We start from the raw sequence: 57,671 nt of genomic DNA, 5'->3' as shown, positions 1-57,671 counted from the left end.
GAGATCGTGGGTGATAAAGATAATAGTACGCTCATGCTCTGCCTGCAGATCCAGCAGTTCATCCTGCATTTCTCGGCGGATAAGGGGATCTAGAGCTGAGAAGGCTTCGTCCATGAGCAGAATATCAGGATTGTTGGCCAAAGCTCGAGCTAGACCGACCCGCTGCTGCATCCCACCGGAGAGCTGATCGGGGTATTGATCCTTGAAGGACAGGAGACCAGCATTGTCCAGAGCTTGTTCAGCTAGGCGCGTGCGCTCCTCCTTATCAACACCTCGGACTTCCAGACCGAACTCAGTATTTTCCAGAATGGTCCGATGCGGGAAGAGTCCAAAGTTTTGGAAGACCATATTGAGCTTGTGGCGGCGAACGTCACGCAGCTCCTCTTCGTTCATCTTGGCTACATCTTGGCCGTCGATGTAAATGTCGCCTGATGTCGGGTCAATCAATCGGTTGAGCAGGCGGATAAGGGTAGACTTACCACTACCGGACAGTCCCATGATGACAAAAATTTCTCCGGTCTGAACCTCAAAGTTTACATCGTAAACTCCGACAGTAGCACCGGTTTTTTCTAAAATTTCCGTTTTGCTTTTGGCCTGCTGCACCATTTCCAGAGCTTGCTTTTGCCTTTTACCGAAAATTTTAGTCAAATGTTTTACTTCTAGTTTATTCAACGTATTTCTCCTTTTGTAAAAGTGACTACATGTTTATTTTGATAAGTTGTCACTTAAAAGACCATCACAGTATAACATCGTGTGGTCACTTTGTCAAACCCAAAAGACCGTCAGAACGGCCTTTTTCGGCTATTATAAAAAAGGGGAGTGATTTTTTGAAATATTTTTGAAAGTCGTAAAAACCTTGTCAGACAGCGGATTCGCCTGTCTATTCTGTTTTTTGACAAAGAAAAAAACAAGTGCTGTTTCACTTGTTTGTTTCAATTTCATTAAAAAATAAATTATGCATCAAACCGACCGATAATTCGTTGCCAACAAAGTAGATGGTATTGCCGGCTTCCAGCTTGGTATAAGGACCAGGCGAGATTAGGAGTTGGTCTCCCTGCTGGACTGCGACAATGGTAGCGCCAGTCGAGTGCCAGATATTGAGCTCATTGATAGATTTTCCTAGGTTGATGGCGTCTGCTGAGAGCTGGAGCTCGTAGGGATTAAAAGGGAAGCGCTGCTGGACATCTTTAGTTCGGCTGAGAAGCTGGTTAAGGAGCTGGGAAAAGTTTGCAAATTCTTCCTCTTGGCGCTGGATGCTCTGGTGGAGCTTGCTTTTGAGGTCCTGCAGAGAGTTGACATCTTTATAGGTCTTGAGAAACTGCTGAGCTTTTTCCTTGGAGGAAATGAAGGCCCCACTGCCATGACGGACTTCCATGATTTCCAAATCTACCAGCACATTAATAGCCTTGCGGGCTGTTTCAGGGGAGACATTGAAGTTGCTGGCTAAGGTAGAGCGAGCATAGATCTTGCTGCCGATAGGATATTTGCCGTCAACGATTCGCTCGGCAATGGCGACGGCAATCTGCTGGTAGCGTGGGAATGCGACTTCTTTTTTGCTCATGAGGACCTCCAATTTTACGACAGGAATATAGCTATGATTATAATATAAAACTGGAGGATTGAAAAGTGCCCTTTGTAAAATCGACCGTCTTATCCGCCTCTTCTTGCCTTTCTTTTTACTTTTTTAAGTAGTATAATATGTCTAAAAGTCAGAGGTTTTCTGGAAAAGGAACAGTAAAAACCAGATGCTAAAAATAGAAATGGATAAAAAATGAGTATAAAGATGATAGCGACAGACATGGATGGAACCTTGCTGGACGGACAGGGACAGCTGGATTTGCCGCGTCTGACTACTATTTTAGATGAGCTGGAGAAGAGAGACATTCGCTTTGTGGTGGCTACTGGTAATGAAATTCCACGGATGCGCCTGCTATTGGGAGATTTGGTAGAACGCATGACCTTGGTAGTCGCCAACGGAGCGAGGATTTTTGAAAAGAATCGGCTAAGCATGAGCAGCTTCTGGGAACCTGGATTGATTAGGGATGCGCTGGATTATTTTTCCGGTCGTGAAAGGGAGCTTCAGCTGGTTGTGACCTCTGAAATAGGCGGCTTTGTCCAGGAGGGGACAGAGTTTCCCTTGATTGAAAAAGTCATGACTAAGGAAATGGCTCAGCTCTTCTACAAGCGAATGAACTTTTTGCCAAGCCTTCAGGATTATCCCTTTGACAAGGTCTTAAAAATGAGTATGATGGTAGAAGAGGCTGCAGCAGCAGAGCATGCTCGTCTGATTAATCAGCATTTTGCTGGCCGATTGAGCGCTGTTGCCAGTGGTTACGGTGCGATTGACATCCTCCAAGATGGGATGCACAAGGCTTGGGGCTTGCAGCAGCTGATGGCTAAGTGGCAGATTCAAAGCTCAGAAATAATGGCTTTTGGGGATAGTGAAAATGACATAGAAATGCTTGAATTAGCAGGTATTTCTTACGCTATGGAGAATGGCGATGAGCGGGTCAAAAAGATAGCGGACTACCTAGCGCCAGCAAATACAGAAGCCGGTGTTTTACAGATACTTGAGCAATACTTAGAAGAGGAAAGGGAATAATGGCAGTACAATTACTAGAAGAATGGCTTCTCAAGGAGCAGGCAAAATTGCAGCAAAACTACAGAGAGCTCAATCAACTCTCTGTCAAGGAGCCAGACATCATCTTTATTGGAGACTCCATCGTAGAATACTATCCGCTTCAGGAGCTCTTACAGACGGATAAAAGACTGATTAACCGTGGCATTCGGGGCTATAAGACTGATTTGCTTTTAGAAAACCTAGATGCCCATCTCTTTGGGCAGGCTTTGGATAAGGTCTTTATCCTGATAGGTACCAACGATATTGGCAAGGAGATGCCTCAGACAGAAACGCTGGCTAATTTGGAAGCCGTTATTCAGGAGATTTCTCGTGACTATCCTCTGGCTCAGATCCAGTTGCTGTCTGTCCTTCCCGTCAATGAAGCTCCAGCCTACAAGAGCACGGTCTATGTCCGCAGCAATGAAAAGATTCAGGCACTTAATCAGGCCTATCGTCAGCTGGCTAGCGCCTACATGAACGTCCAGTTTATCGATCTCTACGATGCTTTTCTGGACGAGAAAGGCCAGCTGCGCCCAGACTACACAACTGACGGCCTCCATCTGACCATTGCTGGCTATGCAGCCCTGTCCAAGGTTTTGCAGGAGACGTTATAGAGATAAAAATAGGGAGCGAAAAAAGCCCAACCAGACAAATCTTCAAAGGAAGATTTGTTTTTTTTAAAACTTTTGGTTGACAAATGTAAATCTTAGAGGTAAAATAGCATTATAAAATTTACAAATGTAGATTTTGAAAGGAGAAGCCATGAAAATTTCCAATGCGGAATGGCGCATCATGAAGATTATCTGGATGGAAGGCAAGCAGACCAGCACGGATTTGATCGCCGTCTTGTCCGAGCGCTTTGACTGGTCGAAGTCGACGGTCAAGACTCTCTTGACCCGCTTGGTGGAGAAAGGATGTTTGACTAGAGAAAAATCAGGCAAAGCCTTTGTTTACTCGGCTTTGTTGAAGCAGGACCAGAGTTTAGACTTGGTGGTTGAGGAGGTGAAAGACAAGGTTTGCTCAAAAAGAATTGTCCAGGTGCTTGAAAACTTGATTCAGGAGAGTGACTTTACGCTTGCAGATCTTAATCAGCTGCAGCGGGTCCTCGATGAAAAGAAAGCAGAGGCTGTCGAAACAGTCCCTTGCAATTGTATGTAGTAGAAAGAAGGAAATTCCATGTTTGGATTGTTGATTAGTATTGTTTGTTTACTTGTGGTTGCTTTTATTGCTTGGTGGTTCTTTGCAGAGCATGAAAAGGTAAGCGGCCACGCTCGTCAGAAATCAGGTTATCAAGAAATTGAAGTCGAAGTCATGGGGGGCTATTCGCCTGAAACCATTGTCCTGAAAAAGAATGTTCCAGCCCGGATCATCTTTAATCGCAAGGATCCATCTTCATGTCTGGCTCAAGTGATCTTTCCAGATTTTGGCGTTCACGAAGATTTGCCTTTAGGTGAAAAACATGTCATTGAAATTACGCCAGAAAAAGCGGGCGAATATGGGTATTCATGTGGAATGAACATGATGCATGGTCACATGATTGTGGAATAAAGGAGTAGGTATGGTAGAAAAACAAAAAGCAGTTGTGGAAAACGGAGTGCAAAAGATCCGTATTACAGCAGAAAAGGGCTATAGTCCCAAAGAATTTCAACTTCAAAAAGGGATCCCTGCTGAAATCACCTTCCATCGGGTCAATCCTTCCGGCTGTTACAAGGAAATTTTGTTTGAAGATCAGGGGATTTTAGAGCCTTTGGAAGTCGGTGTGGATAAGGTGATATCCTTTACCCCGACAGAAACAGGGGACTTCGAGTTTTCATGTGGAATGAAGATGCAAAAGGGTTCCTACACGGTTGTGGAAAAACGCCGTCGTGTCTTAAGTTTACGGGATCGCTTTTGGATTACTAGTATCTTTACCCTTCCTTTATTGATCTTGATGATCGGGATGATGGCAGGATTTGTATCCCATACAGTCAGTCGCTGGGGGACTTTTCTAGCGACAACGCCGATCATGTTGGTAGCAGGAGTTCCTTTTATCAAGAGTGCCTGGGCCTCATTTAAGAAGCACCATTCCAATATGGATACCTTGGTAGCTCTTGGAACCCTGGTAGCCTATGTCTATAGTGTATTTGCCCTTTTTACTGGTCAGCCAGTATACTTTGAGGCTGCGGGTTTTATCATCTTCTTTATCCTCTTAGGGCAAATCTTTGAAGAACGGATGCGTAACAATGCCTCCGAGGCTGTGGAAAAGTTGTTGGATTTGCAGGCAAAAACGGCTCAAGTTCTCCGTGATGGGAACTATGTCGAGGTGGCGGCAGAAGATATCCAAATTGATGACTTGATTCGGGTCCGTCCTGGGGAAAAGATTGCGGTTGATGGGACGATTGTAGAAGGAAGTACGACCATTGATGAGTCGATGGTGACAGGTGAAAGCTTGCCTGTGGAAAAATCAGTTGGTGATGCAGTTATCGGCTCCACTATCAACAGCAATGGGACCATTCTCTTTAAGGCTGAAAAAGTCGGTAGTGAGACCCTCTTATCTCAAATTGTGGACTTTGTCAAAATGGCCCAATCCAGTCGTGCTCCTATTCAAGATTTGACGGATAAGATTTCAGGTATCTTTGTTCCAGTGGTGACGATTTTGGCCATTGCGACTTTCTGGGTTTGGTCCGTGCTTCTGGGCGCGTCGCTTCAAGAGGCCATGCTCTATGCAGTCTCTGTCCTCATTATTGCCTGTCCTTGTGCCCTTGGTTTAGCAACCCCAACAGCCCTGATGGTCGGAACCGGCCGTAGTGCCAAGATGGGGGTTCTGATTAAAAATGGAACGGTTCTTCAAGAAGTGCAAAAGATTCAAACCGTTGTGTTTGATAAGACAGGGACTATTACCATTGGCCAACCACTTGTAACCGATGTTGTAGGAGATGAAGCGCGTGTCTTGACACTGGCTGCTAGTCTTGAAACTTTTTCAGAACATCCACTAGCCCAAGCGGTGTTATCCCAAGCAGAAGAAAAAGGTTTGGTGTTATTCCCTGTGGAAAACTTCCAAGCGATTGAAGGAAAAGGGGTCCAAGGTCAGATCGACCAGCAGTTGGTGACCTTGGGAAATGGCAAACTTCATGACGGGACAGCGATGGATCCGGAGCTTGAAAAACGGATGGTAGAGTTGCAAGAGCAGGCCAAAACAGTGATCAGTTTGTCTGTGGATGGGCAAGTGATTGGCTTGATTGCCATTCAAGATGCTCCGAAGGCCAGCTCAAAAGAAGCGATCAAAAAGCTCAAAGAACGGGGCTTGAAAACGGTCATGTTAACGGGGGATAATGAACGGGTGGCCCAAGCTATTGCTAAGCAAGTGGGAATTGACACCGTCATTGCTGATGTCCTTCCTCAAGAAAAAGCTAGCGCCATCCAAAAACTGCAAGAAGCTAGCAAGGTCGCCTTTGTTGGAGATGGGATCAATGATGCTCCAGCTCTCTCGATCGCGGATGTGGGGATCGCTATGGGATCTGGAACGGATATTGCGATCGAGTCCGGTGGCATCGTGCTCACGCAAAATGATTTACTTGGCGTTGTGCGCGCCTTTGACATGAGTCAAAAGACCTTCCGCAGGATCTTACTCAATCTCTTCTGGGCCTCTATCTACAATATCCTTGGGCTTCCAATTGCTGCTGGAGTCTTTGTAGGACTGGGATTGACCCTCAATCCAGAACTAGCAGGTCTTGCTATGGCCCTTAGCTCTTTGTCTGTTTTGACTAGTTCGCTGCTTCTCAATGTTGAGAAAATTGATTAAATGAAATAAAAAGTGATACAGAATTTTGTATCGCTTTTTGTTTGATTTCCTACAGCTACAAGTCTTAGAGGTGCATGCAAATTATAATAAAATATCCTATTCTACTATAGTTTGTGAAATTTTCTCAAAAAAAAGAGCATCTGTTATGTAATAGGGATTGAGCATCTCTGAGCAGATTCTTATATATGTGAATCTCTTTGTGATAAATTAATACTGTAATCGTTTTGTAAATCGTTTTCATGAGAAATGTCAGAAAAAACTCATTTTCAAAACGAAACCTGATCGCAAAGATGGAGTAGAAGCGCTATGCTACATTTTTAAAGGATCAAAATAGATTTAAAGGAGAGTTACAATGACTCAAGGAAAAATTACTGCATCTGCAGCAATGCTCAACGTATTGAAAACATGGGGCGTAGATACCATCTACGGTATCCCATCAGGAACACTCAGCTCGCTCATGGATGCTTTAGCTGAAGACAAAGACATCCGTTTCTTGCAAGTTCGCCACGAAGAAACTGGTGCTCTTGCAGCGGTGATGCAAGCTAAATTCGGCGGCTCAATCGGGGTTGCAGTTGGTTCAGGTGGTCCAGGTGCGACTCACTTGATTAACGGTGTTTACGATGCAGCTATGGATAACACTCCATTCCTTGCTATCCTTGGATCACGTCCAGTTAACGAACTCAACATGGATGCCTTCCAAGAGCTTAACCAAAACCCAATGTACAACGGTATCGCTGTATACAACAAACGTGTAGCTTACGCTGAGCAATTGCCAAAAGTAATCGACGAAGCTTGCCGTGCTGCAGTATCTAAAAAAGGGCCAGCTGTTGTTGAAATTCCAGTAAACTTCGGTTTCCAAGAAATAGACGAAAACTCATACTACGGTTCAGGTTCATACGAACGTTCTTTCATCGCTCCTGCTTTGAATGAAACTGAAATCGACAAAGCTGTTGAAATTTTGAACAAGGCCGAACGTCCAGTTATCTACGCTGGATTTGGTGGTGTTAAAGCTGGTGAAGTGATTACTGAATTGTCACGTAAAATCAAAGCTCCAATCATCACAACTGGTAAAAACTTTGAAGCTTTTGAATGGAACTACGAAGGTTTGACGGGTTCTGCTTACCGTGTTGGTTGGAAACCAGCCAACGAAGTGGTCTTCGAAGCAGATACAGTTCTTTTCCTTGGATCAAACTTCCCATTTGCTGAAGTTTACGAAGCCTTCAAGAATACTGAAAAATTCATCCAAGTGGATATCGACCCCTACAAACTTGGTAAACGCCATGCCCTTGACGCTTCAATCCTTGGTGATGCAGGTCAAGCAGCTAAAGCGATTCTTGATAAGGTAGATGCAGTTGAGTCTACTCCATGGTGGCGTGCCAATGTGAAAAACAACCAAAACTGGCGTGATTACATGAACAAACTAGAAGGTAAAACTGAGGGTGAGTTGCAATTGTACCAAGTTTACAATGCTATTAATAAACATGCTGACCAAGACGCTATCTACTCAATCGACGTAGGTAACTCAACTCAAACATCAACTCGTCACCTTCACATGACACCTAAGAACATGTGGCGTACATCTCCACTCTTTGCGACAATGGGTATTGCCCTTCCTGGTGGTATCGCTGCTAAGAAAGACAATCCTGATCGCCAAGTGTGGAACATCATGGGTGACGGTGCATTCAACATGTGCTACCCAGACGTTATCACAAACGTTCAATACAACCTTCCAGTTATCAACGTTGTCTTCTCAAACGCTGAGTATGCCTTCATCAAGAACAAATACGAAGACACAAACAAACACTTGTTTGGTGTTGACTTCCCTAACGCTGACTACGCGAAAATCGCTGAAGCTCAAGGAGCTGTTGGATTTACAGTTGACCGTATCGAAGACATCGACGCAGTCGTTGCAGAAGCTGTGAAACTCAACAAAGAAGGTAAAACTGTTGTCATTGATGCTCGCATCACTCAACACCGTCCGCTTCCAGTAGAAGTACTTGAACTCGATCCAAAACTTCACTCAGAAGAAGCAATCAAAGCCTTCAAGGAAAAATACGAAGCAGATGAGCTCGTACCATTCCGCCTCTTCTTGGAAGAAGAAGGATTGCAATCACGCGCAATTAAATAATTCTTCTCGCTGAAAATCAAATTTAAACTGTGTCATCTTCACCTTGCCGCATAGCGGTACAGCCTGCGCTTTGATGTCTTGTTTATAACTTGATTTTCTTAGAGTCGAACTTGAAAAGATCGGAGCAATCTGGTCTTTTTATGGAGAATAGTCAATGAATTTAAATCAATTAGATATTATCGTTTCAGATATTCCCCAAGTCTGTGCTGACTTGGAGCGTATTTTTGATAAAAAAGCCGATTATGTTGACGACAGTTTTGCTCAGTTCACGATTGGCAGTCATTGCCTCATGTTGTCCCAAAATCATTTGATTCCTTTGGAAAATTTCCAATCAGGAATCATTCTCCACATCGAGATTGAGGATGTAGACCAGAATTACCAGCGGTTGAAAGAGCTTGGTACTGAAATTTTACACGGCCCAGCTGTAACTGATTGGGGAACAGAATCCCTGCTAGTTAAAGGACCTGCTGGTCTAGTGATTGATTTTTATCGAATGAAATAGGTCTGTTTGACATAGAAAAAACGCATAAAATCAACTGATTACAAAAGTGTTGATTTTATGCGTTTTTATGTGAACTGTTCTTATATTTCGGCTAGAAATTAAGTTTTTTCTAACTTCTTGCTCTATATCAGCAGGTTTATTTAACTTCCCCGCCTTCAACAACTAGGTCGTCAGCCTTAGCAGCTTCGCCGTATGTCGGGTGGAGAGTTTCTTCATAGGCCTTGTGGAAGAAGTTTTCTTTGCCGAGTTTCTTGATTTCGTCGTTGATATAGTTGAGCAGCTCGGTATTGCCCTTCTGCACAGCTGGAGCAATGGTATCTGGATCACCTAGCGAAGTGATGCCGACTTCAAAGCCTTTGTTTTCCAGCGCCCAGGCAAGGACTTCAGTATTGTCCGTAGAAAAGGCATCGCCGCGGCCGTCCAGCAAGGCTTGGTAAGCATCGCTGTACTGATCATACTTTTGCAGCTTGATATTCGGATAGTTCTTTTCAAAGTAGGTTTCAGCCGTGGTTCCCTTGGTGATGATTAGGGTCTTACCTTCCAACTGCTCAGGCTTAGTGATAACTGAACCTTTTGGTGATACAACTCCGAGAGATACCTTCATGTAGGGCAGGGCGAAGTCAACTTGTTTTTTCCGCTCGTCTGTAACAGTGAAGTTTGCTAGGGTAATATCAACCTTGTTGGAGATTAAGTATTCGGCCCGGTTGGCAGCATCTACAGGCACATACTCTGGCTTAACCCCTAAATCTTTGGCTAGTTGGTCGCCCAGATAAATGTCATAGCCTTGATATTTGCCGTTGTTATCTACATAGCCGAACGGTTTCTTGTCGCTAAAAACCGCAATGCGGAGCTTGCCGCTCTTTTTAATTTCCTCAAGACTGCGGGCCTTGACCGTTTTGCTGGAAGCTGCGTCTTTGTTACCAGCATCTTTCTTGCTGGAACTGCCGCAAGCGACAAGGAAGAAAGCCAGAGTAAGGGTTGTTAAAGCAAAGATTGTTTTAGATAATTTCATAAGAGACTCCTTTATAAGATAAGAGAATGTGAAGAAAACACAGAGATACCAAAGAGCAGCCACATAAGTGGTGGGGTAGACATAACTGTCAGCCTAGATGGCTGAAGTCAAAGACATTGAGAAATTCCTGGGCTCGCTGGGTTTTGGGTTGGCTGAAGAACTGCTGGGCGGTATTTTCCTCGAGGATACCACCTTGGTCCATGAAGATGATCCGATCGGCAATGGCGCGGGCGAACTGCATTTCGTGGGTCACAATCAACATGGTCCGGCCTTCCTCGGCTAGGTCATTAATGAGCTCTAGCACTTCGCGGACCATTTCGGGATCTAGCGAAGCAGTTACTTCATCAAAAAGGATGATTTCTGGGTGCATGAGGAGCGAACGGACGATCGCCACCCGCTGCTTTTGGCCGCCAGACAGTTGGCGAGCAAAACTGTGCTTTTTATCCGCCAGGCCGACTCGTTCCAGCAGGCTTTCAGCTTCCTTAATGACCTCGTCCTTCTTACGCCCCTGAGCCTTTATGGGACCAAGAATCAGATTTTGCAGGACATCCAGATGGGGGAAGAGCTCATAGCTTTGAAAGACCATGCCAATCTTCTGACGAACAAGATGGAAGTCCTTTTTCTGGCTGAGGATGGATTGGCCATCCAGCAAAATATCACCAGACTGGATGCTTTCAAGACCGTTGATGCAGCGAAGCAGGGTCGACTTTCCGCAGCCAGATGATCCTAGGATGACCACAACCTCTCCTTTTTGGACAGAGAGAGACAGGCCTTTAAGGATGGCATTGCTGCCGAAAGACTTGCGAATGTCCCTTAATTCTAAAATGATTTCCGACATGATGTTCGTTACTCCTTCCAGATGGTTTCCAAATAAGAGGACAGCTTAGAAATAGGAAAGCAGACTGCGAAGTAAAGCAGCAGAATGCAGCCATAAATCCAAAAAGCAGCAGAAGGGATAGACAGACGATTGCTGTCAATGATCTGCTGGCCGACCTTGACAACCTCAATGACTCCGATAAGGACGATGAGTGAGGTTGTCTTAATCATCCGCGTGATTAGATTAATCGCCTGCGGCAAAAGCCGACGCAGTACCTGTGGGATGATAATGTAGACATAGAGTTGGCGCTGCGACAGTCCCAGTGCCTGACCACTCTCAAACTGATGCTTGGGCAGGGAAGTAATGGCCCCTCGTACCAAGTCTCCCATCTCCGCCGTTCCCCAAAGAGAGAAGACGATGATGGCTGAAAGCTCACCAGAGATATTGATGTCGAAATTTCTGGCTAGGCCAAAGTAAACCAGAAAGAGCAGAACCAGCTGGGGCATGACGCGGATAAACTCTAGATAGGCTCTGGACAGAAAGCGCACGACTTTTGAGTGCGAGGTCATAATGATGCCAAAAATAGTCCCCAAGATGAGGGAGATGATGACCGAGAGGATAGAAATACCAATGGTAACGCCCAGCCCTTGTAAGATACGTAAGAAATTATTCCCCTGAAAGAGAACTTGAATGCCCGAATCCTGCACGCCGCAGCCTCCTTTCTATGCAGCTAAAGCCAAGTGAAATTGGCAGCAAAATAATCAGATAAGCGATGACCAACATGAGCAGAGCTGTATCTGTCTCGTAGTAAAGGCCAATCAAGTCCTTAGCTACAAACATTAGGTCTGCCAAGGCAACAGCTGAAAATACTGAGGTTTCCTTGATTAAAAAGATGACATTGGCACTAAAGGAAGGCAGGGCAATAGCTGCAGCCTGAGGCAGGATGACATAGTAGAAGACTTGTACTGGTCGTAAGCCGATAGAGAGTCCGACTTCCCTCTGCGTTCGGCTGACTGCTTCAAGGCCGCTTCGGAAAGACTCAGCCATATAGGAACCGCCCAGAAAGATTAGCCCAATCGTCGCACAAGCCTCAGAGGATAGAACGAGTCCAACACGAGGCAGGCCGAAGTAGAGAAAGAAAAGCTGCAGCAACAGCGGCGTATTGCGGGAAAACTCGATATAGGCGGTTGCTAGCGACTTCAAAATTGGAATCTTGTAAAAGCGAATCAGACTGACTAAGAATCCGACAGCAATTGATCCCAAAATTCCCCAAAAGGCTATGAACATGGTTAAAAGAAAGGCCTCTTGATAGAGGGGATAGTAATCACTGACGATGTCCCAGTTCACGGCTCTCACTCCTTAAACACTTGATGTTCCTAGTTTAGCATAGATAACAGACCTTTAGTAATATGTATTTTTTATCGCACTGATAAGGAAAATCTATCACTGGTCTGAAGAGAAATGCCAGATTGGGAATTTGTTATTTCAGCTGTGAAATCAATCGGTCATAGAATAATATTATTATTCGACATTATGTTATAAGTTTTTTAGATTTTACTTTGTTATACTATAAAAGTATAGAAAATCTTTTATCTTACTAAGGAGGCAAAAAGATGACCAAAAAACTGACTTTTCCGGATGGTTTTTTGTGGGGCGGAGCGACAGCTGCCAACCAGTGTGAGGGCGCTTATGATGCGGATGGTCGCGGGCTGGCCAATGTAGATGTGGTGCCGATTGGTGCGGACCGTCTGTCCATTGCTTGGAGCCGGATTTTCCCTAAGGGGGATGAGCTGGAGCCCAATGAAGCTGGCCTGAAATTTTACGAAGACCTCTTTAAGGAATGCCACAAGTACGGTATTGAGCCCTTGGTGACCATTACTCACTTTGACTGTCCCATGCACTTGATTGAGCAATATGGTGGTTGGCGAAATCGTCGCATGTTGGAATTTTACGAGCGTCTCTGCCGCACTCTCTTTACCCGCTACAAGGGATTGGTCAAGTACTGGCTGACCTTCAATGAAATTAACATGATCCTCCATGCACCATTTATGGGGGCAGGGCTCTGCTTTGAAGAAGGCGAAAATGAAGAACAGGTCAAGTATCAAGCGGCCCATCATGAGCTGGTCGCGTCAGCCATTGCTACTAAGCTGGCTCATGAGATTGATCCGGAAAATAAGGTCGGCTGTATGCTGGCGGCAGGGCAAAATTATCCTAACACCTGCCATCCACGCGATGTATGGGCTAGTATGGAGGAAGACAGGAAAAACTATTTCTTCATCGACGTGCAGGCGCGTGGTGAATATCCTAACTATGCTAAGAAAGCTTGGGAGCGCGAGGGCATCACTGTCAACATGACAGAAGAAGACCTGCAACTATTCAAGAAGCATACGGTGGACTTCATTTCCTTCTCATACTACTCTAGCCGAGTAGCTTCGGGCGATCCTAAGGTCAATGAGCTGACGGAGGGCAATATCTTTGCTTCTCTCAAGAACCCTTATTTGGAAGCTTCTGAGTGGGGCTGGCAGATTGATCCGCTGGGCTTGCGTATTACTCTTAATACCATCTGGGATCGCTATCAAAAGCCCATGTTTATCGTGGAAAATGGTCTGGGTGCAGTGGATACTCCAGATGAAAATGGCTATGTAGCTGATGATTACCGGATTGACTACTTGGCGGCCCATGTCAAGGCCATGCGAGAAGCCATCAATGAGGACGGCGTGGTTCTGTGGGGCTACACGACCTGGGGCTGTATCGACCTGGTATCAGCCGGCACTGGCGAGATGAAGAAGCGCTATGGCTTTATTTATGTGGACCGGGACAATGAAGGTAAGGGAACACTCAAACGTTCTAAGAAGAAATCCTTTGACTGGTACAAGGAAGTCATCGCGACTAACGGAGCATCTGTAAAATAGGAAAAAGGCTGAGATATGAATGTCTCAGCCTTTTTCAAGTATGTATGTTTTATAGGAATTTTAGTCTAACTGAATTTTAAATACTTTTCAAGATTCATTATTTCAAGAATTCCTTTATTTGCTGGGCGATTTCCTTTGGCTTTTCGTCATGGATATAGTGGGAGCCTTCTAATGTTACAAGTTTGGCTTGGGCATTCTGCGCGACAAACTCTTTTTCCAGCTTGGGAGCTTCTCCGCCTTTTTGGACAGCTGCAAAGATAAGAGTCGGAATCTGCGGCACGGGTTCTTTGTTAATCGTTTCAACATTTTTCTTCCGATCCTTGACTTCGTTCATGACCGCCTGGGTGATTGACCGCCGGTGGAACAAGGCTTTAAAGATAGCTTTTTCCTGATCATTGAGAGCTCCAGACTTTATGGCTGGGCTGCTATTTTCATCAAAGAAAATCGGTAGGCGAGCCAAGCCTAGCATTCCCCCTAGCTGGAAAGTCTGAAAAAGCAGGTCCATATGGTCGGACACCTCCGTATGAGGCATGGTCATATCTAGCCCGATAATAGCTTCTACTTCTTCTGGGTAATGATTGGCCCAGTGAATCGTTTCTAAACCGGCAATCGAATGCGGAACCAAAACATAAGGACCGGATATCTTAGCAGCTTTGAGGGCTTTACGGGTCTGCTCTACCTGTCTATCCAATGAGCGGTCATCGTTCCCATCATCGCTGTAACCATAGCCTAGACGTTCTACCACGACGATGCGATAATCGTCCTCCAGCTTGGAATAAAGAGCCTTGAAATCCAGAACCGGAGCATTGGTGGCCAGACCTGCTAGGAAAACCAAGGTCTTCTTGCCCTTGCCAGCAGTGTAGACATTGAGCTTCTTACCCTCTACCTCGACCAGTTGGCCAATCGGCTTCTCAATGAGTTTGCTTTCCTGAGCTATTTGAAAGCGGTTATAGAGAAAGATAGCCAATAAGGCCAGAGCTAAGATTCCTACCAGCCAAGTGATTGTTTTAAGGATAAATATAAAGATTATTTTTAACATAGAGATTCCTTTCTGTTCATCATATTTTAGATTCGCATACTTTTATTTATAATCATTACTACAAGCGGTCGTATCGTGATTTACACTAAAAGCGAATAGAAGTTTAATCAGGTAAAGTGATAAAAGAGCTGTCATACTGATTGGCAATTTACTGTAACTAATAAGAAGAATGCAACCCCACCATAGAAGTACCAGTTAATGCTTGAACCCTGCAATCTTTCAGTAGTTCTCTAACAAACATTAGATATGTCTGATTGGTCGCAAGGCCAAACTTAAAATAGCAGAATAGAACTAGGCCACTTTTTGATTTTCGGTGAGCATTAGTCACTCAGCTATGCCTTCGACTTCTCATAGAATTTTTAAAGAAGATTATGAAATGGGAAAGGGAATTCAGTTTTTTTCTCTTGCGATATATTTTTCATAATAACGATTGCTATCAAAAGGATAAGGGGTCTCTTTTGATTTGAACAGTTGCTCAGGGATAAGAACGACACTACTTACAAGAACTATTCCACTGATAATGGCTAAAATGATTATTGGCAAACTGGGGAGATTTGTAGGATACTGGCTCAGAACATAGTAGATAGCATGAAGCGTAAAGACAACCGCTGTCGCAAAACCTGGGTTATAAATGGTTCTTTTTCCTACTGTTCGAAAACGTCGGTACATACTGAACCCAAAAATCAGGTGGCCAATCATTTCAAAAAAGCAAAAGATAAGATTCCAGATGACAATGATCTGATTGACACCGTAGAAAAGACAGACAATACCAATTAATTCAGCTAACATAATAGTCAGCATATCAGAAAATTGATTCATAGGATAGCGATCGGGCTGTTGAGAGCGCCGAAGCATGTTGTAGTTATAATGAAAACCGCCAGGAAATCTCCATTCTTCTAGACAGTGCAAAGGGAGCATGACATAGATTATAGCGACAAATCTGCTTCCAGCATCTAGTGTAGTCCAATGTGTGATAAGATATAAGAGAATACCGATTCCCATAGCAAAGAGAATGGGAATCCAGATTTTTAACCAAGCAGAAATCAGTTTGAACATAACAACACCTCATTTATCAAAGTACCCACCACTGGTAAAGAGACCAGTAAAGGATATTAGCGACCACTGCCAAAGCAGATAGACTAGTCATGGCCGTCAGGAAGAGGCGGCCTTTGCTGAACTTTTCTCTGGATTTTCTGAAGAGCGGCAGCAGAGCAGCAGCGGTTAGCAGGAGTCCCAAGGCAGCAAAGAGCATGTAGCGCCAGGGAGCTAGAGAATCGAGGTCATCTGACATCAAAGGTATCATAATCATTAGTAGGTTTAGGGGAACAGCCAGAATACCAAGAGAAGTCAGCAGATTCCAGACCTTCCAAGTGCGGTCTGTGGGCTCAACCGTTTTTCGGGAAATCAAGCGATAAACTCCTAATAAAAGGTTGATAATGAGCGTTCCAAAACTGTAGACAATTCCAAGGATGCCTAAACCTAAGATGATATAGTCCTTATAGAAGTCGAAAGCAGAGATTTTCTCATAGTCTACTACGGCGACGGGGATTGTAACCTTTCCCTTGCTCTTATAGATGGTCCAAAAATTGGTACTCAAGATTCGGTTCTGAGCAGGATTGTCAATCTTCTCTATTGAGGGCATCATGAGTCTTAGAAAGGACAAGGGGCCATGGAGATAGGTACGCGGAGAAAGGTAGTAGCCTGGTGTAAACTGCTTTTGGGTATCTTCGTCAGCTGTTTTACGTTTTCCGAAAACCAGTTCAGGCATTTGGTAGTTGTAATTCTCTTCCATGCTTTGATTGGTCATGACTATGTAGCCGATGCCACTTTCCAAGTCTAGCATAAGCCGGGAGCTGAAACCATCAGTATTGCCGCCGTGGCCAATGATGCTGACTCCGTATTCATTAATCCAGAAACCGTGGGCATTGCGGGCTATGTCTGTACTTGGATAGGTCGAAGTGGGATTGTAGAGAGTATTCCAAGTTTCTGGACGGTCAAAGAGAACCTTGCGCCCCAGCAGAGCCTGAGCAAATTTTTGTAGATCCTCCAAGGTACCGGCTGCTTGGCCAATTGAGTAGAGACCATATTCATAAAAAGCTGTCCCTAGTGAATTTCCCTTTGTATCATAGGCCTTAGATTCTTGCCGTTTTTTCTGAACATAGGGATTATCAGATAAGTCCGGTAGGAGAGCTGTCTTGTCCATGCCAAGCGGCTGGAAGATATGCTCGTGGGTATAGTCAGCAAAGGTCTGGCCGGAAATCCGCTCGACAATCAGAGAAGCGAGCCCAGCACCATAGTTGGAATAAGAGGTTACTGTTCCAGGTTCAAAGGACTGGACAGGCTGGAGCATGCGTAGATTTTCCTCTATATTTTTATCACCTTTTGTGTAAGATAGAGATTCATCAAATCCCGTCTGATGATTCATGAGATCCAGCATAGTGATAGCTTTGTCGAAGTGCAGATTTTTAAGAAAATTCTCTGGCAGATAGGTCTTGATATCTGCCTCTAGGTCAATCTTTCCTTGTTCCCAGAGTTGCATGACAGCTATCCAGATGGTCAGCTTGGTCACAGAGCCCCAATCAAAGACGCTGCTGTTGTCAGCTTTGATGCCTTTTTCTTTATCCATATAACCGAAATTGCCTTGGTAAATGGTGCTATCCTTGTCAAAGACTGCCGTTTCCATAGCGGCAGTCGTCTTTTCATGCTCCTTGACATAGTCTTGGATTTTCTGGCCGATCTGGTCACGTTCGATACCAGATGGGAGTTTCTGCTCTTCAGCCAGTGTGGTAATTGGTCGAAAGAGTCCTAAAGTCAAAAGAGTTAAAAGGATTAGGGAAAATGTTTTTTTCATAGCTGGCTCCTTTCATATTAGAATACCCACCACTGATAGAGGGACCAATAGAGGATATTAGCGGTCACTGCTAAGGCAGATAGACTGGTCATGGCCGTCAGGAATAGGCGGCCTTTGCTGAGCTTTTCTCTGGACTTTCTGAAGAGAGGTAACAGAGCGGCTGAGGTTAGCAGGAGTCCCAAAGCAGCAAAGAGCATGTAGCGCCACTGAGCGATTTCGCTGAAATCTCCTGAAGTTGCTGACATGAATAGCAGAAAGAGATTGATGGGAACTGCCAAAATACCAACAGCTGTTAGGAGGTTCCAGACCTTCCAAGTGCGGTCTGGCTGGTCTTGTTTTTTATGGAAGATGAGTCGATAAAGACTAATGAGGAGCAGGCCGAGGGCGTAGATGATACCAAGTCCGGCCAAGCCTAGAACAACATAGTCTTTAAAGAAATCAAAGTCAGAGACTTTCTCATAGTCTGCGACAGCCACTGCGATACGGGTCTTGCCTTGGCTCTGATAAATGGTCCAGAAGTTGTTTGGCAATCGCTGATCGTCAGATGGTTCCTGCAAGTAGTCTGCGGAGGCTGGAATCATTTTAAAGATAGCCAGAGGCCCTTGATTAAAGTTACGCAGAGTTCGATAATAGCCTGGACTGAACTGCTCTTTGGTTTCCTTACTGGCTGTTTTGCGCGGTCCAAAGACGAGCTCTGGCATTTGGAAATTATAATTTTGCTCTGTACCTTGATTGGTCATGACGACATAGCCGATACCGTGCTCCAAGTCCAACATTATCCGTGAAGTAGCGCCAGGTGTATTTCCGCCGTGGCCCAACACAGTAGTACCGTATTCGTTGGCCCAAAAGCCATGAGCATTGCGGATGATATCCGTGTCAGGGTAGGTGGAACTGGCAGTATAGAGGGTGTTCCAGGTCTCTGGGCGCTCAAAGAGCGTCTTGCGAGCCAGCAGGGCTTGGGCGAACTTCTCCAAGTCTTTCAAGGTGCCAGTAGCCGCTCCGATAGGATAGATGCTAGTGATGAAATGGTCTTTGCTCAGTAAGTTTCCTTTAGTGTCGTAACCTTTGGTTTCTTGACGCTTTTTCTGAACGTAGGAATTGTCTGATAGATCCGGCAAAATAGCCGTTTTATCCATGCCCAGTGGTTGGAAAATATGCTCATAGGCATAGTCGGCAAAAGTCTGACCAGAGATCCGCTCGACAATCAGAGCAGCCAAGCCAGCACCGTAATTTGAATAGGCTGTGACTGTACCGGGTTCAAAAGACTGAATAGGTTGTTGTTCTTTAAGGATTTCTTCGATACTTTTATCTTCTTGTAGGTACATGGTTACCTCATCAAATCCTGCCTGATGACTCATCAGATCCAACATGGTGATAGGTTTGTCATAGCGGAGATTTTTGAGGAAGCCCTCTGGCAGATAGGTGCGGATGTCTTCTTCTAGGTTAATCTTACCTTGCTCCCAGAGCTGCATGACAGAGACCCAGATGGTTAATTTGGTTACGGAGCCCCATTCAAAAACGCTATCATCATCAGCCTTGATGCCTTTTTCCTTATCCATGTATCCAAAGTTGCCTTGATAAATGGTACCATTCTTGTCAAAGATAGCAGTTTCCATGCCAGCTGTTGTTTTTTCATGTTCCTTGACATAGTCTTGGATTTTCTGGCTGATCTGGTCACGTTCGATACCAGATGGCAGCTTTTGAGACTCCTCAGCCGATGCAGTAATTGGCCGGAAGAGTCCTAGAGTTATAATCGTTAAAAGCGTTAGAATAAATGATTTTTTCATAGCATTTCCTTTCTGTTCAACTTTAGTATTCACATAAGCTGAATTCAGATAGTCGGCGCAGTCTCCTTTTAATTTTAGAATCAGGCTATTCTTATTTTTTTATCATGCGTTTTTCTCTTCCTTATCCGCTCGATACCAGAGATAAATACTGTAAAGGGTCAGAATGCCCAAGCCGCCAAGGTAAAAGAGGGAGTTAACCTGAGAGAAATCAAACTTATCAGCTAGGTTGATGCCGACAAACGTTTCTATCAGAATATCTAGTAGGGCGTGGAAAATCATACAGGCAAGGACAGATTTCGTCTTCTTATGCAGTGCAGCAAACCAGATGGACTGGACTATACTTACAATGATAAAGACAAGAAAGGGATCCTGACTTCGATCATAAAAGCGGTCATAAAACCAGAGAGGAATATGCCAGCAAGCCCAAGCTAGTCCGGTTATCGAGGAGGCGATAAACATAGAGAACTTCTTTTCCAAAGCTGGCTGCAGAAAGCCTCGCCAGCCAGGCTCTTCCATGCCACCAGCCAAGGTCATAAGGTAGATAAAGGATCCAATAAATGAAAGCAGAGCTCCGTCTACCAGCTTGCCTCCGGAAGCTAATGCAAAAGTCACTGCCAGACTTCCACTGAAGAGTAGGAGATAGAGCCAAGTCCCTTTCTTGCTTGAGAAGATAAAGGAACAGATGGCTTTGAAGCCTTTTATTTTCAGCACGATTAGGCTTGCTATCACCGGTCCGAACATACTGAGACTCGTTAGGAGGCCTTCCAGAGCCAGATAGAGTATAGGTGGATTTTCCGGCCAGAGATTTTTGAGAATGATAGCTAGCAACATAAATCCCCAAGTCCAGCCGAAGTTCCAGGCCAGGAACGGCCAGACTAGTTTTGGTTGTGGTTTTATTCTTGTTTCATTAGTCATAGAATTTTTTCCTTTAAATGGTTTGATTTTTGTACTCTGATAAGGTCATTGATTTTTTGCCTCATTTAGCCGTACTCTGTACAAAAGCCGGCATTTGCACTTCAGCTCCTGTTGAAAAATCCTTGACCTTAAGATTGATAAAAGAATCAGTCAAATCAATTTCTTCATGCGATTCTCCTTTTTTCCTTAGCCCTCAAGGGCGAAAGTAATACTTCTAAAAACGATTTTGCAAAAAATTTTAAACATTCTGAGTCTCCTTTTTATAGCACATACATTTCTTATTTCTTTCTATTTTAAAGTCCGATTCTCAAATATCCTTCAAGTAATTCTAAAATATTTCTAAAGTTTTTCGAATAGTCCATCTTTTATTGACTTAGCCTCTTATCCTTGCTACACTAGTGATAGGAAATTTCTGGAGGCGAGTGTTTATGGCTCATATTTTACTCATCGAAGACAACAGTGATATTCATGAAATTCTAAAAGATCTTTTTCAGAAGGAACACACGGTTTATTCCGCCTATTCGGGGACGGAGGGCATTTCGCTGTTTGAGCGGGAGGAGATTGATTTGGTCCTTTTGGATATCATGCTGCCGGGGAAGAATGGCGATGAAGTGTTGAGGGAAATTCGCAGCAGCAATGCTACGGTGCCAGTGGTTATGCTGACAGCCCTTGGTGAGAAAGCGCTGGTTAGCCAGTACCTGCTGAATGGTGCTAATGATTATATCGTCAAACCTTTCAATCTGGATGAGGTTTTTGCCCGTATTACCGTGCAGCTGCGCAGCCAGCAGGCTTTGACTGGCGAGGAAGAAGGCCAGTCCTTTAAAAATATCCGGCTGCTCAAGACTACCTTTGAGGCGGTCTGTGGAGAGAAAAGCGTCCGTCTGAGCAAGAAAGAATATCATATCCTCCAGCTCTTGCTCCGTCATCCCAAGAAGATCTACACCAAGGAAGAGCTCTTTGAGCAGGTCTGGGAAGAGAGCTATCTGCCTGGGGATAATACCCTGAATACTCACCTCAGCAATCTACGTAAGAAACTGGCTCAGTTGGACCCAACAGAGGAATACATAGAGACTGTTTGGGGACTGGGTGTCCGGCTCAAGGAGGACTGATATGTTGGTGTTAGTCATTTTATTTGCCCTTATCAGTCTGTTTCTGGCTATTGGTTTCATACGTTATCATCTGGCGGTCAAGGATGTGGCGCAGCAGATTCGTCTGAAGCGGCAGACAGGGAGCCAGAATCGTCTGGCTCCTGCTGCACATGCACCTAGTATTTTGGAGCTGACAGAGGAAGCAGAGCTGCTCTTTGGGGAGCTAGATAAGACGACCTTTGTCGTCCAGCAGGAAAAGAAGACGCTGGATATGGCCATCAGTAATATCGCCCATGATATCCGCACTCCTCTGACCATTGCCAGTGGCTACACCCAGCAGCTCTTGAAGGATGATAGTCAGGAAAGTCAGCAGCTAGTCAAAATAGCAGATAGTCTGGGAATGGTATCCAAACGGCTGGAAGCCTTGATGGAGTACCGCCGGCTGATGGAGGGAGCCATACGGGCCAATGTCCAGCCGACAGATATATCCCAGCTGGTAACCCAGCAGCTTTTTACTTATTATGATGCCTTCCAGAAAGCTCAGATTGACCTGCAGGTAGAGTTAGCTGAAGGTCTAGAGTTAGAGACAGACCCAGAAATTTTAGAGCGCATTGTCCAAAATATGATAAGCAATGTCCTCAAGCACGGCCGTAAGGCCGCCAGCATTTCTCTGAAAAAAGAGGGCGAGCATTGTATCTTTACCGTCAAAAATATCGTCCAGCAGCCTATCCAATATCTGGATAAGCTGACCAATCGCTTTTACTCAGAAAACCTATCCAGCAGCGAGGAGTCTTCAGGGCTGGGGCTCTACATCACCCAGCAGTTAGTCGAAATCCTAGGCGGGGACTTGACAATGAAAGCCGAGGACGACTGGTTTGAACTAGTTGTGACTTTGTAAAAAAGACTTGAAAAAGCAAAACAAGGAAGGCTCAGCTCTATCAGCTAGTCTCAAAATCCGCTCAAAAACCTCAGTTAATTTTCGAATTGGCGGAGGTTTATTTTTAGATTAAGTCGAAGAAAGGCATGATAAATATGCCTTTTTGTTTTGTGGTTTGAAAAGCCAATTATCCTAGAAAGGTCATTTTACCGGTCAAAGTGAAAAATCAGCCAACTGCTCTAAACCCTTGATATAACTGACTTGCAACTGACAGTTGACAATGATTCCAAGTTCAATCACTCAAAAAGCAACTAGATTTTTTCTTTATTCCAAGTCCAGTCGCTAGAAAGGCAACTGGCTTTTTTGTTAATCTGAAAGCAGAAGCCGAGTTTTTGATTTCGGAATGAACGAGTCGCTGTCTTTGAAGATTTGAATCAAAAACTTGAGTTTAATTATATTATAAGGAGGTATTCTCATGAATACAGAAACAACTATTAAACCACAACCAAAACTAATTTTGCCGTTCCTGGCTTGGAACTTCGGCTGGACATGGGGATTCTGGCTATTGGACATTATCCTCAAAAACCTTTGGCCAGACAGTACACCTACAGCCTATCTAGCTCTTGAAGCTATTCTAAATGGCATTGCTATGTTTGGGCCTATGCTGGCCAGCCTGATTGTACTGAAAAAGAAAGGTTTTAAGGCTATTTGCTCCTATCTCTTTTCAGGCAAGAAAGAGACCTGGCTCTACTTGCTAATCTATGGTGGCGGTCTGACTGCCCTCTATGCCTTAGCTTCTGGCGGCAAGCTGGTAGACGGCGCTTTAGTAAGCTTTCCTTGGTTTTTTATCTATTGTATTGTCCTATCGGGCGGGATTGAAGAATTCGGCTGGCGCGGCTTCCTACAGCCGGCCTTAGAGAAAAAGTTTTCTTTCTTTGTCTCTACTTTGATGACCGGTATCATTTGGGCCATCTGGCATATTCCCCTTTGGTTTTACGATCGCTTTTATGATCGAAGCCAGGATCTTTTCTCAGTTTTTATCATTTTCAGTATCCTTCTCTCCTTCTGGCTTGCAGCTCTGTATAAGAAGACCCAGTCTTCTATGGCTTGTAACATCTTTCATGCCCTCTCCAACACCCTCATCCCGACTTTTGTTGGGATAGCTCAAGCTAACAATCAATTAGATTTCTCTCAAGTCAATCCCTTCTTTTACTTTGGAGGTGTGATTATCCTGACACTTTATAGTATCTATCTCTGGTATCGGACGGATAGGGAGGAAAAAGCACTTCCATCTAAAGAAGAAGTCTAGCATTTTATGAAGAGGTGACAATCAGACTTTGCAGTCTCGCCGCCTTGTGCTATAATAAGTGTCAATGAAAGAAAGTATAAAAAATAAGAAAGAATAGGTAAAACAATCCATGAATCTATCAGACAGAATCCAGTACCTGCGAAAAGCGCGGGGCATTTCGCAGGAGGGGCTAGCCGACCAACTCGGTGTGTCCAGACAGGCCGTTTCCAAGTGGGAGAGCGAGCAGAGTATGCCTGATTTGGATAAGATCATTTCCATGAGTGACTATTTTGAGGTGACCACAGACTATCTGCTCAAGGGAATTGAGTCTGTAGTCCAGAAAGAGGAAGAGCAGTCAATCAAGTACAGGAGAATAGCCAGTAATATTTGCTATCAGCTCTCTCTTGGCTTTATCGGTCTGGGAATCATCCTCTCCATTATCCTAGCTGATTTTCTCAAGATTAGTGTCTTGCTAACGCCGGTGCTGATTGTTCAGGGAGTAGGGCTGCTGGTGTGGGGAACGGGCCGCAATCTATCCGATGTAAGACCTTCTTTTCAGGTTAAGCTAGCCTTGATTTTATTCTTGCTCTTTGTTCCCCTCGGATTTCTATCTAATGTTCTTTTTCCTCTGGGCAAGATCTTTCCATATCCGACTAGTCTGGCAGCCAGTCTTGCCTTTGTCACTTTCTACCTTATCCTAGGAGTCTGCATCAGTCTGTTCTTGAAAAAGCAAGATTGGAAGCAGTGAAAGAAAGCCGATAAAGAGGGCTAGACCAGAAAGGGTGAAATCCGCTCATCATCCAATTAAAATCCGCTCAAAAAAACTCAGCTAATTTAGTGATTAGCTGAGTTTTTATTTTACAAATCTCTCTTCTTCAGTGTAGCCAGTCCTGCTAAGCTAAAGACCGTGATCAGACTGAGAGCAAAGATAGCTGTTTTGATGATGACACCTGGTATTGAAGCGTCTCCGTAGACGAACTCCATCTTGATAGCCTTGAACCATTCATTATTGGCATCAACCATTTGACTAGGGAGGCCGAGTAAGATGTAGGTCATGATATAGGTGATAAAGACGACACTATAGTTTCGAGTCAAGTAGAGGACAAAGCTGGTAATGCAGTACCAAGCATAGGTACAGATGACCTGCATGACAAAGAGTATTGCGAATTGTCCCCAGAAATTAGCTGGCAGGGTTCCCATATTACCGCCGGTTCGGACAAATTCGATGACAATACCTAAAATGTAGAGCAGTATGAACTGCATAGGCAGTAAGCTACCGATAACCAGTGCTTTAGAGAAGTAATACTGGGTCCGAGTCTTGCCTGTAGTCAGGTTATTGTGATAAAGTTTGTCATTGAGATCAACACCGAGAAGCAAGCTAGTCATGACATTGCAGGCAATAAAGAGCATGCCGCTGTTGTAGGAGACGACATCTATGGCAAAAAAGATACCGTTGTCGGAACTGACAACTTTGGAAGTGAAAATGGCGAGGAGAATTCCAAAGATGCAGAAAGCCTGCACTCCCCAGAATCCTACGGAGCGGAAGAGACGGTAGTAATCCGCCTTGATACTATTAAACATGAGTGTTTCCTCCTTGTTGGTTGATTAAGTCTGTAAAGTATTTTTCTAAGTCTTTGTGGGCGTAGTAGATTTCCCCGATTGGGATGTCGGCTAGGACTAGTTCCTTGGCAATCTTGCGAATTTCTTGTACCTTACCGGAAATATGCAGCTCATCTTCCTTGTTGGTCGGTCTGAGCTGGTAGCCTAGCTTGTCTTGCACTAAATGAGCAGCTTGCTTGATATTATCCGTTTTGAGGATGATATAGTCGCCGCTTTCTCGGTCAAATTCTTCCTTAGACAGCTCCTTGATGAAATGCCCTTGATTGATAAAACCAAAGCGAGTTGCGACTAGATAAAGCTCGGACAGGATATGGCTGGAAATGATGATGGTGATGCCTAATTCTTGATTGAGGCGCTTGACCATTTCTCTAAATTCCTGAATCCCAACTGGGTCTAAACCATTGATGGGCTCGTCCAAGATGAGCAAGTCGGGACGCCCCAAAATGGCAATGGCAATGCCCAACCGCTGTTTCATCCCCAGAGAGAAATTACGGAATTTCTTCTTTCCAGTATCGGTCAGGCCGACATATTGCAGGGTTTCTTTGATGACTTTGTCAGCATTTGGAATGCCCCGATCGGTACAGTAGTAGCGCAGATTTTCATAGGCCGACATGTGGGCATGAGCTACAGGGGATTCGATGACAGATCCAGTATGGCTGAGGGCTCTGGTCCATTCTTGTTGGTTCTGAGAGCCCAGGACAGACACGGACCCTCCGCTAGGATAGATGACTTGCGTGATGATTTTGATCAGCGTGGTCTTACCAGCACCGTTTTTTCCGATGAGACCGTAGATCTCTCCTTTCTTGATGGAAAGACTGACATCTTTCAGAGCATATTGATCACCGTATTTTTTAGTGAGTCCTTTCACTTCTAAAACATTTTGCATGATGTTTCTCCTTTAATTACTTTGTTTATACTTTTAGTATACAAACTAAATTTCAAATATTTCTCAAGAAATTCTAAAATATTTCTAAAGAAATTTAAAATTGAAAAGATTAAAATGAGCCAGTCAAGAACTAGCTCATTTTCAACTATAAATCCTTTTTGTGGAAAGTATAAAGACTTGCTGCGGTGAAGATTGTTCCTAAGACCAAGGCGATTAGAATAATTCTTAAGGTTACACCGTTGCTTTGAAGCGTCTCAAAATCAAAGCTCATGGTGAAATGCTGCAGCCATAGAGATTTGGGATAAAATTGAGCAAGAGCTCCGGTTAAAGATGCGCAGAAAAGGTAACCTCCCAGAGCAGCAATCATAGATTTACTCAGATAAAGAATAAAGGAAATAATAGCTGTCCAAGCAATGACAGTTAGGCACTGCACAAAGAATAGAAGAATAAACTGAAGCAGGAAGGTGACGGATAAATCACCAATACCGTTTAGAATGGCCGCTAGGATAAAGTTGATGCTATAATAGAGAGCTAACTGCAGGAAGGTTACGCAGGCCATGACTAGGGCTTTAGAGACGAAGAAACTGGTACGGGAAACGCCACTGGTTAATGTATTCTTGTAAAGCTGCTTGTTCAGATCTGTCCCGATGACGACCATAGAGAGGATAATGATGATAAATGTATTATTACCGATAGCGTTGGACACCGCTTGTATAAGCTGGACGGCATTTAATTTACCAAAGACTGCGCTCAAGGTCGTCAGTAGAAAGATGAATTCGGTAATCCAAACAGCCTTGGAACGAAAGAAACGGTAAAAATCTGCTTGAAAAGTATGTAACATGGTTTTTTCTCCTTACTGGACTAAATCTGTAAAGTATTTTTCTAAATCTTTGTGAGCTGCATAGATACCATTGACATGAATGTTGGATAGGACCAACTCCCTGTTGATGTCATTTAGTTCCTGCTCTTGGGCGACAATGTGCAGTTCGTCAGATTTATCAGCGTCCTTGAGCTGATAGTGGAGCTTGCCTTGGATGAGATTGGCAGCCTGATCTCTATCGCTGGTTTTGAGGACGATATAATCTTCGCTGGCTCGGTCAAAATCGTCTTTGGTGAATTCTGCGACAAGGCGTCCTTGGTCAATCACGCCAAACTTGGTGGCTACCAGATAAAGCTCAGACAAGATGTGGCTGGAAATGATAAAAGTGATTCCCAACTCTTGATTGAGTCGCTGAATCATCAGTCGGAATTCCTTGATGCCAAGCGGATCTAGGCCGTTGATGGGCTCGTCTAAAATCATGAGTTCAGGCTTGCTGATAAGTGCAATAGCGATCCCCAAGCGCTGCTTCATTCCTAGCGAAAAGTTGCGGAATTTCTTTTTACCAGTATTGCTCAGTCCGACATAGGCCAGGGTTTCCTTGATGAGCTGGTCGGGCTGGGCAATCTGATGAACCTTGCAGTAGTAGTTGAGGTTTTGATAAGCAGTCATCTGATTGTAAGCGACTGGTGTTTCGATGACAGTACCTATCTTGCGCAGGGCTTCGTTCCATTCCTTAGAGTTCTGCGAACCAAAGACAGACACGGTTCCGCTGTTGGCATGAATGAGCCGGCTAATGGTCTTGAGAAGAGTGGTTTTGCCAGCTCCGTTCTTGCCGATTAAACCGTAAATTTCGCCCTTCTGGATCGAAAGACTCACATGATCAAGGGCATATTGCTGGCCATATTGTTTGGTAACTTGCTTTACTTCTAAAACAGTTTGCATGGTATATTCTCGCTTTCTTAGGTTTGATTTTAGTATACAAGCTAGATTTCAAATATTTCTCAAGAAATTCTAAAATATTTCTAAAGAAATGCAGAACCAATCCCAAAGCAATAAAAAAGCAGCCAAAGGGCTGACTGCTTAGATTTATAAGTCTCTGTGCTGAAAGGCTTGGTAACCACCTAAGAGAGAACCAGCTAGGATAAGGAATAAGAATAGTTCAGAATTTATCTGAGGGAAAACGATGACGAGGCTAGACTGAAGCATAATCAGGGCGAAAAAGACGAGATAGCTAGCTAGGGTGGAACGGGTCAGGTAGAGGAGACAGGTAACTACGGAACTGCAGGTCATAATAAAGAGAAAGGAGCGAAAGAAAGACAAGGAAAAGCTCCAGAAAAAGTTCTTTGGCATAGTCCCAAGTCCGTGGAAGAGGCTCCCAAAGATAAAGGCTGCGGCAAAAGCTGCCGCCATTTGCAAGATGATAATTGTGATAAGAACAGCTATTTTAGATAGGTAAAATTCTTTCCGAGAAACCCCGCCAGCCAATATATTTTTGTATAGCTTTCTAGTCAGGTCACGACCTAACAGAAAGATAATGAGCACAAGGACAGTAATCATGACAAAGGGCAGGAAATCTTTAGCAAGCTGCCCGAGAGCTTCAAATCCTGTCCAACCTTGGATGACTATTTCTTCTGGATCAGAAGATGTAGAGATATAAAAATTAAAATTGCGTTCACCAAGAGAGCTGATGAAAATGAGAAAAAAGAGCAGCCCTTCTATTAGCCAAAAAGGTTTGGAGCGGACAAGCTGGTAGAGCTCCGCCTGGATAGTATGTAACATGAAATCTCCTCTGAATGATTAAGATTGTTCCTGCTTTTTATAAATTTTTCTTTTTGAAAACCATCAGTCCGCTAATCAGAAAGACTAGGGTGACCGTTACCACTGTCAGGATAGCCTTGATAACAGCTCCGCTATCTGCTGCCATATCTGTGTTAAAACGCATGGTCAGATAGAGCAGCCATTCATTGTCAGGGTAAAAGATGAGGGGAATAGTCAGTAAGGTACCGCCAAGGAAATAGGTCAGAAAGCTAGATACAATGGAGTGGCTGGCATAGAGTACAAAAGAAATGATGGCAATCCATGTAATCGTGCTGAGAAATTGAATAAAGAGAGCAGCTCCTATCTGAGGCAAAAAAGAGCTGGGGGCACTTCCAATTCCGTTGGACAGACTAGCAGTCACAAAGGAGATAGATAAAATCAGCAGGAAGTGAAAGGCTGCGATGCTAACGCAGACAAAGAATTTAGAAAAATAATAGCTGAGCTTAGAGATACCGTAGCTCAGACAGTTTTTATAAAGTTTCCGAGACAGATCCACTCCAAGAACCATACTGATACCAATAATAGTGAAAAAGAGCAGACTGTCTGTATTGCCTGCAAAATAGTCCAGAGCTTGAAGGCCGGTTAGTTTTCCTAGAGATTGACTAGCAGCCGCATTGCTGGAGATATTTGCTCCAAAATGAATATTTGCATGGAAGAAGGTTGTTGAGATAATCACACAGAATAATAAAAACTCAGTAATCCAAAAGCCTTTTGAGCGCATGAGCCGGTAAAAATCGGCTTGAATGAAATCCATCATGATAAGCCTCCCTTTTTCATTCGACCAAGTCTGTAAAGAAGTTTTCTAGGTTTTGTCGTGCATAGTAAATCTCCTGCACTGGGATATCTGCAACCGCAAGTTCCTTGACTATCTTGCTAATCTCATGCGAATGGGTAAAGATATGAATCTCGTCAGAAGCATTGACCACCTTGATACGATGCATGAGCTGGTCGTGAATCAGCCGGCTGGCTTCTTCCAACTGCGACGTTTTAAGCACGATATAGTCTTCGCTCTGTTCTTCAAACTCCGCCTTGGAAATCTCGCGAATCAGCCGTCCCTCCTCGATAATGCCGAACCGAGTACCCACCAAGTAAAGTTCAGACAGGATATGGCTGGAGATGATAAAGGTCATGCCAAACTCCTCGTTGAGTCGCTGCACCAGCTGGCGGAATTCCTTGATGCCGACTGGATCCAGGCCATTGATAGGTTCGTCCAGTATCATCAGGTCAGGTCTGGTAAGAAGCGCGATAGCTAGACCCAGCCGTTGTTTCATCCCGAGTGAGAAGTCGCGAAATTTCTTCTTGCCGGTATCCGTCAAGTCCACGTATTCCAAGGTTTCACGGATGACCTTGTCCGCATGGGGGATATGGCGGAGCTTGCAGTAGTAGCTGAGATTTTCATAGGCTGTCAGGTGGTTGTGAGCAACCGGAGTTTCGATAACCGATCCGACCCGTTTGAGACTCTGAGTCCATTCTTGATAGTTCTGAGAGCCAAAGAGGGAGACATTGCCACTGCTTGCTTCCAAGAGCTGGGTAATGACCTTGATCAGAGTGGTCTTACCAGCCCCGTTCTTGCCAATCAAACCGTAAATATCTCCTTTTTTTATCGTCAGACTCACATCGGTCAGAGCGTACTGTCGACCGAATTTCTTGCTGACTTGCTGTAAAACCAAAACATTTTCCATGATCAAGTCTCCTTTTCATGATGTTAGGAGAGAAAACTCCTCTTCTTATTAATTAGTATAGCGCCAAACCTTCAAATATTTATAAAGAATTTCTCAAATATTTCTAAAGTTTTTGGTTTGTCTTGTAAAAGGGTCAGAACTTATTTAGGAATTTCTTTATTATTTGAGCAAATGTTGTTGGCGCTTGGCTATTCAGAGTATGGCCGCCCTTTTCTATAATGCGAAGCTGAGAACCTTTCAGCAGCTTGTTAAGCTCATAGGCAGCCTTTAGATTGGGTTTGTCTTTGCTGCCGCAAAGAATCAGGCTCGGGAGCTTGATTTTCTTAATTTTATCAGTGAGATTTACCTTTCGTAGCTCGGCCAAAATCCGTATCATCTGGCTTTTATCGGCTCCTTGCTTGGTGAAGACACTTTTGGGCATCAGTTTAAAGACGAGAATCTGCAGTCTGTAGAGAAAATTATCTGCTAAATTGTATTGAGTCCCGGATAAAATCAAGCCCTTTAGATGAGGAAGAGTTTGGTCAGAAAGGTCCAGTGCCAGCAGGCCACCGAGTGACAAACCGACTAAGATAAAAGGCTGTTCTTCAGCTTGAAGGTGCTGGAGGGTTGCTTGTCGAATGTCTTGGTAACTTTCATTGCCCTTCAGAAAAAGAGCCAGCGACTCCGTTGGGACATTGGCTAGGGCTTCTTGAACTTTCTTCCAAGAATGCGCATCTTGCCCTAGTCCGTGCAGAAAGATAACTTTCATGTCAGAGCTCTCCTTTATCAATTTCCAGCTCGTACAGTCCTCTGACTGCATTGCAGGCGTAGATTTTCTCAGCCTGATCCAAATCGGCCAGAGTCAGAATCTTCTCAGTAGCTCGACCCTTATCCAGTAGCTGCTGACGGTAGATACCCTTGAGTAGGCCAAGTTCAGCTGGAGGTGTGTAGAGCTTGCCGTCTAGCTCCAGCAGCAGATTTCCGATAGAGGTTTCCAGCAGTTGCCCTTGAGCATTGTAGTAAATCTGTTCTTGCTGTTCCAAGGTCAGATGGGGCCGATAGCTAGTTTTGAAATAGGTAAAAGGCTGGGCCAAGTTGGCTGTTTGCTGAACTAATTTTGCCTTTTTAAAAGTTTCTGGTAATGGCAGCAGAGGAGCTGTTTCTAGGCTAATACTACCGTCTTTTTTAAGAGCTATACGCAGCCTGTAATCCTGCCCTTTATCCAGCTGAGCGCAGGTTTCTTCTAACTTTTGCTTCAGTTTGTCTTGGTCGAAAGGATAGGCGAAGTAGCTGGCTGCTTCTGTCAGTCTTTGCAGATGTTGTTCTTGCCAGGTTAGCTTTCCGTCCGTCACTTTTCCTGTAGAAATCAGGTCGAATCGCGGATTTTTCCGATAGAGGACGGCAGATTTTTGCTGGGTTTCGATGTATTCAGATTTCCACGTGCTGTCCCAAGTGATTCCGCCGCCAACGCCGTAGATGGCTTTTTTTCCCTCCAGCTGAATGGTGCGGATGGCGACGTTAAAAATCCGTCTCTGGTCTGGCAGGCAAATGCCGACTGTACCGCAGTAGACACCGCGGGCAGCTTTTTCTGTCGCCTTGATGATAGCCATGGTCGAAATCTTAGGAGCGCCTGTGATGGATCCGCAAGGAAAGAGCGCCTTGAAAAGCCCTGCCAATCCCATTCCTTCATTCAGCTGGCTTTTAATGGTAGAGGTCATCTGCCAGACTGTAGAGTATTGCTCGACGCTGCAGAGGCGCTCAACCCGCTCGCTGCCCGTCTTAGAAATACGGTTCATGTCATTGCGGAGCAAATCGACAATCATCATATTTTCTGCTCGGTTTTTAGAATCCTGAGCCAACCATGCAGCCTGTTCTCTATCCTGCTCTAAGGTCAGTCCCCGATTGGTGGTTCCTTTCATAGGACGAGTGGTCAGTTGACCTCGCTGCTCCTCGAAAAAGAGTTCAGGACTGATGGATAAAATGGCAGTCTCGTCATGCTCTACATAAGCATTGTAGGCCGCATTTTGCTCAACAACCAGCCTGTTGTAAATAGCCAAGCTATCCTCAGGATTGAGCTCTGCACACAGCTGCACCGTGTAGTTGACCTGATAGGTATCGCCCTGGCGGATATGATGATGAATGATCTCAATAGCCTTCTGGTACTCTTGCTCAGAAGTCAGCCCCTGCCAAGCCGCTGGCATTTCCACTTCCTCATAGGTCAAGGGAATGGCAGCCTGCTCGGTCTTATCGTGGATAGTAAAGTAGAGGAGGTATTCCTTCTGGAGCGGAGCCTGATGAACCTGGAACTTTTCCTCGAAGGCTGGAGCTGCTTCATAGCTGACATAGCCGACAGCATAGTATCCTTTCTCCTGCCAGCCCTCAATCTCTGTCAAAAGTTCTTCCACTTGGTCAAGACGGCGAGTCTTTAGCTCCTTGATGGGATTCGTAAAAATCAGGCGTTGGCCCAACTGCTTAAAATCAATAATCGTTTTCTTGTGCATAAAGTTATTTTATCATAAGATAATTTGAATGAAAAAGGATTTATCGGATGTGACAATCATTCTTTTATAATGGTTGACAGATTAGAAAGTGGCTAGGTATACTATGTTAAAAAAAGAAAGAATGAGATTTCTATGAAGTCGAATAAATTGTTATTGGTAAATGGGGTTGCAAGTATTATAGCGGGAATTCTTATCATGTATTTTTCTTTACAAAGATCGAGTTTTGAGTTTGTTGATTTGATTGGTAGCTTCATTGAAAATTACATATGGGCACTTCTGATTCTGCTAATTAATGTTTTCTTGTTGATACTTTCCTTAGCTGGTATGTCTCATTATAGTGGGGACTCTAGGGTCAATAAGATGAATCATCAGATGCTGCTTTTTGCATCTATCATGGGATTTATTCCTTTTCTAGCTATCTTTGCAGGCCTTTTGTCTATAGGAGCTGGGGTCCTCTATCTTCAAGATTTTCAAAAAATTAAAAGTGAAGACAAAGCTGACTAAGCCATTTCCTCCTGCTCGAAAGGCCTTGAAAATTATGATAAAATAAGGAAATGATAAAACCTTAAAAGGAAGCCTTATGAAAAAAATAAATGAATCTTATAAACTAATCGTCTTTGCGGCGCTTGCTCTGGCTCTGGTTCTCTATATTGGGAACATCTGGTCTGGCCTGCAGAGTCTAACTTCGGTTTTTTCACCCATTATATTGGGTGGTGTCCTAGCCTTCATCTTTAATGTCCCGATGAAAAAGCTGGAAGACCTCTTGGACAAATGCCGAGTCCCTCAGAAGTTGCAGCGCGGTTTGGCCTTAATTTTAGAGGTTCTGATTTTAGTTCTCATTATGACGGGGATTGTTTCTATTGTCGTGCCGACTCTGACCACAGCGGTCAATCAGCTGAGTGCGACAATCGGAAAGGTAGCGCCTCAGGTAGCCAAGTGGCTGCAGCAGTCTGGCTTGCTTTCCTCTAGTCAGCTGAAAGATTTGACCAAGCAGCTGCAAAACAGTGACATTGTCAACCGAGCTATTTCTCTTCTGGGCAGTCTGACGGGCAATATCTCTGCTATCTTTGGCAATTTCTTCTCTGTCATCATGTCTATCTTTCTCATGTTTGCCTTCTTGAGCAGCAAGGAGCATTTGCAGACAATTACTAGCCGTCTCTTACAGGTTCTGCTTCCTGAGAAGGCTGTGAAACGCCTATCCTATGTCGGTTCTGTCATTGTTGAGACCTATGATAAGTTTCTGATGGGTCAGATGATAGAGGCTGTCATTGTTGGGATTTTAGTCTTTATCGCCTACTCTCTGACAGGCTTGCCTTACGCGGCCTTGACAGGAGTTCTGGCCGGAGTGCTCTCTTTCATTCCCTACATCGGGCCATTCTCAGCATGTGCTCTAGGTGCTATCTTTATCTTTACCGACAGCCCTTGGAAAGCCCTCCTTTCTATCGCAGTCTTTCAAGGAGTGCAGCTGATTGAGGGGAATGTCATCTATCCGCGCGTGGTAGGTCAGTCCGTTGGTCTCCCAACTCTCTTTACCCTAGCCGCCGCCCTGATTGGGGGCAACCTCTTTGGCTTGGTCGGCATGATTTTCTTCACGCCTATCTTTGCAGTTATCTACCGCTTGGTTAGAGAGTTTGTTGTGGAGAAGGAGGAGAGGAATGAAAGTGAAGAAGTTGCCTAATTTCTTAGACGATAAATTTACAAAAATAGGAGCTTAATTATGAAATGGAGTAAAACAAAGAGTCTTATTACACTGCTAGTGTTAGCAGGTTTATCTTTGGTATCTTGGACTCTCTATCGTTACTATAATGAACAATACTATGGGCAGTACAGCCAGTATACTGGTAAAGCTGAAATTGATAATTATGAAATCATTGCGGATGGTGCAGGCGCTATTGTCCATTGGACTTCAATGACTCCGGAAGAAGACAAAAAAATGGAAGAGTTTGGGAATTACGGATTTGTACAAAATACTCGTGTAGGTTCTCGATATATATTGCGTCAGAATATGAAATTAAAAGATACTCCTTATTATTTACAGGAGCGGCCAATTGATGGAGCTTACTGGACTTTGAGTATTTACCAAGTTAAGGGCATGAAGCTTGAGGAGGAGACGGAATTGGATCTTTACAAGGTGGTAGAAGATTACAATGTGGATTATATACCAGCAGAGCTAGGGGATATTTATACTTGGAAAGGACAGGAATATTTAAAGATTCAGATACGGGATTTAAAGAATTATCAAAATACTAAACCACTTTTTCTTAATTTGCAAAATAAGAAGATTGAGGAAAATGAAATTCTAGCTCAAGACTTTAACAGAAAGTTGGGAGTAACAACATCAACATCTTGGGATGATAAAGCTAATGGTATTAAAACTGTTTCTGTTGGTGGGGAGTTCTCGATAGATAAAGCTTTTTTGGAACAGACTCAGTTTGCGAAGAGCTCAAAGCCCTATAAGCTCTTAGAAAAAGGAAATGCGACTGTATTTATTTTGAATTCTAAAAATAGTGCAGTGCAATTTGAGCGTGAGGCAACCGTCTACAGCTTATTTTTGCCGTCTACGGTGAATGTATATGAAGCTGTAAACATTCCCTCAGAACTTTCTATTGACAGTCAAAAACATATCGTCAACTCCAAAGAAGAGTTTGACCGATACTATGATATTGAAAAGGCTAAAAAGCTGTATCATGAAGCAGACTAAAAAAGATATTATGGAAACCAACGAGAGTTTATTCTCGCTGGTTTTTCTTTTTCCAAGGACATAACTTCTACCTATAGCAAACAATAATCTTAATCAATGGAAGTTGAAAAATAAGCTTTTATGGTTGTATAGAGAACCAGGTTATAGTTTTAGGCTATATCAAACTCTGGAAAATTCCAATTATACAGAGGGGAGATTTTCTGATAAGATAAAATCAAGAAAAATTTTGGAGGACGTTTATGTCAACGACTATTATTGGTTTCCCACGTTTGGGTGAATTCCGCGAATTGAAATTTACAACTGAAAAATACTTTAGACATGAAATCTCAGCAGAAGAGCTTCTGGCTGCAGCTAAGGAGCTCCGTGCTAAGCATTGGAATATTGTTAAGGAAAAAGGAATTTCTGAGATTCCATCAAATGATTTTTCTCACTATGACAATGTGCTGGATGCGGCCTTTCTCTTTAACGTAGTACCATCATCTGTGCAAGGCTTGGAGCTGACTGACTTGGAGCGTTATTTTGCCTTGGCTCGTGGCTATCAGGGCGAAAAAGGGGATGTCCGTGCTCTTCCGATGAAGAAATGGTTCAACACCAACTACCACTATATCGTTCCTAAATTTGAAAAAGAAACCCAAGTCAAGCTGGCTGGGCATAAGATTTTTGATGAATTTGCAGAAGCTAAAGAGTTGGGCTTGGTAACCCGTCCTGTTGTGGTCGGCCCATTCACTCTCCTGCAGGTATCTGACTTTGAAGACGGTGTAGCGCCGGCTGACTTTGTAGATGCACTAGTTGTAGCTTATCAAGAAGTCTTTGCAAAATTAGCAGAGCTGGGCGCAGAGCGCATCCAGCTGGATGAGCCAAGTCTGGTCAAGGATCTGTCAGCAGAAGAAAAAGCCCTCTTTTTAGATCTTTATAAGAAACTTCTGGCGGATAAGAAAGGCTTGGAAGTCTTGGTTCAAACCTACTTTGGTGACGTTCGTGACATCTATGCAGATCTTGTAGAGTTGCCAGTAGATGCGATTGGTTTGGACTTTGTCGAAGGCAAGAAAACACTTGAACTTGTCAAAGGTGGCTTCCCAGCTGACAAGACTCTCTATGCAGGGATTGTCAATGGTAAAAACATCTGGCGCAATAACTATGAAAAGAGCTTGGCTGTTCTTGAGCAAATCCCAGCTGAAAATCTTGTGTTGACAAGCTCATGCTCACTTCTCCATGTGCCATTTACAACGGCTAATGAAGAATTTGAACCAGCAATCTTGAACCACTTTGCCTTTGCGGTGGAAAAATTGGATGAAATCCGTGACTTGGATGCTATCCGCAATGGCAGCGGTGCAGAAGCACTTGCTGCTAACAAAGAACTCTTTGCGACTGAACGTGTTGGTGAAAATGCAGAACTTCGTGCGCGGATTGCTGTTTTGACAGACGCTGACTACACTCGTTTGCCAGCCTTTGCAGAACGTGAGGAAATCCAGCACAAGACACTCAATCTGCCACCGTTGCCAACTACAACAATTGGCTCCTTCCCTCAAACTAAGGAAGTCCGTGCTAAACGTTTGGCCTTCCGCAAGGGTGAGCTGTCAGCAGAAGACTATGACAAGTTCTTAGCTGAGCAGATCGATGAATGGATCAAGTGGCAAGAAGAAGTCGGATTTGACGTGCTGGTGCACGGTGAATTCGAGCGTAATGACATGGTTGAGTACTTCGGTCAAAATCTGTCAGGCTACCTCTTCTCTAAAAATGGTTGGGTACAATCATACGGTATGCGTGGGGTCAAACCACCAATCATCTGGGGTGATGTGACTCGTCTCAACCCAATCACTGTTAAATGGTCTAGCTACGCACAAAGCCGTACTGACAAACCTGTTAAAGGTATGCTGACTGGACCTGTTACCATCCTCAACTGGTCATTCCCACGTGAAGACATCTCTATCAAGGATTCTACTCTTCAAATCGCACTTGCTATCAAGGATGAAGTACTTGATCTTGAAGCTGCGGGCGTGAAGATTATCCAAATCGACGAGGCTGCTCTTCGTGAGAAATTGCCACTCCGTCGCAGCGACTGGTACGAAGACTACCTTGACTGGGCAATTCCAGCCTTCCGCTTGGTACACTCAACAGTAGCGCCAGATACGCAAATCCACACTCACATGTGTTACTCAGAATTTACCGATATCATCCCTGCTATCGACAACATGGATGCGGACGTGATTTCCTTTGAAGCTAGCCGCTCTAACTTGGAAATCCTGGATGAGCTCAAGGCTAAGAACTTCCAGACAGAAGTGGGGCCTGGAGTTTACGATATCCACTCACCGCGTGTGCCAAACGAAGGAGAAATTGACCATACGATTGAAGCTATCTTGGCTAAGGTGCCAAGCAGCAAGGTCTGGATCAACCCTGACTGTGGTCTTAAAACTCGTGGTATCCCAGAAACTAAAGCTAGCTTGGAGCGCTTAGTAGAAGCAGCTAAAGCAGCTAGACAACACCTGAAATAATCCTCCTTGAACCTCAAAAGTTGATCTTGATGGAGGAACATACTAAAATTGAAGCAGAGCTGACAATCCTGCAGGAGCTATTCTTCTAGGATTGTCCTCGGCTATCACTACCATCATTGAAAGGAACTTTTTGTTATATGGTTCGTCGTCACACACCCAGTCTCTCATTTGAAGTATTTCCTCCCAATCCGGCAGTAGGCAATGATAAGATTTTTCAGGCATTGAGAGAGATGCAAGATTTGGCTCCTCACTTTATCAGTGTGACAGCCAGCAATAATAAGTTTGACATTGAGGAGACGACGGTTCGTTTGACTGAGTTCATCGCCAACGAACTCCAGATTCCGACGATTGCTCACCTACCCGCGGTCTATCTGACCAAAGACATGGTGTCTAATATCTTGCAGTCTTTGGATCGGGTTGGTGTCCATCAGATTTTAGCTTTGCGAGGGGATATTTTTCCAGATGTGGCGCCTAAGGATGATTTTACCTATGCGACTGACTTGATAGAATACATCAAGACAGAAGCACCGCACTTTGACATCATCGGAGCTTGCTATCCAGAGGGCCATCCGGATTCGCCAAATCAGATTTCGGATATTCAAAATCTGAAGAAAAAGGTCGATGCTGGCTGTTCTAGTCTGGTGACCCAGCTTTTCTTTGATAATGAGCGCTTTTATGATTTTCAGGACAAGTGCATTTTAGCTGGTATTGAAGTGCCAATCCATGCTGGGATTATGCCGATTCTCAATCGCAATCAGGCTCTCCGCCTGCTTAAGACATGCGAGAATATCAAGCTGCCAAGAAAATTCCGGGCTATTCTGGATAAGTACGAACATGATCCAGAGTCTCTGAGAGCAGCTGGTCTGGCTTATGCTGTGGATCAAATTGTTGACTTGGTGACTCAGGATGTGGCGGGCATACACCTTTACACTATGAATAATGCTGCAACAGCCTACCATATCTACAAGGCTACCCATGCCCTCTTTAATCATAATCCATCCGTTCAATCTTTCTAAGATGAATGAAGAAACCACTAATCAGATTCAGTTGCTGTTTAGTGGTTTTTGTTTTATAATAAGGGTAAAAGTTTTATCCAAATCTAAGGAGGAGCTGATGGAGCATTCGCTGACCTTGGTTAAGTCTATGCAGTTTGGCCAAGAAGATTGTTTTTTTGCCTTCTGTGGTTATTCAAAAACGGAAGCTCATCATAGCTTTGGGCCGGCTGTCCGGGATGTTTATGTCATTCACATCGTACTGAAGGGACGGGGGACTTACTCCGTGGGCAATCAGCGCTATGATTTGCAGGAAGGGCAGGGCTTTGTGGTGCCACCGGGTCAATCGGTCTTTTATCAGGCTGATGGAGAAGAGCCTTGGTCTTATGTTTGGATGGGACTGGGTGGGCGTCTCTTGCCTCCTTATCTGCAGGCTCTGGGCTTACAGTCTGGCCAATGGTCTTTTGAGCTGACTTCTTTGCAGGAATTTAAGGCCTTGGTCTTTGAAAGTTTGGCTTATGAGGGCAGTGGAATAACAGCTGAACTGGCTCTGCAAAGGCAAGTTTATCGCTTTTTAGAACTCTTGTCTCAACGTCTTAAGCAGACATCCTTAATCACGGAAAGCCGTCGAGTCAATCCTTATGTCCAGCAGGTATTGGAGTTGCTGAGTAGCCATCTGCCAGAAAGTTTATCTGTGCAGGAGTTGGCGCAGAAATTGGCTCTGCATCCTTCCTACCTATCTCGGCTTTTCAAGGATGAAGTGGGCAAGGGGATCAAGGAGTACAGCAATGACTTGCGACTCAATATGGCAGCTGATCTGCTGACGAGCAGTCAGCTTTCGGTGGAAGAGATTGCCAGTAAGACAGGTTTTGCCGGAACACAGAGCTTTTCAAAAGCCTTCAAGAAGGCGCGTGGCCAGTCGCCTTTGAACTTTCGCAAGGCTAGCTCTCATCTGGGGCAGGAGCTGTAAAAAGTCACATTTGGATAAATAATACTAGAAAGAAAGGCTTACCAAAAGGGGTGGCCTTTTTTATAATGAAAGTGGAAGTTTGATTGCAGACTGTGAAAAGGAGAAGACCATGAATAAGGCGAGTATTTTGTTTAACGAAGAGTGCAGGCAATTTCATCTGACTAATGGCGAGATTTCTTATATCTTTCGGGTTTCGGAGGATGGTAAACTCTTGCAACTTTACTACGGAGCGGCGGTACCAGAGCGGGATTATTCTTATCTGGTGGAGCTGCAGCATCGGCCCATGACAACCTATCGAAAAGAAGGGGATTTACGCTATTCTTTGGAGCATGTGCGGCAGGAATTTCCAGAATACGGCACGACAGATTTTCGCCATCCCGATATCTGTCTGCGGCAGGGAAATGGCTCGCGCATTACTGACTTTGTCTATGTCAGTCATCAGATAGTAGATGGTAAGCCAGCTTTAGAGGGGCTGCCAGCTACTTATACAGAGGCTCAAACGGAGGCTAAGACTCTTATTCTAACCCTGCGAGATGAGTTGACAGAAGTGGAAGTTCAGCTGTTTTATACGATATTTGCTGATTGGCCGGTTATAGCTCGTTCCAGCAAAGTGATTAATCAAGGCAGGGAAACTTGCTATTTGGAATCCCTAGCTAGTCTGTCGCTGGATCTGCCAGATGCTGATTATGACTGGCCGCAGCTATCGGGAGCATGGGCCCGGGAACGCCATATCAAGGAGCGGCCGCTTCAGCAGGGGATTCAGTCCATTGAGTCAACCCGCGGCATTTCCAGTCCCCACCACAATCCTTTTGTAGCTCTCAAGCGAGCGGAAACAACAGAGTATTCAGGTCCAGTGCTAGGAGCGGCCTTGGTGTACTCAGGTAATTTTCTCATTCAGGCTGAGGTGGACACCTATGATGTGACTCGGCTGCAGATAGGCATCAATCCTTTCGGTTTTGAGTGGAAGCTGGCTGCGGGCCAGTCCTTTACCAGTCCAGAAGCTCTGCTGGTATATTCTGAGCAGGGCCTCAATGGCATGAGTCAAGTCTTTCATCAGCTATTTCGTCGACGTCTAGCTAGGGGCTACTGGCGCGAGCGAGTGCGTCCTGTTCTCATCAATAACTGGGAAGCTACCTATTTTGACTTTAGTGAGGATCAGCTGCTGGAGCTTGCTGAAAAGGCTCAGGAAGTAGGGGTGGAGCTCTTTGTGTTAGATGATGGCTGGTTTGGCCAGCGGACTAACGATCGTGCTGGGCTGGGTGATTGGTTTGTCAATCCAGAAAGGCTGCCGCAGGGGCTGGGCTCGCTAGCAGAGCGAATTCACGGTTTAGGCATGAAGTTTGGTCTTTGGTTTGAGCCGGAAATGGTCAATAAGGACAGCCAACTCTACCGAACTCATCCTGACTGGCTGCTGGCAGTGCCAGATAGACAGCCCCACCATGGTCGGAACCAGTTTGTTTTGGACTATTCTCGGCCGGAAGTAGTGGATGAGATTTTTGAGCGTCTATCAGCGGTTATCGAGGAAGCGCAGCTGGATTATATCAAATGGGATATGAATCGCCCTCTGACGGATGTCTTCTCAGCTGCTTGGCCAGCCGATCAGCAAGGAGAGATTTTTCACCGCTATGTCTTGGGTGTTTATGACTTGTATGAGCGTTTAATCAGTCGGTATCCAAGCTTGTTATTTGAATCATGCTCTTCAGGTGGAGGCCGCTTTGATCCAGGTATGCTCTATTATGCTCCTCAGGCTTGGACTAGTGATGATTCGGATGCTATCGAGCGCTTGAAGATTCAGTACGGGACCAGCCTTATCTATCCGCTTTCGTCCATGGGGGTTCATGTCTCCATCGTGCCCAATCACCAGACCAACCGTCTGACTCCGTTGAAGACGCGGGGCAATGTCGCCTTTTTCGGTTCCTTTGGCTATGAGCTGGATCTTAATCAGCTAAGCCCAGAAGAATTGGCTGAAGTCAGGGAACAGATAGCTTTTTACAAACGCCATCGAGAGCTGATTCATAATGGAACTTTTTATCGATTGCAGTCGCCATTTAAGGGAGATGGGCAGACAGCTTGGATGCTTGTCAGTCAGGATCAGAACACCGCACTTTTAGGCACTTTCAAGGTCCTCAATCAAGTCAATCGCTCTCATCAGCGTTTGCAATTGAAAGGACTGGCTGTGGATAAGGTCTATCGGCTAGAGGGGCGTAGCTATACTGGGGCTGAGCTTATGCGAGTTGGACTGGTCACCACGGACACTTCCAGCGGTCAGTTACTGGAGGATTCTGAGCAAAAGCCAAGCTATGACTTTGATTCCAAACTCTGGCTGTTTGAAGCAGAGGATGAGTAGATAAGATGGGAAATAAAAAAAGCAGAAGGAACAAGCTGATTAAAAGCTGTCCTTCTTGTTTTTTCTCTGAGAGAAAAGGATAGTACCATTATCTCTGATAATTCTATAAGAAAAGGCTTTCAAAAAGATATATAATAGGATGAAGAGTTCGTAAAATAATATTGGCCAAAAGTGAGAGAATTTGTAAAAAATGAAGAAAGCATTCGGCAAATGCGAGGAAAATCATGAGAAAAAGGGGCTTTATGACGAGAAAAATCATCTTTCTGGATGTGGACGGTACCATCATCGACTATGATAATCATATACCGGAGTCTGCTGTGGTCGCCATTCGCAAGGCACGGGAAAAGGGCCATCTGGTCTATGTCTGCACAGGTCGCAGCAGGCTGAGATGCCGCCGGAAATTTGGGATATTGGCTTTGATGGCATGATTGGGGGCAACGGCTCCTATGTGGAGCATGAGGGGGAGGTTATTCTGCACCAACTGATTCCGCGAGATGTCGCTAAAAGGCTAGTCGACTGGCTTCAGGAGCGGGAGCTAGAGTTTTACCTAGAGAGTAATAACGGTCTCTTTGCAAGCAAAGGCTTCCGCGAAGCAGCACGACCAGTGCTTCGGACCTATGTACTTGGAAAAGGTGTCAATCCAGAAAAAGTAGTAAATATGGAGGCTGAAGAAGCTCTTCATGGCCTGGTTTATGGTGGGGAGATCTACCGGGACGACCTGAACAAAGTCAGCTTTATTCTCAGAAGCTATCAAGACCATCTGGACTCTAAGTCAGCTTTTCCTGAACTTAAGGCAGGTACTTGGGGAGGAAAGGACGAGCATGCTCTCTTTGGTGACTTGGGCGTCAAAGACATTACCAAAGCGCATGCCATTGAGCTTCTCCTGAAGCATCTGGATGCTGACAGGGCAGATACTCTGGCTTTTGGCGATGCCAAGGTTGATATTCCTATGCTGGACTATTGTCAGGTCGGGGTCGCTATGGGAAATGGCGGAGCGGAAATCAAGGCCATGGCTGATCTGGTGACAGACTCGGTCAGCCAAGACGGTCTCTACAAGGCCTTTGAAAAGTTAGAACTCATCTAAAGGAGAGATGATTGATGGCAAAAACACTTTATCTGATGCGGCATGGGCAAACCTTTTTCAATCAAGAAGGCTTGGTGCAGGGAGCTTGTGACTCCCCTCTGACTGAACTGGGACAGGATCAGGCACACCAGGCAGGAACTTATTTGAAAGAGCGGGGCATTCGTTTTGGTCAGCTCTATTCGTCCACTCAGGAGCAAGCTTCTGATACGCTGGAACTTGTCTCTGGTCGAACCGACTACACTCGCCTTAAGGGCATTAAAGAATGGAACTTTGGTCTTTTTGAGGCTCAGCCTGAACGTCTGCAGCCGAAATTTCGACCAGGAGCTACCTCTTTTGAAGACCTCTTCGTTTCCTATGGCGGAGAAGGTGTGGACCAAGTCGGTGAGCGCATGCTGGTCACTCTGACTGAGGTCATGGAGCAGGCAGGAGCAGAGCCAGTCTTGGCCGTCAGCCATGGCGGTGCCATGTGGGCCTTCTATCTCAAGATTGCAGCTCAAGCCCTGGACCCCAAGGTACGCTTTGGCAACTGCGCCATCTGCCATTACCATTATGAGAAGGGCTATTTTAGGCTGGCAGAAGTTATTGACCCTCTGACGGGGAGTGTGTATGAGTGTGAATGAAAAATCTGGTTTCTTATAGAGAAACCAGATTTTTATTATACAAAGATAAAACTAACTGTATCATCGTTCTGTTACTTCGACTGGGTCAAGAATCAGAAGCTCACCTTTAGTAAACTCTCTCACACTAGCCTTTATATGCATATTTTGTCCAATGCCAACTCCATCTCCACTAAAATTTTTAAATATTGAGGTCGGAACAACATCATTAAATTGAAAAGCTGGGCCAGGAGTAGCAAGATCAGGTCCAGGATAATCACCTGCATAAATTAGAATATCATAGCGAGTTTTATAATTAGCATGAGGATTTAAATAAGCAATATAACCATTAAATTCTACTGTCTTGCCTTTGTATTTTTGAACGAAGGAAGAAATTGCTGTTGGATCTTCAGTCTGTAAGATGGCAGCAAATTCTGGATTGTTGTCAGGAGTGATAGTTTGTGGTTCAGGTTTTTTTGATGATTCAGATGAGCTTGAGGAAGATTCGGAAGAGCTAGAAGAAGATTTAGTATCAATTGAAGAGGAACTGGAATTTTCCTTTTTTTTATTACCTTCTTGATTCTTTTCCTCTTTTTTAAAAGTGTGATAGGTGACTGTAATATGAGCATTTTTAGGAATTTTTTCTCCCTTTTGAAACTCCGTCTTTCCTTGAATAGATACACTTTCAATTTGTCCATCTTTTATAAGCCAGCCGTTGATAAGATCTTCAATTTTCTCAGTTTTCACATTTGTAAAACCAGTATCCTCTAGTTGACTAACAATCACTTTATAATTTTTTTGATTAATGTTTTCTGACTCTATTGGTAAAGAAAGCTCGTTAGAATTTTCTTTAGAAGACGAAAAAATACCGATACAAACAAAAGCAACTATTGCAATTGTTACTCCAACAATCATAAAAATTTTCTGATACTTTTTATGCTGAATTTCTTTTTCAGTAAGTGGCCTAATATCTACTATAGCTTCACTGGCAAATAAACCAAAGACTCCAGTATTTCCTTGATGTTTAACTTCGATTTTAACTTTATTTTTATCAAGTGCTAAATCTTTTAAACCTTTTTCAATTGCATCCTCAGTCGTTTTTCCTTTATATATAGTCATAATATCTCCCACCTTTTTCAATTTAAATTTATATAAATCTCTGATACTATATATAATACAGAAACATGTTTATGTCAATAAGTTTTTTGCATTATTATCTAATTTTATAATAATTTGACATTGAACTTATCCCCTTCAGCTAACTGGAGGGGATGAATTTTTTATGTTCTTCTAAGTTCAGTATATGTAAATTCTTTTTTCTTTTTGCTGATTTCCCCTTCTACCTTCCACTCACTGCGAGTAAAGACGATAGATAGTAGTGTCAGAGCTACAAAGGCTGCTCCCACATACCAGTAGGGCATATCCAGCGTCGTGGAGCGGCCAGATAGGTTGACGATGCCACGGAAGAGCATACCGGCTGTCATGATGGCTACAGCTGAGTTCCAGAGGTTGAGGCTGAGCCGAGAGAGATTAGGGGTGACCTTCATAAAGAGCAGGAGGAGGATGCCGCCCGCTAGAGGAATGACAAAGAGGTAGTGCATGTGGCTAGATGTTTCGCCGAAGCTGAAGGATTCATAGATTCTGCTGAAAGCAAAGAAGAAAATAGTTAATAGGGCGTAGATAAGGGCTGTTTTTCTAAAACGTTTTTTGCTGGGATTAGTAACCGATGTAGACAATATCACTCACCGACCTTTCTGAGATAGTATTTCCGTTGGTTGTAGGTTTGTTAATGACCTGACCGTTAAAGTAAAGTGTAGAGGAGCCGCCGCCATCAAGGTTGTAGGCGGTCTTGACACCGTAAGATTTCATGATTTCTGCCAACTGGTAGAGGGAAAGTCCCTCGCTTTCTGAGGTCCGTCCGTCTGAAACGATGATAATGTAGTGGTTTTCATCAATGATACCGATAGCAGTCCGAGGATTGGAAGACATGGACTGGCCGACTTCTGAGTTGGTATCAACGACAATCTCACCATTTTCTACAAGAGATGGGCCGAAGGCCAAGAGATTGACCACACCGTCTTTGACCAGTTGATCAGCAGAGACTTGGTCTTCATAGATAATCTTGAAGGAGCCGTCTTTGTAAATAGCCAAATCACCATTGCTGGAGTCTTCTCGGACGGTATCGCGGTAGACGATGCCATTGCGGATGACATAGCCAGTTGTGTTGGCTCCATAGTAGTCGCCGTTAACCGCTAGGATAGCATTGTTGTTGGCCGCCGTTTCCGAGGTCTTGGCGGTGACATTGTTTCCGTAGGTATTTTGGGCAAAGGCCGTTTTCAGATATTCTGATGAGCTGACGGTCACATCGGCGATGTAGACTTGGGTGTTGCTGACGGTCTTTTCAGTTAGCGTGACCGAAATGTTGTCATCTGAATAGCTGGTGTCCGTTACAGTCGCTGTTTCCGCAGCCTTGCTGGCAGCCTCGGCATCGGACGACGAACTTGCGCTTGAAACCGTGGAAATGGTCTCTGCGATGACGAAGGTTTTCAGCATGGAGTAGCTGAAAGAAGCTGTCAGAAGCAGCCCGAAGATGGAGGCATAGGCATAGCGTTTCTTTAAAAATTTCATGATGCGGTGTGTGTCCTTTCCTTAAAAATAAATCTCTTTTGGACCATCCAGGAGACGGTGAAGAGCAAGATGCCAACGATGATTTTGACAATCAGAAGATTGAGACCAAAGACAGCGTAGAAGAGGCGAATCAGCAGTGTATCTAGGATAAAGAGCACTACAGCTAGGCTGAAATAGCCAGTTCCTGTCTTGAGTATACTATCGTCGTTCTTAAAGACCAGCCTTTTATTGGTCGAATAGTTAAAGATTGAGCTGGTTACGCGAGCAATCCCGTTAGCTAGAAGAATTCTCAGGCTGGTTGGCACAGCGGCTAAAAACAAGAGAGCCAGAGCATAGACGATGTAGTCAACGACGAAACTGCTGAGAGAAGTCAGGGCAAATTTGAATATATTTTTATAAATCATGAGCCCATCCCGAATCGGCCGGAAGTGCGAGCCTTGATTGTCATTAATATAGACCGTCTCAATGGGAACTTCCAAAATGGGATATTCCTTGCTGGCTTCTAGGAGCATGTTCATTTCATACTCATAGCGCTGCCCCTCTACCTTTAGCATAAATGGAATCATGTTGGTCGTAAAGGCTCGTAAGCCTGTCTGAGTATCGGAGACACCCACACCAGTCTGAAGCTTGAAGAGAGCCCGAGTCAGACTATTGCCGAAGCGGCTGCGCAGAGGCACCTTGCCAGTAAAGGCGCGTGCTCCCAGAATCAGCCGATTGGGATTTTCAGAAGCTTTGCTCGCTACGCGGAAAATATCCCAGACCTTGTGCTGGCCGTCCGCATCTGCTGTTACCACCGTGCCATAGTTCTTAAGTGCTTGGATAAAGGTAAAAGCAGTTTTCAGCGCTTGCCCCTTGCCTTGATTGACCTGATGACGGAGCACGATCGCGTACTGCTCTGCCTGCTCAAAGACTATCTGGCATTTAGATGAGCTGCCGTCATCGATAACAATAATATGAAAATCACCTTTATGGTGAATTTTTTTTATCAGCTTAATAAGATTATAATCAGGCTCATAGACCGGAATCACTAGATAATCCATATCCATACCTCTTTCTTAGATGATTTTTAGAAAGTATACAGACTGCGGCTTAAAAGTTCCTGATATAAGTTAGTTTTAAGAAAATGTTAACATTTCTTTAAGGAAAGAGCAGAGAAAGGAGAGGATAGAAAGGCTGGTGGGGAGAGGATTAGAGTTAAGAATGTAGAATAAAATGTAAGATGGAGCAAGAGAAGACCGACTTTTTTAAAAAAAGTAATATATAAACAGCAGTATCGAAAAGTTTCTAAAATCTTATAAAAAATTCCAATAACCATTTGTTTGGGATAGTATTCGTGGTAAAATATTGGAAGATGGATAAAAAGAAGAATATAGATTGGAAAAGGATGAATGCTCAGTATCAAGCATCCAGAAAACGAGGAGAATCAGATGAAGAAATTTCAGAACTTTAAATGGCAGATGTGGCATGTGCATTTGATCGGGCTAGTGGTGTTTTTCTTGTCAATTTTTATCTGTGGATTCTGGTACCAAAGTTATAATGAAAAACTAGTTTTAAAAGAAAATTATCTTACTGTAGGCCACAATCAGGGGATAGTAGAAATTGACTATATTATATCTATACCGTCTGTGTCTGCTTCCTTAAAACGCCCTCTCGATAAGGATGAATATGAATCAATTGATATTGGGAGTCATTATATAGTTTTCCAAGATTCTAGAACAAGAAAAGATGAAGGTTATACCAAAGATCAACATGAGTACTTTAAAATTCACTATTATCGTTTTGATCATAAAGGAATCAAAAAAGAGACAATGGATTTGCTTAAGATTGCGTATGAGCAAGGTTTTGTAGGGCTAAGTGGTAGAATAAAGTTATACGGCGATGGTAATGATGACTATGTTGGAGTTTGGACTAGAGAAAAGCAAATGCTCTATATCAATCTCCGGACTCAGAAAGTTAGCAGGAAAGAACTAAGAGAACTATTTGACTGGGAAATTAAAGATGATATTACCGGTAAGGATGCGATTACATGGGTCAAAAGAGGGGAGAAATGATGATTAAAAGAGTATACCGAGGTTTTATTTCATTATTCCTTTTTTTCCTTTCTCTGCTTCTGCTATGGTTCTTGGGGATAAAAAATTTAGAAAGTCGCCTAAAAGCAGGCTACCAAGCTCAATATTTTAGTGGAAAAGTTCAAGTTAAGAGCTTCATTCCTGATGATAAAAGAAATTGGGCATCTTTGGAAGTATCTTATATTTATACTGAAAATGTTGGGAGTAAGGTTTATACTTTTCCTATTAAAAAAAATATGAGTTGGTTGGAACTTATTTTGCCAACCTACAAAGGTGAGATTTCTTACTCAAATTCTTCTGGCATGTCTGTATATTCAAGAAATGGAATGGGAGATTATGGGTATGAAATGTACGAACCAATGCTTAAGAAAGTCTTTGAAGAAAAAGGGGAGTATAAGGTTATTGAGAGGGAGCTTGCAAAAAAGTTACAAAAGTCATCTGAGTTAAAGGGGGCTAGAATCAGTCTTAAAAGTACTTTTTCTGATAACTTTATAGGTAGTCAATCACTCCATTGGCTCGATGAATCCAGGCTAAGTAATATACGAAAAGGTCATTCTACTTTTGGCGGCGCAGAAGAACTATCTGTGAAAGATGCAATTGCAAATAGTCTAATTTACGTTAGTATCGATTTACCGAATAATTTGAGCAATAATGAGAAGACAGAGTTTTTTAAAAAAAGCCTGAAAGAATTGAACGATGAAGAGTCTTTGCCAAATGGTATTTATCGTTTAAAAGGAGAAGAAAAAGGTTTTGCTGTTGAGGATGGGAAATTAAGATTGGAGAATTGGTGATGAGAAAATATCGTGGGAGTGTAAATTTTAAAGATGAAGATTTTAAGGCAGAAGTAATTTTCATTTTGGTTTATTACTTTGGTATATTTATTTTTCCAACGGTAGTGATTGATGATAAAGTTTTTATGTCAATCTCAGATTTGAAATCAGTTGATAGTATTAATCATTCTAATCTGGACTTGCTAGTATCGATGTCATGGTCAATCTCGCTTGTTTTGGTGTTGTCATTTATTCTGAAACGCATTCTACTGCACAAGAATTTAGCATTTTTAGCATTTCTGCAAATGTTTCTTTGTATGATCTATTGCGTCGTGGTTCTCTTCTATTTTAAAAATATCTTTAAAGTATTATTGCAGTATAACCAGATTGGTTTGTTGTACGATGTCCGTCATTTCTGCTTATTAGCCATTTTAATTGTAAATTATCAAAGTTTGAGAAACTTGCATAAACAAGAGAGTCAGTATACTAGTTTAGTAGATAAGACTCGTCGCATCCTATTTGATGAAAATTAGTATTAGATAAAGATGTCTTTATGATAAGTAACCCAAAAAACGACCCTATCGGTCGTTTTTTTGATCTTACTCCACTTCCAATTCTTCCTGATCAATTTTATGGGCTGTTCGGTAGGCTTGGTAAAAGATAAAGACAGCCAGAGCCGTCATAGCCGGTACAATGATTGGGATATCTGTTTCGATAGCAGTCAGAGGTGAGTTCCAGAAGAAGTGGAGAACGAAGGCTGCTAGGAAGTAGAAGAGCCCCACTCGGAAATAATTTTTCTGAGTTTTGGCATAGCGTAGCATGAGAGCCAGACCGAGAGTGGTTAGGGCGGTGTAGAGCCAGTGAGAGGCAATGCCGCCAGTGATACGGCCTAGGATACCAGAGATAGTGAAGGAGAAGCCTTCGGGCAGGTCAGAGAGGATATAAGAGAAGTCCTCACTAATCTGAAAACCCATGCCAGCCGTAATACCCAGCATCAAGAAGGATTTGAGCTTTTTGACTGGGACTAGATAGACAGCGAAGGCAACTGCTAACAGCTTGAGCGGTTCTTCAACCAGTGGAGCTGCGATGGCGTTTTCTAGGTCGCTGAGCAAGGTGTTTGGGAAGCTGGTGCTGACCCACTCGTGGATATAGGTGTTGGCCAAGCCAGAGGTCCAGCCAGAAATGAAAAGGCCACCTAGCAGAGCTACTCCAAGGCTAAGTGCAGGAGTTTGCCATTTTTTACCCAGTTGGCGAATCAAGAGCAGGGCAGGGATGATATAGAGCAGGGCCAAGAGGGCTGACAGTCCGACAATCCCATAGGAAGTACCTGACATACTGCCAGTAGTATAGGCTTGTGTCTCGTATTCTAAGCCAATCGCGCTCAGAAGGAGAAAAATGAAAAGAACAATATTTTTCTTCATAAGTAACTTTCTAAAATTTTATTTTCATCCTAGTATAACAAAAAAATCCTAAATAAAACCAATTTAAAAACTGGAAATTAAGGGCTGGTATAATACTTTACTTGCCAAACTGTCTCTTTTTGTTTATATTAGTTCTATAAGGTTTCTTGGAGGCGTTTGCATGTCGAAAAATCTGTTGAGGTTGAAATTGCTGGGAAGTCCGAGTGTCTTTCTCAATCAGGAGGAAGTCTTTTTTCCTTTTGCTAAAATCAATGCTCTGCTTTACTATCTCCACATCAATGGAGCAGTCAATCGAGAAGAGATTGCAGGAATCCTCTGGGAAAACAAGGACAACCAGACCGCCAAAAAGAATCTGCGCAATACCATTTATCAAGCTAACAAGCTATTAGGTGGGGAATGGATTGTCGCTCCCAACCGGACTGTGCTGTCGCTTAATCCCGAGTGTATGATTGAAAGTGATGTAGAACTTTTTACGGACCATCCTGCAAAGCATCTGTCGCTCTATCAAGGGGATTTTCTGCAGGGCTTCTATCTCAAGGACAGCGAGGCCTTTGATTACTGGGTGTCCAAGATGCGGACGCGATATGAGCAGCTTTATATCCAAGCCTGCTACCAACAGCTTGAAACGGAAAAAGACCAGTTGGATTTGGAAGAGGCTGAGCAGAATTTGCGCCGCTTGATCAGCATTGATGAGTTTGATGAGAAGAATTACCATCTGCTCATGAAGCTCTATCAGGATCATGATCGGCCTGGCAAGGTGATAGAGACCTATTATAAATTGGTCAATATTTTGGATAAGGAACTGGGCATTAGTCCTACGGAACCTATCCAGCAACTATATCATGAAGTGCTTGCCAAGGACCGCAGCGAGCGTAAGACCAAGCAGTTTCTGCGCAATACGGATCACTTTTTCGGGCGGGTCGATGAAATCAAGCGTTTGGAATCTTATTTCTCTAAGGTGATAGAGGCTCAGGAGGCGCGTGCTCTGGCTCTAGTCGGTGGTACAGGTATCGGAAAGCGGACAGTGACTCGTCAAGTATTGGCCAATCAGACCAAGTATTTCCAGATTGTCATGGCTGAGTGCTTCAAGGAAGAGATGAAGGCAGAACTCCAGCCTTGGCGTGGCTTGCTGGACGGCCTGGGGGACTTGGTTATTCAGCACCAGATTCTCTCTATCAGTCAGTGGGAGGTCATTTTGGAGAGTTATTTTCCCATTTTGACAGGTGGCGCTTCTAGTCTTCAGTTGGATGCGGACAAGCTGGCTCAGTTTGTGGTGGATATTCTGCAGAAGATTTCTAAGAAAAAAGCTTTGATAATCTTGATTGAGGACTGTCACTGGATGGATAAAGCCAGTGTTGCTGTCTTGGAGCAGGTTATGAATCATTTGACCGGCTATCCTGTGGCCTTTGTGCTGACCAAGCATCTGAGCACCCCTTCTTATTTGGAACATTTTTTCAATCACCTGCTGGTACGCAATAAGCTGGGCTTTATCAAGCTGCAGCCGCTGAATTTTAAGGATAGTGTGGCATACTTGCAAGCCCAGACAGGTCAGTTAGCCATATCTGAAGCAAGCCTTGAGGATATTTATCGGGTTAGTCAAGGTATCCCTTTCTTTCTGTCGGAATACGCTGAGCAGCTCCTGCGAGGAGAGAAGTTTCATCCGCTGACTCCGGCCATCAAGGCCAAGCTGTCCTTGAAGCTGGATTATTTGAGCAGTCAAGAGGAGGAGTTGGTGGACTATCTGGCTTGCTTTAGGGCTCCAGCGTCGGTTTCGCTCTTAGCTAGGCTACTAGGACTGTCGATGGAAGAAGTGGTCGAAATCACTGAGGAGTTTGGACGGAAGCAGCTGTTGATGGAAGAGGAGCAGGGCGAGGAATTGGTAGTGCAGTTCAGCCAGGAGCTTTTGAGAATCTACGCCTATGATCGCCTGTCACTTGCTAAGAAGCGAATGTTGCATCACCAGATTGCCCAAGGCATGGAAGACCAGCTGGGAGACTCTCTCTATCATGCCCAGCTGCTCAATGAAATCGCCTATCACTACAAAATGTCCAAGCAGCCGATTAAGTCTCTGGAGTACGAGCTGCATTATCTTGAGGCCACCTTGCAGTTTCATCACGAGCTCTTTCCAATTTATTCACGGGAGTTTGGCTTTATCGAAAAGACGGATGATAGCAATCAGTCAGCGGTTTTAGACCAGTTTGACCGTATCCGTCGGGAGATAGAGGGCTTAGAGAGAAAACACCAGAATCACAAGGATTTTCAGCTATTGGTTCTTCGCTTCCTCTATCTAGAAGGGCGCTATGCCATCCGGACGGGGAATTACAAGCAGGGGATGGACAATATCCAGCAGGTGATTATTTCTGCCAAGGAACTGCAGCAGATGGATTTTCTCCTAGAAGGCTATCGGCAGATGATTTACTACTGCATCCAGACGGAGAATATCCCTGAGATGCGCTACTATACGGAGTTGGCTCTAGATGCTTCAGTTCAGGCCAACAATCACGAGGCCATTGCTATCAACCTTCGGCTCAAGGGGCTCTATCATCTCATGATTGGAGATGAGGAGCAGTCGCTTCACCATCTCTACCAGTCTATCGATTGTTTCAGCTTGACGGCTTCGCTGCGTTCCAAGTACTCAATTCAGATTGCGGCGGCTCTAGACTATCTGGCAGAGATTGAGCAGATTCGCGGAAATTTCACGACTGCGCTGACCCATCAGAAGGAAGCCATTAAGCTGACGGAAAATAAAACAGCAGAGCCTTCGATTTTTGCTTTCTACATCGGCTTGGGTATGACCTATTATCAGCTGAAAGATTATGAGCAGGCGGAGCGGATTTTCCTCAAAGCCAAAACAGCTCTGAAGTCCCTTAGCTTCCCTTGGAAAGAGACCCAGTTGGAAGTTTATTTGGCCTTGATTGGCTGTGAGAAGAGAGATTACCAGCCGATGCTTGATCTGCTGCGGAAAAAGGATAGTCTCATCAGTCGCTATGGCAATCCGCGGGACAAGGGGCTGATCTACTATCTGATGGCTGTGATTAAGTATGGACTGCTGACTGGAAACTTGCAGGGAGCAGGCTTTGAAGTCTTGCTGGATCAGGACTTTGACACCTACTATGAAACGGCTAAAAGCCAGCTCAATCCCTACCGTGACCGGCACCAGCTCAAGGAATTAGAAAACTTACGCCAAGGGCTATCTCAGGCATTAAACACAAAATAAAAGAGGATGAACTCTATGTTCGTCCTCTTTTGATGTTTGTAATGAAGTTTTTAAATGCCCATTTTAGTCATGTGCTTGTGCCCAGACTTGGGTCAGGTAAAAGACAAAGCTGGCAGCCAGATTGGCCGTATGGTTGTCTATATCGTGAGGTGGAGAGACTTCGACGATGTCAAAGCCGATTAGCTTGCCTGACGCGGCGATGTGCTGGAAGACCAGAACAGCTAGATTGGGATCCACACCGAGAGACTGAATGGCACTAACACCAGGAGCGGCGCCAGCTGCAAAGCAGTCAATGTCAATGGTTAAATAGACCTGCTCCTTGCCAGCCAGAAAAGTATCAACCGCTTTACAGACTTCCTTGTAACCCATTTGGTAAATATCCATTCCAGTCAGAAACTGGATAGCCTTGGATTTTGCCACAAAGTCAAAGAGAAAGAGATTGTTATTATGCTCCTGAATTCCTAGGATAAGGTAGTTAAAGGCCTGCTTCTGAGCTAGAGTGTCATCAAACATCTGGCGAAAACCGGTACCAGAGTTGGGACCAGTCTGGTCATAGGGACGCAAATCAAAGTGGGCATCCATATTGATAACGGCCAAGTCTTGGTCAGGAGCTAGTGACGACTTAAGTCCCAGATAGTGGCCGTAGGCTGTTTCGTGGCCACCCCCTAGGACAATAGGTCGGAGATTGAGCTCTCGCAGGCGTTTGACTGCTCGAGCCAAGCTTTGTTGCAACTGCTCTAGAGAGCGGTTAGGGCCGTCAATATCGCCAACATCAAAGATGCGAACGTTTCTGCCCAGATGCCAAGGAAGTTTGGCCAGCTGAGTTCGGATAGCTTGTGGCCCTTCGACAGCCCCTACTCGGCCGTGGTTGATATAAACCCCTTTGTCACTCTTGAAGCCAATCAAGGCAAAGTTGACGCCGTCAAAGGGTCTTAAGTTAGGGTCATTTAAGTCCAAAAACTCAATAACCATACCCCATTTGGCAGCATATAAATCATCATCTAGTCTCTTATGATAGTAGCTGTTATCTAGCTGATAGTAATCTTCTAACATGATTTTGTCCTTTTCCATAACGATACTTGCGACTTTATTATAAGAGTTTCCGCCAAGCCTGTCAATGACTTTTGGCGGGAAAAGTACTCTAACGGATAGTGAATGTTTTATAAGAAAGATAGAATAATAGCGAGAATCAGAATAGTCCATGTAGCATAACGTATCTTAGCATTGGACAGGTAGCTTTCAATAATCTTTGGTCTCTTTGAAAAGAAATAGGTAATATAGGCTGCAATTGAAAGGAAATAAGCATACGGGGTCAATTCAGGGTTAAGGATTAAGGTGTCTATAACTGTTGCAACAAGAGCGATTAAAGCTGTAAGCATACACCAAGCAGGTAAAAGAGAGTTTTCTTTGCGATTGCGAATGTGGATAATCAACTGGACTAGAAAACCCACTAAGTAAATGATAAGAATAAAAATACAAAGATAAAATCCAGGAAGAAGGAAATCTGTTGTTTCCTTAATTTCTTTTCTTGTCCAAATGCTTATCAGAATGTTTAGCAAATCAAAGAAGAAGGCTTTTACCATAAGATAAAAAAGGTGGGCCATTATCGGTAGAGTGATGCACGCAATCGGATGCATAATTGCAAAATAGTCTACTTTAAACGCTTTTTTCATTATTGCTTATCTCCTTAATTAAAGTCATTCAAGCTTCTAAGATTTTCTCTTTAGCATTGTCATGTCAATTCGGCTTCCAAACAATCTGTCTGGTCACCCATCTAGCCTCTTCTATGATGTGGAAGCGCTTAGTGAGGTCTCTAGTTTGGAAACTAAAATGCCGGATTGGCGAGTACCAAAGATCTTGCTCAGTGCAGGCATCTTTATACTATTAAAAAACATCATCAAATCACATCAGCATCGCCTTTCTGCAGGCCATTGCTGTTAGCAGTTAGTTTGATCTTGAGTATTAAGTTTTTCTTAATGCCACTTGCGACTTTATTATAAGAGTTTCCACCAAGCCTGTCAATGACTTTTGGCGGGAAAAGAAGCCCAGCTGCATGAGAGCGGGCTTCTTATGTTAGTTTTTTACAGAGCCACCAGCTTTAGAACTGAATGCTCAAGTCCACAGCCTTTTCAACGGCTGCTAGGAATTTTTCGTTTTCAATCAGCTCAGAAGCCTTGTTGAGTTCCTCATAGATTTCGATATCCTTGTCAAACTCGATAAAGCGGACATGCTGACGGAAGAGGTCGTAGGCCGGCTTGGTTCCTTTACCAAGTTCATGGTTTTCTGGTTTCAGATCCAGAGCTTGGCAGGCTGCCATGATTTCTGTTGCCACGATGCGGCGAGAATTCTTGAGAATTTCAGCTGCCTTGCGTGCTGCGGTTGTTCCCATGCTGACAAAGTCTTCTTGGTTTTCACAAGATGGGATAGAGTCTACGCTGGCTGGATGAGATAGAACCTTGTTTTCAGAAGCGAGCGAAGCACAAGCATACTGGGTAATCATAAAGCCAGAGTTGAGGCCAGGGTGTTTGACCAAGAAGGATGGGAGCTTGCTCAGTTGGCTGTTGACCAGACGTTCTACACGACGCTCGGATACATTACCGATTTCAGAAATAGCGATGCCGAGAAAATCGAATGGCTGAGCCATTGGTTCACCGTGGAAGTTACCGCCTGAGATAACATGGCCTTCCTTGGTGATGATAGGGTTGTCTGTAACAGAGTTGATTTCAATCTCAACCTTGGTCTTGACATAAGCGATAGAGTCCTTGCTGGCACCATGAATCTGCGGAATACAACGCAGGGTATATGGGTCTTGGACCCGCTGTTGAGTGGCTACGGTTGTGTTGCCACTGCCTTCTAGAAGGTTGCGGATATTGCGGGCTGTAGCCAGCTGTCCGCTTTGAGGTCGAATGGTATGCAAGTCTTCTTCGAAAGGACTGGTAATACCATTGTGGACTTCCATGGAAAGAGCGCCAGCGACATCTGACAGTTTAAGCAGCTGGATGGCATCGTAGGTAGCCAGAGCTCCGATACCTGTCAGGACAGTCGTTCCGTTAATCAGCGCCAGCCCTTCCTTGGCTGCTAGAGCAATTTTCTCGATACCAGCCTTGGCCAAAGCTTCTTGTCCAGAGAGCAATTGGCCTTGATAGTAAGCACGGCCCAGTCCTAGCATAGGCAGAACCATGTGAGCCAGTGGTGCCAAGTCACCAGAAGCTCCCAAAGAGCCTTTTTCTGGAATGTAAGGGACAACGCCTTTATTGAGCAATTCCAGGAGCTTTTCGACAGTAGAGAGACGAATACCAGAATAACCTTTGACCAAGGAATTAATCCGGATTAGCATAATCGCACGGACTGCATCTTCAGGCAGGGGATCACCGTAGCCTGAGGAGTGCGTCCGAATTAGGTTTTCTTGCAGTTGAGTCGTATCTTCTGGTGAGATGCTGACATTGCAGAGAGAGCCGAAT

53 protein-coding genes and 1 pseudogene (2 of these 54 cut by a window edge) are annotated in these 57,671 nt (G+C 44.1%); 26 read left to right on the top strand and 28 right to left on the bottom strand.

Annotated elements, in window-relative coordinates; translation table 11 throughout:
• Positions 1–672 carry the 5' portion of a quaternary amine ABC transporter ATP-binding protein gene (locus tag HMPREF9378_RS01055; RefSeq protein ID WP_002898349.1) on the bottom strand. Its footprint begins 519 nt before the window's first position, so the window shows 672 of its 1,191 coding nt (coding positions 1–672); its start codon is at positions 670–672; the stop codon falls past the left edge of the window.
• 247 nt (positions 673–919) lie between these two features.
• Positions 920–1,561, bottom strand: a complete 642-nt coding sequence (locus HMPREF9378_RS01060) for a GntR family transcriptional regulator (protein WP_002914397.1) — start codon at positions 1,559–1,561, stop codon at positions 920–922.
• A gap of 210 nt (positions 1,562–1,771) precedes the next feature.
• Between HMPREF9378_RS01060 and HMPREF9378_RS01065 the strand changes: the two genes are divergently transcribed.
• From HMPREF9378_RS01065 to HMPREF9378_RS01095, 7 genes are all read left to right on the top strand, one after another.
• Positions 1,772–2,602 (top strand): Cof-type HAD-IIB family hydrolase, encoded by an 831-nt coding sequence (locus tag HMPREF9378_RS01065; protein WP_002914396.1) that lies wholly within the window; start codon positions 1,772–1,774, stop codon positions 2,600–2,602.
• Positions 2,602–3,234 (top strand): SGNH/GDSL hydrolase family protein, encoded by a 633-nt coding sequence (locus tag HMPREF9378_RS01070; RefSeq protein ID WP_002914395.1) that lies wholly within the window; start codon positions 2,602–2,604, stop codon positions 3,232–3,234. The genes HMPREF9378_RS01065 and HMPREF9378_RS01070 overlap by 1 nt, the downstream gene beginning before the upstream one ends.
• 148 nt (positions 3,235–3,382) lie before the next feature.
• On the top strand, positions 3,383–3,778 hold the full coding sequence (locus tag HMPREF9378_RS01075; RefSeq protein ID WP_002914394.1) for a CopY/TcrY family copper transport repressor: 396 nt from the start codon (positions 3,383–3,385) through the stop codon (positions 3,776–3,778).
• 18 nt (positions 3,779–3,796) lie between these two features.
• Positions 3,797–4,168: a cupredoxin domain-containing protein gene (locus HMPREF9378_RS01080; protein ID WP_002901455.1), complete on the top strand. Its 372-nt coding sequence runs from the start codon at positions 3,797–3,799 to the stop codon at positions 4,166–4,168.
• A gap of 10 nt (positions 4,169–4,178) precedes the next feature.
• Positions 4,179–6,401 carry a heavy metal translocating P-type ATPase gene (locus HMPREF9378_RS01085; protein WP_023916820.1) on the top strand — a complete coding sequence of 741 codons (2,223 nt, stop codon included), beginning with the start codon at positions 4,179–4,181 and terminating at the stop codon, positions 6,399–6,401.
• Positions 6,402–6,753: 352 nt separating this feature from the next.
• Entirely contained in the window at positions 6,754–8,529 is a 1,776-nt protein-coding gene (gene spxB, locus HMPREF9378_RS01090) for a pyruvate oxidase (RefSeq protein WP_002914392.1), read from the top strand.
• A gap of 154 nt (positions 8,530–8,683) precedes the next feature.
• Positions 8,684–9,031, top strand: a complete 348-nt coding sequence (locus HMPREF9378_RS01095; protein WP_002914391.1) for a VOC family protein — start codon at positions 8,684–8,686, stop codon at positions 9,029–9,031.
• Between the two features lie 136 nt (positions 9,032–9,167).
• Here the strand turns inward: HMPREF9378_RS01095 and HMPREF9378_RS01100 are convergent, their stop codons facing one another.
• The 4 genes from HMPREF9378_RS01100 to HMPREF9378_RS01115 all read right to left on the bottom strand — a co-directional run bounded on the left by HMPREF9378_RS01100 (position 9,168) and on the right by HMPREF9378_RS01115 (position 12,207).
• Positions 9,168–10,043, bottom strand: a complete 876-nt coding sequence (locus tag HMPREF9378_RS01100; protein ID WP_002901451.1) for a cysteine ABC transporter substrate-binding protein — start codon at positions 10,041–10,043, stop codon at positions 9,168–9,170.
• A gap of 88 nt (positions 10,044–10,131) precedes the next feature.
• The gene (locus HMPREF9378_RS01105) at positions 10,132–10,881 is read right to left on the bottom strand and encodes an amino acid ABC transporter ATP-binding protein (protein ID WP_002907267.1); all 750 of its coding nucleotides are present in this window, start codon (positions 10,879–10,881) and stop codon (positions 10,132–10,134) included.
• An 8-nt stretch (positions 10,882–10,889) separates the two neighbouring features.
• The gene (locus HMPREF9378_RS01110; RefSeq protein ID WP_002901449.1) at positions 10,890–11,567 is read right to left on the bottom strand and encodes an amino acid ABC transporter permease; all 678 of its coding nucleotides are present in this window, start codon (positions 11,565–11,567) and stop codon (positions 10,890–10,892) included.
• Entirely contained in the window at positions 11,527–12,207 is a 681-nt protein-coding gene (locus HMPREF9378_RS01115) for an amino acid ABC transporter permease (protein ID WP_002901448.1), read from the bottom strand. The genes HMPREF9378_RS01110 and HMPREF9378_RS01115 overlap by 41 nt, the downstream gene beginning before the upstream one ends.
• Before the next feature lie 266 nt (positions 12,208–12,473).
• Between HMPREF9378_RS01115 and HMPREF9378_RS01120 the strand changes: the two genes are divergently transcribed.
• Positions 12,474–13,772 carry a 6-phospho-beta-glucosidase gene (locus HMPREF9378_RS01120; protein WP_002903334.1) on the top strand — a complete coding sequence of 433 codons (1,299 nt, stop codon included), beginning with the start codon at positions 12,474–12,476 and terminating at the stop codon, positions 13,770–13,772.
• A 97-nt stretch (positions 13,773–13,869) separates the two neighbouring features.
• Here the strand turns inward: HMPREF9378_RS01120 and HMPREF9378_RS01125 are convergent, their stop codons facing one another.
• From HMPREF9378_RS01125 to HMPREF9378_RS01145, 5 genes are all read right to left on the bottom strand, one after another.
• Positions 13,870–14,811, bottom strand: coding sequence for an alpha/beta fold hydrolase (locus HMPREF9378_RS01125; RefSeq protein ID WP_002914390.1), 942 nt, complete (start codon positions 14,809–14,811; stop codon positions 13,870–13,872).
• A gap of 390 nt (positions 14,812–15,201) precedes the next feature.
• Positions 15,202–15,867: an HXXEE domain-containing protein gene (locus tag HMPREF9378_RS01130; protein ID WP_002914389.1), complete on the bottom strand. Its 666-nt coding sequence runs from the start codon at positions 15,865–15,867 to the stop codon at positions 15,202–15,204.
• 16 nt (positions 15,868–15,883) lie between these two features.
• Positions 15,884–17,662 carry a serine hydrolase domain-containing protein gene (locus tag HMPREF9378_RS01135; protein WP_002914388.1) on the bottom strand — a complete coding sequence of 593 codons (1,779 nt, stop codon included), beginning with the start codon at positions 17,660–17,662 and terminating at the stop codon, positions 15,884–15,886.
• Positions 17,663–17,679: 17 nt separating this feature from the next.
• Positions 17,680–19,449 (bottom strand): serine hydrolase, encoded by a 1,770-nt coding sequence (locus HMPREF9378_RS01140; protein WP_032911375.1) that lies wholly within the window; start codon positions 19,447–19,449, stop codon positions 17,680–17,682.
• Positions 19,450–19,551: 102 nt separating this feature from the next.
• Complete coding sequence (locus tag HMPREF9378_RS01145) at positions 19,552–20,364, bottom strand: CPBP family intramembrane glutamic endopeptidase (RefSeq protein ID WP_002914385.1); 813 nt, start codon at positions 20,362–20,364, stop codon at positions 19,552–19,554.
• Positions 20,365–20,792: 428 nt separating this feature from the next.
• On the opposite strand from HMPREF9378_RS01145, the gene HMPREF9378_RS01150 reads away from it, so the two are divergent.
• The 4 genes from HMPREF9378_RS01150 to HMPREF9378_RS01165 all read left to right on the top strand — a co-directional run bounded on the left by HMPREF9378_RS01150 (position 20,793) and on the right by HMPREF9378_RS01165 (position 24,365).
• Positions 20,793–21,473, top strand: coding sequence for a response regulator transcription factor (locus HMPREF9378_RS01150; protein ID WP_002914384.1), 681 nt, complete (start codon positions 20,793–20,795; stop codon positions 21,471–21,473).
• A 1-nt stretch (position 21,474) separates the two neighbouring features.
• Complete coding sequence (locus HMPREF9378_RS01155; RefSeq protein ID WP_002898336.1) at positions 21,475–22,350, top strand: sensor histidine kinase; 876 nt, start codon at positions 21,475–21,477, stop codon at positions 22,348–22,350.
• Between the two features lie 454 nt (positions 22,351–22,804).
• The gene (locus HMPREF9378_RS01160) at positions 22,805–23,638 is read left to right on the top strand and encodes a CPBP family intramembrane glutamic endopeptidase (RefSeq protein WP_002914383.1); all 834 of its coding nucleotides are present in this window, start codon (positions 22,805–22,807) and stop codon (positions 23,636–23,638) included.
• Positions 23,639–23,747: 109 nt separating this feature from the next.
• Positions 23,748–24,365 carry a helix-turn-helix domain-containing protein gene (locus HMPREF9378_RS01165; protein ID WP_002914382.1) on the top strand — a complete coding sequence of 206 codons (618 nt, stop codon included), beginning with the start codon at positions 23,748–23,750 and terminating at the stop codon, positions 24,363–24,365.
• A 110-nt stretch (positions 24,366–24,475) separates the two neighbouring features.
• Here HMPREF9378_RS01165 and HMPREF9378_RS01170 read toward each other — a convergent pair whose 3' ends face one another.
• From HMPREF9378_RS01170 to pabB, 9 genes are all read right to left on the bottom strand, one after another.
• Complete coding sequence (locus tag HMPREF9378_RS01170) at positions 24,476–25,198, bottom strand: lantibiotic ABC transporter permease (RefSeq protein ID WP_002911208.1); 723 nt, start codon at positions 25,196–25,198, stop codon at positions 24,476–24,478.
• Positions 25,191–26,123: an ABC transporter ATP-binding protein gene (locus tag HMPREF9378_RS01175; RefSeq protein ID WP_002914381.1), complete on the bottom strand. Its 933-nt coding sequence runs from the start codon at positions 26,121–26,123 to the stop codon at positions 25,191–25,193. The genes HMPREF9378_RS01170 and HMPREF9378_RS01175 overlap by 8 nt, the downstream gene beginning before the upstream one ends.
• Positions 26,124–26,268: 145 nt before the next feature.
• Positions 26,269–26,964 (bottom strand): ABC-2 family transporter permease, encoded by a 696-nt coding sequence (locus tag HMPREF9378_RS01180; RefSeq protein ID WP_002914380.1) that lies wholly within the window; start codon positions 26,962–26,964, stop codon positions 26,269–26,271.
• Between the two features lie 12 nt (positions 26,965–26,976).
• Complete coding sequence (locus HMPREF9378_RS01185; RefSeq protein WP_002914379.1) at positions 26,977–27,885, bottom strand: ABC transporter ATP-binding protein; 909 nt, start codon at positions 27,883–27,885, stop codon at positions 26,977–26,979.
• Between the two features lie 144 nt (positions 27,886–28,029).
• Positions 28,030–28,722 (bottom strand): ABC transporter permease, encoded by a 693-nt coding sequence (locus HMPREF9378_RS01190; protein ID WP_002914378.1) that lies wholly within the window; start codon positions 28,720–28,722, stop codon positions 28,030–28,032.
• Positions 28,723–28,759: 37 nt separating this feature from the next.
• Positions 28,760–29,518 carry an ABC transporter permease gene (locus HMPREF9378_RS01195; RefSeq protein WP_002914377.1) on the bottom strand — a complete coding sequence of 253 codons (759 nt, stop codon included), beginning with the start codon at positions 29,516–29,518 and terminating at the stop codon, positions 28,760–28,762.
• A gap of 16 nt (positions 29,519–29,534) precedes the next feature.
• On the bottom strand, positions 29,535–30,443 hold the full coding sequence (locus HMPREF9378_RS01200) for an ATP-binding cassette domain-containing protein (RefSeq protein WP_002914374.1): 909 nt from the start codon (positions 30,441–30,443) through the stop codon (positions 29,535–29,537).
• 133 nt (positions 30,444–30,576) lie between these two features.
• Positions 30,577–31,191: an alpha/beta fold hydrolase gene (locus HMPREF9378_RS01205; RefSeq protein WP_002914373.1), complete on the bottom strand. Its 615-nt coding sequence runs from the start codon at positions 31,189–31,191 to the stop codon at positions 30,577–30,579.
• Position 31,192: 1 nt separating this feature from the next.
• Complete coding sequence (gene pabB, locus HMPREF9378_RS01210) at positions 31,193–32,923, bottom strand: aminodeoxychorismate synthase component I (RefSeq protein ID WP_002914372.1); 1,731 nt, start codon at positions 32,921–32,923, stop codon at positions 31,193–31,195.
• A gap of 132 nt (positions 32,924–33,055) precedes the next feature.
• Between pabB and HMPREF9378_RS01215 the strand changes: the two genes are divergently transcribed.
• The 9 genes and pseudogenes from HMPREF9378_RS01215 (at position 33,056) to HMPREF9378_RS01255 (ending at position 44,129) form a co-directional block, all read left to right on the top strand.
• Entirely contained in the window at positions 33,056–33,427 is a 372-nt protein-coding gene (locus HMPREF9378_RS01215) for a hypothetical protein (protein ID WP_002910615.1), read from the top strand.
• A gap of 76 nt (positions 33,428–33,503) precedes the next feature.
• Positions 33,504–34,601 carry an AI-2E family transporter gene (locus HMPREF9378_RS01220; RefSeq protein WP_002914371.1) on the top strand — a complete coding sequence of 366 codons (1,098 nt, stop codon included), beginning with the start codon at positions 33,504–33,506 and terminating at the stop codon, positions 34,599–34,601.
• A 39-nt stretch (positions 34,602–34,640) separates the two neighbouring features.
• On the top strand, positions 34,641–35,624 hold the full coding sequence (locus HMPREF9378_RS01225; RefSeq protein WP_002914370.1) for a hypothetical protein: 984 nt from the start codon (positions 34,641–34,643) through the stop codon (positions 35,622–35,624).
• Positions 35,625–35,863: 239 nt separating this feature from the next.
• Positions 35,864–38,116 carry a 5-methyltetrahydropteroyltriglutamate--homocysteine S-methyltransferase gene (gene metE, locus HMPREF9378_RS01230; protein ID WP_002914369.1) on the top strand — a complete coding sequence of 751 codons (2,253 nt, stop codon included), beginning with the start codon at positions 35,864–35,866 and terminating at the stop codon, positions 38,114–38,116.
• 137 nt (positions 38,117–38,253) lie between these two features.
• Positions 38,254–39,132: a methylenetetrahydrofolate reductase [NAD(P)H] gene (gene metF / locus HMPREF9378_RS01235; protein ID WP_002901421.1), complete on the top strand. Its 879-nt coding sequence runs from the start codon at positions 38,254–38,256 to the stop codon at positions 39,130–39,132.
• A gap of 1 nt (position 39,133) precedes the next feature.
• Positions 39,134–40,078: an AraC family transcriptional regulator gene (locus tag HMPREF9378_RS01240; RefSeq protein WP_002901419.1), complete on the top strand. Its 945-nt coding sequence runs from the start codon at positions 39,134–39,136 to the stop codon at positions 40,076–40,078.
• Between the two features lie 109 nt (positions 40,079–40,187).
• A complete protein-coding gene (locus tag HMPREF9378_RS01245; protein WP_032911372.1) occupies positions 40,188–42,425 on the top strand; it encodes an alpha-galactosidase in 2,238 nt (745 codons plus the stop codon).
• A gap of 171 nt (positions 42,426–42,596) precedes the next feature.
• Positions 42,597–43,509: pseudogene (locus tag HMPREF9378_RS01250) on the top strand (HAD family hydrolase).
• A gap of 14 nt (positions 43,510–43,523) precedes the next feature.
• Positions 43,524–44,129, top strand: a complete 606-nt coding sequence (locus HMPREF9378_RS01255) for a histidine phosphatase family protein (RefSeq protein ID WP_002914360.1) — start codon at positions 43,524–43,526, stop codon at positions 44,127–44,129.
• A gap of 60 nt (positions 44,130–44,189) precedes the next feature.
• On the opposite strand, the gene HMPREF9378_RS01260 is transcribed toward HMPREF9378_RS01255, so the two are convergent.
• From HMPREF9378_RS01260 to HMPREF9378_RS01275, 4 genes are all read right to left on the bottom strand, one after another.
• The gene (locus HMPREF9378_RS01260; RefSeq protein WP_002914358.1) at positions 44,190–45,224 is read right to left on the bottom strand and encodes a DUF4839 domain-containing protein; all 1,035 of its coding nucleotides are present in this window, start codon (positions 45,222–45,224) and stop codon (positions 44,190–44,192) included.
• 161 nt (positions 45,225–45,385) lie between these two features.
• A complete protein-coding gene (locus HMPREF9378_RS01265) occupies positions 45,386–45,841 on the bottom strand; it encodes a hypothetical protein (protein ID WP_002914356.1) in 456 nt (151 codons plus the stop codon).
• Positions 45,822–46,733 carry a phosphodiester glycosidase family protein gene (locus HMPREF9378_RS01270; protein WP_002914354.1) on the bottom strand — a complete coding sequence of 304 codons (912 nt, stop codon included), beginning with the start codon at positions 46,731–46,733 and terminating at the stop codon, positions 45,822–45,824. The genes HMPREF9378_RS01265 and HMPREF9378_RS01270 overlap by 20 nt, the downstream gene beginning before the upstream one ends.
• Positions 46,730–47,779, bottom strand: coding sequence for a bifunctional glycosyltransferase family 2/GtrA family protein (locus tag HMPREF9378_RS01275; RefSeq protein ID WP_002914352.1), 1,050 nt, complete (start codon positions 47,777–47,779; stop codon positions 46,730–46,732). The genes HMPREF9378_RS01270 and HMPREF9378_RS01275 overlap by 4 nt, the downstream gene beginning before the upstream one ends.
• Before the next feature lie 381 nt (positions 47,780–48,160).
• Here HMPREF9378_RS01275 and HMPREF9378_RS01280 point away from each other — a divergent pair, with 381 nt between their 5' ends.
• From HMPREF9378_RS01280 to HMPREF9378_RS01290, 3 genes are read left to right on the top strand one after another with little or no spacing between them, the layout of a single operon-like run.
• Complete coding sequence (locus tag HMPREF9378_RS01280; protein ID WP_032911370.1) at positions 48,161–48,784, top strand: hypothetical protein; 624 nt, start codon at positions 48,161–48,163, stop codon at positions 48,782–48,784.
• A complete protein-coding gene (locus HMPREF9378_RS01285; protein ID WP_002914349.1) occupies positions 48,760–49,593 on the top strand; it encodes a hypothetical protein in 834 nt (277 codons plus the stop codon). Before HMPREF9378_RS01280 ends, HMPREF9378_RS01285 begins: the two co-directional genes overlap by 25 nt.
• Positions 49,593–50,105 carry a hypothetical protein gene (locus HMPREF9378_RS01290; RefSeq protein WP_002914348.1) on the top strand — a complete coding sequence of 171 codons (513 nt, stop codon included), beginning with the start codon at positions 49,593–49,595 and terminating at the stop codon, positions 50,103–50,105. Before HMPREF9378_RS01285 ends, HMPREF9378_RS01290 begins: the two co-directional genes overlap by 1 nt.
• A 66-nt stretch (positions 50,106–50,171) precedes the next feature.
• Here the strand turns inward: HMPREF9378_RS01290 and HMPREF9378_RS01295 are convergent, their stop codons facing one another.
• Positions 50,172–50,993 (bottom strand): PrsW family intramembrane metalloprotease, encoded by an 822-nt coding sequence (locus tag HMPREF9378_RS01295; RefSeq protein ID WP_002914347.1) that lies wholly within the window; start codon positions 50,991–50,993, stop codon positions 50,172–50,174.
• Between the two features lie 160 nt (positions 50,994–51,153).
• Here HMPREF9378_RS01295 and HMPREF9378_RS01300 point away from each other — a divergent pair, with 160 nt between their 5' ends.
• On the top strand, positions 51,154–54,210 hold the full coding sequence (locus HMPREF9378_RS01300) for an AAA family ATPase (RefSeq protein WP_002914346.1): 3,057 nt from the start codon (positions 51,154–51,156) through the stop codon (positions 54,208–54,210).
• 63 nt (positions 54,211–54,273) lie between these two features.
• On the opposite strand, the gene hutG is transcribed toward HMPREF9378_RS01300, so the two are convergent.
• Complete coding sequence (gene hutG / locus HMPREF9378_RS01305; protein ID WP_301331363.1) at positions 54,274–55,263, bottom strand: formimidoylglutamase; 990 nt, start codon at positions 55,261–55,263, stop codon at positions 54,274–54,276.
• Between the two features lie 107 nt (positions 55,264–55,370).
• Complete coding sequence (locus HMPREF9378_RS01310; RefSeq protein WP_002914341.1) at positions 55,371–55,883, bottom strand: hypothetical protein; 513 nt, start codon at positions 55,881–55,883, stop codon at positions 55,371–55,373.
• Positions 55,884–55,944: 61 nt separating this feature from the next.
• Between HMPREF9378_RS01310 and HMPREF9378_RS11585 the strand changes: the two genes are divergently transcribed.
• Positions 55,945–56,151 carry a hypothetical protein gene (locus HMPREF9378_RS11585; RefSeq protein ID WP_136952192.1) on the top strand — a complete coding sequence of 69 codons (207 nt, stop codon included), beginning with the start codon at positions 55,945–55,947 and terminating at the stop codon, positions 56,149–56,151.
• Between the two features lie 157 nt (positions 56,152–56,308).
• On the opposite strand, the gene hutH is transcribed toward HMPREF9378_RS11585, so the two are convergent.
• Positions 56,309–57,671: the 3' portion of a histidine ammonia-lyase gene (gene hutH, locus HMPREF9378_RS01315; protein ID WP_032911396.1), read on the bottom strand. The gene runs 179 nt beyond the window's last position; the window shows 1,363 of its 1,542 coding nt (coding positions 180–1,542); its start codon lies beyond the right edge, outside the window; the stop codon is at positions 56,309–56,311.

Source organism: Streptococcus sanguinis SK1 = NCTC 7863 (assembly GCF_000194945.1).
GTDB classification, from domain to species: domain Bacteria; phylum Bacillota; class Bacilli; order Lactobacillales; family Streptococcaceae; genus Streptococcus; species Streptococcus sanguinis.
This window is presented reverse-complemented; position numbering and strand designations above follow the sequence as displayed.

Coding starts and splice junctions, on each gene's coding strand:
- HMPREF9378_RS01125 (WP_002914390.1), bottom strand. CDS start 14,811: ATGTTAAAAATAATCTTTATATTTATCCTTAAAACAATCACTTGGCTG.
- HMPREF9378_RS01185 (WP_002914379.1), bottom strand. CDS start 27,885: ATGCAAACTGTTTTAGAAGTAAAGCAAGTTACCAAACAATATGGCCAG.
- HMPREF9378_RS01290 (WP_002914348.1), top strand. CDS start 49,593: ATGAGAAAATATCGTGGGAGTGTAAATTTTAAAGATGAAGATTTTAAG.
- HMPREF9378_RS01295 (WP_002914347.1), bottom strand. CDS start 50,993: ATGAAGAAAAATATTGTTCTTTTCATTTTTCTCCTTCTGAGCGCGATT.
- metF (WP_002901421.1), top strand. CDS start 38,254: ATGGTTCGTCGTCACACACCCAGTCTCTCATTTGAAGTATTTCCTCCC.
- HMPREF9378_RS01280 (WP_032911370.1), top strand. CDS start 48,161: ATGAAGAAATTTCAGAACTTTAAATGGCAGATGTGGCATGTGCATTTG.
- HMPREF9378_RS11585 (WP_136952192.1), top strand. CDS start 55,945: ATGTCAATTCGGCTTCCAAACAATCTGTCTGGTCACCCATCTAGCCTC.
- HMPREF9378_RS01080 (WP_002901455.1), top strand. CDS start 3,797: ATGTTTGGATTGTTGATTAGTATTGTTTGTTTACTTGTGGTTGCTTTT.
- HMPREF9378_RS01310 (WP_002914341.1), bottom strand. CDS start 55,883: ATGAAAAAAGCGTTTAAAGTAGACTATTTTGCAATTATGCATCCGATT.
- HMPREF9378_RS01255 (WP_002914360.1), top strand. CDS start 43,524: ATGGCAAAAACACTTTATCTGATGCGGCATGGGCAAACCTTTTTCAAT.
- HMPREF9378_RS01170 (WP_002911208.1), bottom strand. CDS start 25,198: ATGTTTAATAGTATCAAGGCGGATTACTACCGTCTCTTCCGCTCCGTA.
- HMPREF9378_RS01200 (WP_002914374.1), bottom strand. CDS start 30,443: ATGGAAAATGTTTTGGTTTTACAGCAAGTCAGCAAGAAATTCGGTCGA.
- HMPREF9378_RS01225 (WP_002914370.1), top strand. CDS start 34,641: ATGAAATGGAGTAAAACAAAGAGTCTTATTACACTGCTAGTGTTAGCA.
- HMPREF9378_RS01060 (WP_002914397.1), bottom strand. CDS start 1,561: ATGAGCAAAAAAGAAGTCGCATTCCCACGCTACCAGCAGATTGCCGTC.
- HMPREF9378_RS01300 (WP_002914346.1), top strand. CDS start 51,154: ATGTCGAAAAATCTGTTGAGGTTGAAATTGCTGGGAAGTCCGAGTGTC.
- HMPREF9378_RS01270 (WP_002914354.1), bottom strand. CDS start 46,733: ATGAAATTTTTAAAGAAACGCTATGCCTATGCCTCCATCTTCGGGCTG.
- HMPREF9378_RS01260 (WP_002914358.1), bottom strand. CDS start 45,224: ATGACTATATATAAAGGAAAAACGACTGAGGATGCAATTGAAAAAGGT.
- HMPREF9378_RS01070 (WP_002914395.1), top strand. CDS start 2,602: ATGGCAGTACAATTACTAGAAGAATGGCTTCTCAAGGAGCAGGCAAAA.
- HMPREF9378_RS01155 (WP_002898336.1), top strand. CDS start 21,475: ATGTTGGTGTTAGTCATTTTATTTGCCCTTATCAGTCTGTTTCTGGCT.
- HMPREF9378_RS01105 (WP_002907267.1), bottom strand. CDS start 10,881: ATGTCGGAAATCATTTTAGAATTAAGGGACATTCGCAAGTCTTTCGGC.
- HMPREF9378_RS01075 (WP_002914394.1), top strand. CDS start 3,383: ATGAAAATTTCCAATGCGGAATGGCGCATCATGAAGATTATCTGGATG.
- HMPREF9378_RS01175 (WP_002914381.1), bottom strand. CDS start 26,123: ATGCAAAATGTTTTAGAAGTGAAAGGACTCACTAAAAAATACGGTGAT.
- HMPREF9378_RS01140 (WP_032911375.1), bottom strand. CDS start 19,449: ATGAAAAAATCATTTATTCTAACGCTTTTAACGATTATAACTCTAGGA.
- HMPREF9378_RS01275 (WP_002914352.1), bottom strand. CDS start 47,779: ATGGATATGGATTATCTAGTGATTCCGGTCTATGAGCCTGATTATAAT.
- HMPREF9378_RS01165 (WP_002914382.1), top strand. CDS start 23,748: ATGAATCTATCAGACAGAATCCAGTACCTGCGAAAAGCGCGGGGCATT.
- metE (WP_002914369.1), top strand. CDS start 35,864: ATGTCAACGACTATTATTGGTTTCCCACGTTTGGGTGAATTCCGCGAA.
- HMPREF9378_RS01245 (WP_032911372.1), top strand. CDS start 40,188: ATGAATAAGGCGAGTATTTTGTTTAACGAAGAGTGCAGGCAATTTCAT.
- HMPREF9378_RS01150 (WP_002914384.1), top strand. CDS start 20,793: ATGGCTCATATTTTACTCATCGAAGACAACAGTGATATTCATGAAATT.
- HMPREF9378_RS01160 (WP_002914383.1), top strand. CDS start 22,805: ATGAATACAGAAACAACTATTAAACCACAACCAAAACTAATTTTGCCG.
- HMPREF9378_RS01220 (WP_002914371.1), top strand. CDS start 33,504: ATGAAAAAAATAAATGAATCTTATAAACTAATCGTCTTTGCGGCGCTT.
- HMPREF9378_RS01085 (WP_023916820.1), top strand. CDS start 4,179: ATGGTAGAAAAACAAAAAGCAGTTGTGGAAAACGGAGTGCAAAAGATC.
- HMPREF9378_RS01285 (WP_002914349.1), top strand. CDS start 48,760: ATGGGTCAAAAGAGGGGAGAAATGATGATTAAAAGAGTATACCGAGGT.
- HMPREF9378_RS01145 (WP_002914385.1), bottom strand. CDS start 20,364: ATGACTAATGAAACAAGAATAAAACCACAACCAAAACTAGTCTGGCCG.
- HMPREF9378_RS01130 (WP_002914389.1), bottom strand. CDS start 15,867: ATGTTCAAACTGATTTCTGCTTGGTTAAAAATCTGGATTCCCATTCTC.
- HMPREF9378_RS01095 (WP_002914391.1), top strand. CDS start 8,684: ATGAATTTAAATCAATTAGATATTATCGTTTCAGATATTCCCCAAGTC.
- HMPREF9378_RS01135 (WP_002914388.1), bottom strand. CDS start 17,662: ATGAAAAAAACATTTTCCCTAATCCTTTTAACTCTTTTGACTTTAGGA.
- hutG (WP_301331363.1), bottom strand. CDS start 55,263: ATGTTAGAAGATTACTATCAGCTAGATAACAGCTACTATCATAAGAGA.
- HMPREF9378_RS01205 (WP_002914373.1), bottom strand. CDS start 31,191: ATGAAAGTTATCTTTCTGCACGGACTAGGGCAAGATGCGCATTCTTGG.
- HMPREF9378_RS01190 (WP_002914378.1), bottom strand. CDS start 28,722: ATGTTACATACTATCCAGGCGGAGCTCTACCAGCTTGTCCGCTCCAAA.
- HMPREF9378_RS01100 (WP_002901451.1), bottom strand. CDS start 10,043: ATGAAATTATCTAAAACAATCTTTGCTTTAACAACCCTTACTCTGGCT.
- HMPREF9378_RS01240 (WP_002901419.1), top strand. CDS start 39,134: ATGAATGAAGAAACCACTAATCAGATTCAGTTGCTGTTTAGTGGTTTT.
- HMPREF9378_RS01215 (WP_002910615.1), top strand. CDS start 33,056: ATGAAGTCGAATAAATTGTTATTGGTAAATGGGGTTGCAAGTATTATA.
- HMPREF9378_RS01195 (WP_002914377.1), bottom strand. CDS start 29,518: ATGATGGATTTCATTCAAGCCGATTTTTACCGGCTCATGCGCTCAAAA.
- HMPREF9378_RS01065 (WP_002914396.1), top strand. CDS start 1,772: ATGAGTATAAAGATGATAGCGACAGACATGGATGGAACCTTGCTGGAC.
- HMPREF9378_RS01120 (WP_002903334.1), top strand. CDS start 12,474: ATGACCAAAAAACTGACTTTTCCGGATGGTTTTTTGTGGGGCGGAGCG.
- pabB (WP_002914372.1), bottom strand. CDS start 32,923: ATGCACAAGAAAACGATTATTGATTTTAAGCAGTTGGGCCAACGCCTG.
- spxB (WP_002914392.1), top strand. CDS start 6,754: ATGACTCAAGGAAAAATTACTGCATCTGCAGCAATGCTCAACGTATTG.
- HMPREF9378_RS01180 (WP_002914380.1), bottom strand. CDS start 26,964: ATGTTACATACTTTTCAAGCAGATTTTTACCGTTTCTTTCGTTCCAAG.